The organism is Agathobacter sp. (genome assembly GCF_977054825.1).
On record NZ_CDRTEH010000020.1, the window covers coordinates 1 to 50,649 of the forward strand.

Consider the following 50,649-nt stretch of genomic DNA (forward strand, 5'->3'; position numbering starts at 1 on the left):
ATTACCTGATTGACACTGGGACAATTATATCATGGGTTTTACGAAGCCTATTGAACAATATTTATGTTAGTAACTCATTAACCAAGATACATGTATTTATGTATCTAAAAGATATTATACGAGGAGAGATGTGCATGAAGAGAGTTTTGGTACTGAGTGATTCACATGGCAATGTGGGAAATATGATTCGGGCGGTCAAAAGAGAGGAGCCCGATATGATACTTCATCTGGGAGACTGCGTTGTGGATGCGGATGCCCTAAGGAGAGAGTTTCCTCATACAACCATGGTCAATGTGCCGGGAAACTGTGATTTTTCACGGGGAGATACAGAGAGACTTATTGATATCGACGGCTATAAGGTACTCATGTGCCACGGACATACATACGGAGTAAAGATGTCATATATGCATCTGGAGCTTCATGCGAAGGAGATCGGGGCAGATCTGGCTCTCTTTGGACATACACACAAGCTGTTTTATGATAAGCACAATGGTCTTGCGATGATGAATCCGGGAAGCATCGGTGCACCGCTGTGGGGCTGCATGCCGTCATACGGTATCATCACATTTGACAAAGAACACGATGTTATGAAGCTGGATGTTGACTATATTGAGTATTGACGAATGATTTATCAAAGCGGTATAATATTGGCTAATACAGTTATTTATATAGGAAGCAGAGGAAAAGTAGACAAATGGTAAAGGTAGTAAAGTTTGGCGGCAGCTCGCTCGCCAGTGCGGAGCAGTTCACAAAGGTTGGCGACATCATAAGAAGCGATGAGTCAAGAAAATATGTTGTGCCAAGTGCACCTGGAAAGAGAAATTCCAAAGACACAAAGGTAACAGATATGCTTTATGCATGCTATGATCTGGCTGAGAAGGATCAGGATTTCAAGGTTATGCTCAGAAAAATCAAGGACAGATATGATTCGATCATAAACGGCCTTCATTTAAAGCTGGCGCTTGATGAGGAGTTCAAGCTTATCGCTGAGAATTTCAAGGCAAAGGCAGGTGCAGATTATGCAGCCTCACGTGGTGAGTACTTAAACGGAATCATCATGGCAAACTATCTCGGATATGAGTTTATAGATTCGGCAACAGTCATTTTCTTCGATGAGAATGGCAATTTTGATGCAGAAAAGACTGACAAGGTGCTTTCAAAGAAGCTTGAGAAGACAGAAAAGGCAGTTATTCCGGGCTTTTACGGAGCAGGACCTGACGGAAAGGTTGTCACCTTCTCAAGAGGTGGTTCGGATATCACAGGCTCAATCGTGTCAAAGGCATGCCGTGCCAGCATGTATGAGAACTGGACAGATGTTTCAGGCTGTCTCGTAGCTGACCCTAGAATCATCGACAATCCACAGCCAATCAAGGTTGTTACATACAGAGAGCTCAGAGAGCTTTCATACATGGGAGCATCAGTGCTCCACGAGGATGCGGTTTTCCCTGTAAGAAAGGCAGGCATCCCAATCAATATCAGAAATACAAACGACCCTGAGGCACCTGGTACTCTCATCGTTGAGAGCACATGCCAGAAGCCTGACTATACCATTACAGGTATCGCGGGAAAGAAGGGCTTCGTTGCAGTAAATATCGACAAGGACAAGATGAACTCAGAGGTGGGCTTCTGTAGAAAGGCTCTCCAGGCGTTCGAGGAGAACGGCATCTCTATAGAGCATATGCCATCAGGTATCGATACTATGACAGTATTCGTACATCAGGCAGAGTTTGAGGGCAAGGAGCAGCAGGTTATCAGCTCAATCAGAAGACTTGCTCATCCTGATATCATTGACCTTGAGTCAGACCTTGCGCTTATCGCTGTTGTTGGCCGTGGCATGAAGTCAAACCGTGGTACAGCCGGCAGGATTTTCTCTGCACTTGCACATGCCAATATCAATGTGCGCATGATTGATCAGGGTTCATCAGAACTCAATATCATCATCGGTGTAAGCAATGATGACTTTGATAAGGCAATAAAAGCAATCTACGATATTTTTGTTGTTACACAGCTGTAATAAGCTACGGAGAGATTATCCGTTAGAATCGGAGTGAAAAACAGGACAATTTATAAATTAAATGTAGAATTAAATAAAAGTAAAAATCGGATAGAATAAATTGAAAAACAGTTAGAATTTAATTGGTGTTAAATTCGTATTATAAATACAGGGCTTGGCGTAATAGATGCCGAACTCTGTATTTTTTTGAATAGGTAAAGCTTTGAAAAGCCTTATGAGGATGCTTTAAATGATAAAACAAAATACCCTCACATAAGGTGAAAAAGTGCATATATTATAGCGAAAGGAAGAAGTATTATGCAAAGAGACACTATAATATATGTTACTGACCAGAGGCAAAAATATCTCGCGGATATGCTTGGAGGGGAACAGACAGATTGCAGAAATAGCGGTGGGATTGATTATGAGCGTGTTGGGAATATTGTGTTTCCTACACCGTTTTCAAAGCTTAAGTTTATAAATAGTGATATAGAAAAATTAAAACATAATATAATAATTAACGATATTGCAGTGTGGGGCGGCATGATGCCGGACTGCTTCCCAGGTGTTGACAAGGGCTGTGACTTTATGAAAGATGAGACTGTCATAGAGCAGAATGCCATTGTCACGGCCGAGGCCACTGCGTCCATAGCAATACAAAAAAGCATACATGGCATATACGGCTCAAAGGTACTGGTGAGCGGGTTCGGAAAATGCGGAAAGGCAATGGCCCGTATCTTTTCTGCTATGGGAGCGCGTGTCATGGTGATGGCAAGGAGAAAACAGGCAAGGCTTGAAGCTGCTGAACAGGGCTATGAAACGGTGGATTTTAATAATCCGGCTAAGGCTTGTTCTGAAACATTGTTTCTCATAAACACAGTGCCGGATAAGGTTATAGGTGAAAGTTTAATCATGCTTTTACAAAAAGATGCGATAATTATAGATATTGCATCTAAGCCCGGTGGCTGTGATTTTGAGGCCTGTAAGAGATATCAGATAAACTGTACGCATGCGCTCGGCCTTCCGGGCATATACTGTCCGAAAACCGGTGCGAAAATACTTTATGACTGTATGAAAAGAAAAGGTATGACGGAGGGCTTATGGTTATTTCGGATTGCACCGTAGGAATGGGAATTACAGGCTCCTTCTGTAGTTTTGAAAAGACGAAGGATGTTGCAAGGAGGCTTGTGGAGAGCTTTGCCCATGTGACACCTGTATATTCCTACAATGCACAGATGATGAACACACGCTTTGGAAAGGCCGGTGATTTTATGCATACTATCTCTGAAATTACAGGGGATGAGGGCATCAGGACACTGCAGGAGGCAGAGCGTGTCGGTCCGGGAAAGCTATTCGACGTGATGGTGATTTACCCATGTACCGGAAATACGGCAGCCAAGCTTGCAAACGGCATAGTGGATACACCGGTGCTTCTCGCGGCAAAGGCTCATCTGAGAAACGGCAGACCGCTTGTTATCGGCATTTCCACAAATGATGCGCTTGGCATCAACTTTAAGAATATCGGAAAGCTGATGAACATGAAAAATATTTATTTTGTTCCGTTTGGGCAGGATGACTGTGTGAAGAAGCCGAATTCACTCGTGTGTGACGGCAAACAGGTTGTCGGCACAATAAATGAAGTGATGGCAGGACGACAGATTCAGCCGGTAATCCTCTAGAGTTGGGGGATATTACTTCATATAGACTGTAGTGCTGCAGTATTAGTAGTACGGGACGCTGCTTGCGGGCACCGCGGTGGGTTGCATACACTCCGGTGTCCGCTACGCTGCGCAGCCAAGATACTGTGCAAATTATGCTTTGTAGGTTTTCATAGGAGAACGAAACCGTCGAAACTCGCCATCCATGGCTCGATTTCTCCTTGCCTCGGCGTCCATGCCTCGGCATTTCTGTGTATCATGCGCATAATTCGACAGTATCTAAGCAGCTTCGCTATTCGCGGACACCGGAGTGTATGCAGCCCGCCGCGGTGCCCGCGCGAATCGTCCTTTACGTTATGGTGTAATAAGTTATGGCGTAAATAGTAAATAAATAGTAAGAAAAGATTTATGAATCTGAATTATTGCCGGTCACACTGTTATGTGTGAACAGTAGCTTCTGAATTGAAAAACTGAGTTGGAAAATATAAAAAACAGAGGAAAGATGTAAAAATATATGTTATAATCATGTATACACAAAAATGAAAACACAGGAGGATAAAATATGTCATATATTTACAAAACAAAAGGAACCTGTTCAACACAGATTGAGCTTGACCTCGATGGCGATGTAGTACATAACGTAAAATTTACAGGAGGTTGTAACGGAAATCTCCAGGCCATTCCAAAGCTCGTTGAAGGACTCACAGTAGCCCAGGTAGAGGAAAAAATCGGCGGAATTAAATGTGGATTTAAGAATACATCCTGCGGCGACCAGCTCGCGAAAGCATGCCGCGAAGCATATGAAGCCCAGAAGAGTAACTAAAACCGGAAAATCATATATGGTGACTATATGTATAACGAAATATATTTAAACACTATAAACACTATATAAAAAATAAAATAACAAACGTGCAATTTCCAAAAAGCTCTCCCATAAGGAGAGCTTTTGAATTAAAAAAATAATCCAGCCATGCTTCGCGCACAACAAAGTGGATCCGGGAAGTACACGGTGTGTTCAGAATAAAAAATATGAATTGCCACGGTGTTCCATAAACTTAAATAGCATGAAGCACTATCACCAAAACACAGCCTGTCCGGACAAAAAGCCGTGGCTGACTTCATATTTTTTATGAGGAATATACTGTGTGCTCCCCCAGACCTCACAGCCTCCCACGCGCGAAGCCCTCCATTAAAGCTCGACACTCCCGCAAATTTTTTATAAAATGTTTACAAAACATTCATCCCTTTAGGTTGTGCAATCATCTTCAAAGTGTTACAATAACACTATTGTGAGCCTGTACAAGGGCAATTTGAAGTTATAGGAGAAAAATATGAGCGCATTTTCAAAAATCTTTGGTTCTCACAGTGAGAGAGAGCTTAAGAGAATTTACCCGATTGCTGACAAGGTTGAGTCATATAAGGAAGCAATGGGAAAGCTTTCCGATGAAGAATTAAAGGATAAGACAAGGGAGTTTAAAAAGCGTCTGGAGGACGGAGCAACACTTGATGATATTCTTCCGGAGGCATTTGCTACAGTAAGAGAGGCTGCTAAGCGTGTGCTTGGCATGGAGCATTATAGAGTACAGATAATCGGTGGTATTATTTTGCATCAGGGACGTATTGCAGAGATGCGTACCGGTGAAGGTAAGACACTTGTTTCTACACTTCCTGCATATCTCAATGCACTTGAGGGCAAGGGAGTGTGCATTGTCACAGTCAATGATTACCTTGCAAAGCGTGATGCTGAGTGGATGGGACAGGTTCATGAGTTCTTAGGTCTTAAGGTCGGCGTGGTACTTGGCGGCATGGACAATGACGAGCGCAGGGAGGCTTACGGCTGCGATATTACATATATCACAAACAATGAGCTGGGATTTGATTACCTGCGTGACAACATGGTTATTTACAAGGAACAGCTTGTTCAGAGAGGTCTCCACTATGCAATCATCGATGAGGTCGATTCAGTGCTTATCGATGAGGCGCGTACACCTCTTATCATTTCAGGACAGAGCGGCAAGTCAACAAGACTTTACGAGGCATGCGACATTCTGGCTACACAGATGAAGCGTGGTGAGGACGTTCCTGAGTATTCAAAGATGGATGCCATCATGGGTATTGTCCAGGACGAGACCGGTGATTTCATCGTAAATGAGAAGGATAAGGTCGTAAACCTCACACAGGATGGTGTGAAAAAGGTAGAGCAGTTCTTCCATATTGAGAACCTTGCAGATCCTGAGAATCTTGAAATCCAGCACAATATCATACTTGCGCTTCGTGCGCACAACCTCATGTTCAAGGATCAGGACTATGTGGTAAAGGATGATGAGGTGCTTATCGTAGACGAGTTTACAGGACGTATCATGCCGGGACGCCGTTACTCTGACGGACTGCATCAGGCTATCGAGGCAAAGGAGCATGTAAAGGTCAAGAGAGAGAGCAAGACACTTGCAACAATCACATTCCAGAACTTCTTCAACAAGTTTGACAAGAAGGCAGGTATGACAGGTACAGCTCTCACAGAGGAGAAAGAGTTCCGTGATATTTACGGCATGGATGTTGTCGAGATACCTACCAATAAGCCGGTAGCGCGTATTGATTTACAGGATGCTGTATACGCTACAAAGAAGGAAAAGTTCAAGGCAGTTGTGGATGCGGTTAAAGAGGCGCATGAAAAGGGACAGCCTGTTCTCGTAGGCACAATCACCATCGAGACATCAGAGCTTTTGAGCGGCATGCTTAAGAGAGAGGGAATCCAGCACACAGTATTAAATGCCAAGTTCCATGAGAAGGAGGCAGAGATTGTTGCACTTGCAGGACAGCACGGTGCAGTTACAATAGCTACAAACATGGCAGGTCGTGGTACCGATATCAAGCTTGACGATGAGGCGAAGGCTGTCGGAGGTCTTAAGATTATCGGTACAGAGCGTCATGAGTCAAGACGTATAGACAATCAGCTCCGTGGACGTGCCGGTCGTCAGGGAGATCCGGGTGAGTCACAGTTCTTCATCTCACTTGAGGATGACCTCATGAGACTTTTCGGTTCAGAGCGTCTTATGGGCATTTTCAATGCACTCGGAGTACCGGAGGGCGAGCAGATCCAGCACAAGATGCTTACCTCTGCTATCGAGAAAGCACAGGAGAAAATCGAGGCCAACAACTTTGGTATCCGTAAAAACCTCCTTGAGTACGATCAGGTGGACAATGATCAGAGAGAGATTATCTACAGTGAGCGTATGAAGGTGCTTAACGGTGACAACATGCGTGATGCTATCCTTAAGATGGTTCAGGAGCAGGTTGAGAAGTCTGTTGACAGATGTATTTCCGAGGAAATTGACAGAGCTGACTGGGATCTTGTAGAGCTCAACGAGCTTGTGCTTCCGGTTATTCCGCTGGAGCCAATCACTAAAGAGGACATCGAGTCTATCAAGAATGCAAAGCAGCTCAAGCAGTACTTAAAGGAAAAGGCCGTTATGCTATATGAGCAGAAGGAGACAGAATTCCCTGAGCCTGAGCAGTTCAGAGAGATTGAGCGTGTCGTGCTTCTTCGTGTAATTGACAGAAAGTGGATGGATCACATCGATGATATGGCACAGCTTCGTCAGGGAATCGGTTTACAGGCTTACGGTCAGAGAGATCCAATCGTAGAGTACAAGATGGCAGGCTTTGATATGTTTGACGACATGATTTCAGCTATCCAGGAGGACACAGTCAGACTGCTCTATCATGTACAGGTTGAGCAGAAGGTTGAGCGAGAGCAGGTTGCCAAGATTTCCGGTACCAACAAGGATGAGTCAGCGCAGAATGCTCCAAAGCGCCGTGCAGCAGCGAAGGTATATCCGAATGATCCATGTCCATGCGGCAGTGGCAAGAAATATAAGCAGTGCTGTGGTCGTGTGAAGTAGATTTCAAATAGGTTGTAATCGTTGCCGGTCACACTGTTAGGTGTGAACAGTAACATAAAATAAATAGACAAGAACGAATGTTCTAAAAATTATGGACAAAGTCAATTTTTTGTAGTAAAATAAAGCGCATAAGTGCATACTATAAATGATTGACTTTGTCTTTTTATGATTTTTTTGGAGGAAGCGTGCGTTATGGAATTTAAACTGCATTCAAAATACAAGCCGACCGGCGACCAGCCACAGGCAATAGAGCAGCTTGTGAAGGGCTTTAAGGAGGGCAACCAGTTTGAGACCTTACTTGGAGTTACCGGCTCCGGCAAGACCTTTACCATGGCCAATGTCATACAGCAGCTCAATAAGCCCACACTTATCATATCGCACAATAAGACACTGGCGGGGCAGCTCTATGGCGAGATGAAGGAATTTTTCCCGGAGAATGCAGTAGAGTACTTTGTATCCTACTACGACTATTACCAGCCGGAGGCCTATGTGCCGCAGTCTGACACATACATAGCCAAGGATTCCTCCATAAACGATGAGATAGATAAGCTCAGGCTTTCGGCCACGGCAGCGCTCACAGAGCGAAAGGATGTCATTGTCGTGGCATCGGTTTCCTGCATATACGGACTCGGAAGCCCGGATGAGTGGACAGGCATGAGTATTTCACTGCGCCCGGGTCAGGAGAGAGACAGGGATGATCTTGCGAGGGCTCTCATAGATTTGCAGTACACCAGGAATGATATGGATTTTCATCGAGGCACCTTCAGAGTGCATGGCGATGTGCTTGATATATTTCCGGCAAATGCCGATGATACGGCAATCAGGGTTGAGTTTTTTGGTGATGAGATAGACCGGATAGTGGAGGTCGATGTGCTGACCGGCGAGGTAAAGTGCTCACTTGAGCATACGATGATATTCCCTGCATCCCACTATGTAGTTTCGCAGGAGAAGATAAATGAGGCCTGCCTTAATATAGAAAAAGAGCTTGAGGAGCGTGTTAAGTATTTTAAGGGCGAGGACAAGCTCATAGAGGCTCAGCGAATAGCAGAGCGGACCAATTTTGACATAGAGATGATGAGGGAGACAGGCTTTTGCTCCGGAATTGAGAACTATACGAGGCATCTGAACTTTGCAAAGCCCGGGGAGCCGCCCATGACACTTATCGACTTCTTCCCGGATGATTTCCTTATAATCGTGGATGAGTCACATATCACGATTCCGCAGATTGGAGGCATGTATGCGGGCGACCGCTCGAGAAAGACCACTCTTGTGGACTATGGCTTCAGACTGCCATCTGCTCTTGACAACAGACCTCTCAATTTCGAGGAGTTCGAGGGTAAAATAGACCAGATGCTCTTTGTCTCAGCTACTCCGAATAAGTATGAGAATGAGCATGAGCTGCTTCGCGTGGAGCAGATTATCAGACCGACGGGACTTCTGGATCCCGAGATATCAGTGCGCCCTGTCGAGGGACAGATTGATGACCTTGTATCAGAGGTCAATAAGGAGACCGCAAACCATCACAAGGTGCTTATCACCACGCTCACAAAGCGTATGGCTGAGGATCTCACAAACTATATGGCAGAGCTTGGCATCAGGGTAAAGTACCTGCATTCAGATATAGATACACTCGAGAGGGCAGAGATAATACGAGACTTGCGTCTTGATGTGTTTGATGTGCTTGTCGGCATCAACCTGCTCAGGGAGGGACTTGATATCCCGGAGATTACACTTGTTGCCATACTCGATGCGGATAAGGAGGGGTTCCTTCGTTCGGAGACCTCGCTTATCCAGACAATAGGGCGTGCCGCGCGTAACAGCGAGGGTCATGTCATCATGTATGCGGACAAGATTACAGACTCCATGCGTGTCGCAATTGACGAGACAAAGCGCCGTAGAGAGGTGCAGAAGGAGTACAATGAGGCTCATGGCATCACACCGCAGACCATTCAGAAATCCGTGCGTGATCTCATAGCTATCTCTAAGAAGGTGGCAGCCGATGAGACTGCTCTGGACAAGGATCCGGAGTCAATGAGTAAAAAAGAGCTTGAGAAGCACATTACAGATATAGAGAAGAAGATGAAAAAAGCAGCGGCAGAGCTCAATTTCGAGGCAGCTGCGGAGTACAGGGATAAGCTTATCATGCTGAAAAACACACTGAGGGATATGCGATAAAAGCTTATGATATTTGGAAGCAATTTGGAGGAACGCAAATTATGGCAAAAAAAGAAAGAAAATACATCAAAATAAGAGGTGCCAGTGAGCACAATCTAAAGTGCGTCAGTCTCGATATACCAAGAGATGAGTTTGTTGTTTTTACAGGGCTTTCAGGCTCGGGCAAGTCATCGTTAGCATTTGATACCATATATGCGGAGGGACAGCGCAGGTACATGGAGTCACTTTCATCGTATGCGCGTCAGTTTTTAGGACAGATGGAGAAGCCGAATGTGGAGTCTATAGAGGGACTTCCGCCTGCCATCTCTATTGACCAGAAATCCACCAACAAGAACCCACGTTCCACCGTCGGAACGGTCACAGAGATATATGATTACTTCAGGCTGCTTTATGCCAGAATTGGAATACCACACTGTCCGAAGTGCGGGCGTGCCATTACAAGGCAGACTATAGACCAGATGGTTGATGCTGTTATGGCACTGCCTGAGCGCACACGTATCCAGCTTCTTGCACCGGTGGTCAGAGGACGTAAGGGCGAGCACCAAAAGCTGTTCGAGAGAGCCAAAAAAAGCGGATATGTGCGTGTGATTGTAGATGGCAGCATGTATGAGCTCTCCGAGGATATCCCGATGGAGAAAAATATAAAGCACAATATTGACATAGTAGTGGATCGTCTGGTTGTAAAGCCGGGCATAGAGAAGAGGCTTACGGATTCACTTGAAAATGTATTTGAACTGACAGAGGGCAATGCCATAGTTGATATCGTAGATGGCGAGCAGATGACTTTTTCACAGAACTTTGCATGTCCGGACTGTGGCATAAGCATAGATGAGGTTGAGCCGAGAAGCTTTTCCTTCAACAATCCGTTCGGAGCATGTCCGACCTGCTACGGACTCGGTTATAAGATGGAGTTTGACCCGCAGCTTATGGTGCCTGACTCATCGCTTTCCATATCAGAGGGTGCCATCCAGGTGATGGGCTGGCAGTCATGTACAGACCCAAAGAGCTACACCTATGCGACACTGCGTGCATTACATGAGGGCTATGGACTTCCTTTGGATGTGCCGATTGATGATTTGTCTGCGGATATGAAAAAGCTGCTGTTTTACGGTGGAGACGGCAGAGTGCTCAAGGTCAGATACAAGGGCCAGAGAGGCGAGGGCGTCTATGACCTCATATGGAACGGTCTTGTGGACAATGTTGAGCGTCGTTACAAGGAGACATTTTCTGATACGGCAAAGGCGGAATATGAGCAGTTTATGCGCATCACTCCGTGTACGAGCTGCAAGGGGCAGAGGCTCAAGCCTTCGTCACTTGCCGTCACGGTTGCAGATAAGAATATATATGAGATGACCTCCATGTCAGTGAAGGAGCTCGTAAAGTTCCTTTCTGAAATAGAGCTTACAGAGCAGCAGCACTTTATAGGGGATCAGATACTAAAGGAAATCCGCGCGAGGGTTGGATTTTTGCAGCAGGTTGGTCTCGACTACCTCACTCTTACCCGAGGTACAGCGAGTCTCTCAGGTGGAGAAGCACAGCGAATCAGGCTTGCCACGCAGATTGGCTCGGGGCTTGTCGGTGTGGCATATATACTTGATGAGCCAAGCATTGGTTTACATCAGAGGGATAATGACAAGCTGCTTAGCGCACTTATGAATCTTAAGAATCTGGGCAATACACTCATAGTGGTGGAGCATGATGAGGATACCATGCGTGCCGCAGATTATATCGTGGATGTAGGCCCAGGAGCCGGCTCACACGGCGGAGAGATAGTGGCAGCAGGATCGTTAAAGGACATCATAAAGTGTAAAAAATCACTCACAGGAGCCTATCTGAGCGGCAAAATAAAGATACCGGTGCCGCAGGAGAGACGTAAGCCGAGCGGATATATCACGATAAGAGGCGCCAGGGAGAATAACCTGAAAAATATTGATGTGCAGATACCTCTTGGCATCATGACTTGTGTCACAGGTGTGTCAGGCTCGGGAAAGAGCTCGCTGACCAATGAGATACTTTACAAGCATTTGGCGAAATCCTTAAACAGAGCCAGATGTATCGCGGGAGACCACGATGGAATAGACGGCCTTGATCAGCTTGACAAGGTAATAGATATCGACCAATCACCTATAGGCCGGACACCCCGCTCAAATCCTGCCACATATACAGGTGTGTTTGACATGATAAGAGACCTCTTTGCATCCACACCCGATGCTAAGGCAAAGGGTTATAAAAAGGGCCGCTTCAGCTTCAATGTAAAGGGTGGTCGCTGTGAGGCATGTGGCGGAGACGGAATTCTTAAGATAGAGATGCATTTTCTGCCTGACGTATATGTGCCGTGTGAGGTATGCGGAGGCAAGCGATATAACAGGGAGACGCTCGACGTAAAGTACAAGGGCAAGAGCATATACGATGTACTTGATATGACAGTGGAGGAGGCACTTGAGTTTTTCAAAAATGTGCCAAAAATCCAAAACAAAATCCAGTCACTCTATGATGTCGGACTATCCTATGTGAAGCTCGGACAACCGTCCACAGAGCTTTCGGGTGGTGAGGCCCAGCGTATCAAGCTTGCCACAGAGCTTAGCAGAAAGAGCACCGGAAAGACCATCTATATACTCGATGAGCCGACCACGGGACTACACTTTGCAGATGTACACAAGCTTGTTGAGATACTGCGCAGGCTGTCGGACGGAGGCAATACAGTAGTTGTTATTGAGCACAATCTCGATGTGATAAAGACAGCCGACTATATCATAGACATGGGACCTGAGGGAGGAGACGGCGGCGGAACCGTCATAGCTCAGGGTACGCCTGAGGAGATATGCGAGGTAAAACAGTCATATACAGGCCGTTTTTTGAAGCCATATCTGGAAAAAGACCAGGATAAACTTTAAAATTTTATTAAATATGACCTTTTTCAAAAAAAAAGTTTGAAAAATGGGATTTATTGTATATAATAAGAGAGTGTATGTGTAAATTTAAAGATATGGCAGGAAAGGGGCTATTAAAATGGTCGGATCAGATATCGGAATCGATTTAGGAACAGCAAGTATACTTGTTTATATAAAAGGAAAGGGTGTTGTGTTAAAGGAGCCTTCAGTAGTAGCCTTTGACAGGGACACCAACAAGATTAAGGCAATCGGAGAGGAAGCACGTCTCATGCTCGGAAGGACACCGGGCAATATCGTAGCAGTCAGACCGCTGCGCCAGGGTGTTATCTCAGATTATACAGTTACAGAGAAGATGATCAAGCACTTCATCCAGAAGGCACTCGGCAAGAAGAGCTTCAGAAAGCCTCTCGTGAGCGTATGTGTGCCAAGTGGCGTTACAGAGGTTGAGAAGAAGGCTGTTGAGGATGCTACATTTGCAGCAGGAGCCAGAGATGTAAAGATTATCGAGGAGCCAATCGCAGCTGCAATCGGAGCAGGTATTGATATTTCAAAGCCATGCGGAAATATGATAGTAGATATCGGAGGCGGTACATCAGATATAGCGGTTATCTCACTCGGTGGCTCAGTAGTCAGCACATCTATAAAGATAGCCGGAGATGATTTTGATGAGGCGATTGTCCGCTACATGAGAAAGAAGCACAATCTGCTCATCGGAGAGAGAACAGCCGAGGATATCAAAATCAAGATCGGTACATGCTACCCTCTTGCACAGCCGGAGACAATTGAGGTAAGAGGAAGAAACCTTGTAACAGGACTTCCAAGGACTATTACAGTCAGCTCAGAGGAGACAGAGGAAGCACTTCGTGAGGCAACTCTTCAGATAGTTGAGGCAGTACACTCAGTGCTTGAAAAAACTCCACCAGAGCTTGCAGCCGATGTCGCAGACAGAGGAATCGTGCTTACAGGAGGCGGTTCACTGCTCAGAGGTCTTGAGGAGCTCATCGAGGAAAAGACAGGCATCAATACAATGACTGCAGAGCAGCCTATGACATGTGTTGCTATCGGTACAGGAAAGTATGTAGAGTTCCTTGCAGGCAAGAGAGACGAAGAATTCTAGAATATACGTTTTATAACAGGCGGCCGTGAGGGCGATGATATGTCCCTGCATTGCAGGAATGTATTGTCGCTTTTTTGTTAATATAGTTACAAATGGGGATATTACAGTCAGGGGGATTAGTGAACAAAATAAAGGATATTGGGAGAGGCGTAATCAATCTGGTATTTCCACCGCGCTGTCCGGTATGTGATGGGATAATTGGTCCGGTTGAGAAATATATACACGGCAGCTGCTGTGAAAAGCTGTTTCCGGTGGAGCAGCCGCAGTGTATGCGCTGTGGAAAGCCGGTTTTGTCTGAACAAAGAGAGTATTGTGATGACTGCGCCCGTGCACTCGAGCATCACAGGCTGATGCGGGAAAATGACAGCTACAGGCAGGGTAAAGCCCTTTTTGCATACAAGGGAAGCATAAAGCAGACCATGTACAGGTTTAAGTATTCAAACAGACGTGAGTATGCGGCTTATTTTGCACAGACAGCAGTGGAAAGGTATTCGGAATGGATACAGGGCTGCGGGATAGATATTATTATTCCGGTGCCGATGCACCGTAAAAAAATGCGCCGGAGAGGCTACAACCAGGCAGAGTGTTTTGCAAGGGCATTGTCCGAAAAAACAGGCATAAGGATGGCAAAAGGACTTGTGCGCAGAGTGAAAAATACAAGTCCACTCAAGACAATGGGGTATGTTGAACGCAGAAATTGTCTCGAGGGGGCTTTTCAAGTGGCGGATAGTATTGTACAATATGACCAAATACTAATAGTAGATGATATATATACTACAGGCAGTACGGCGGAGTCAATCGGACATGAGATAGCAAAGAAATGTACGGGCCGCGTATATGTGCTGTGTATTTGCATAGGACAGGGAAGTTAGGAGGGTTTTATCAGATGAGAATATCTAATTGCAAGGGCTGTGGCAGAATATTTAACGTGCTGTCGGATGAGCAGTACTGCCCGAACTGCCAGAAGAAAATGGATGAGAAATTTGATATAGTAAAGAAATTTGTTGAGGATAATCCAAATGTGCCGGTTGAGACAGTGGCCAAGGAGACGGATACATCCATGAAGCAGATAAACAGGTGGATACGCGAGGAGAGACTTTCATTTTCACCGGATTCATCATATGGTATACCATGCGAGAACTGTGGCAGGATGATACGCACAGGCAGGTTTTGTGAGGAGTGTAAGACTAAGCTCACAAACACACTCCGCAGTGCGCTTGACACGCCAAAGAGTCAGGATAAGCAGCTGTGGCAGCAGGATGATAAAAACCGCATGAGATACATCAGGTAAGAGGTTGATTTATGATTAACGAAGAAAAGGTAAGGGAACTGTTTAATATTGCTCTTTGTGACAGCAAAAGCGACGACAGCCGTGTGCAGAAGCAGTCCGCAAGCTACTACGGATGGGACTATATATGGAAAGAGGGCTTAAAAAGCTTTTTTACAGGTACATTCGCATTTGCAGGGCTTGTTGTGATGTGGGTTGCTGTCAATGCAGGAGAGCTTTTGGACAGAATCAATAAGCTTGATTTTAAGACAATAGGTGTCACAATAGGCATACTGTATATTGCGTTTATGGCGATTTACATTTTTGTCACAATTGTGGTGTATACTGCAAGATATAAGGCCGGCAGAAGGGAAGTGCGCAGGTACGCAAATCATCTGAAGGCAGTAGGCAGGATATATTCCCGTGAGGAAAAAATTAAGCGTTAGGGAGGCTTTATGAACAAGTTACTGGAAATTAAGGATAAGGCAGTCAAATTTTGCGGTGAGTATGAGCACTTTATACTTCCGGTTGTGAGGTTTGTCGTTGCATTTATCGCATTTATAACAATAGATTTGAATATCGGCTATATGGCGAAAATCAGCTCGGTGCTTGTGGCACTGCTTTTAGCACTTGTGTGTGCACTGCTTCCGGTGAATGCAATACTCTGGATAGCTTCGATTATGATACTTTTAGATATGTACGCGCTGTCTGTAGAGGTTTTTGCTATCACATTTGTACTTTTTTTGGTATTGTATTTTGTTTATTTCCGTTTTGCACCGAAGGACGGCATGCTTGTGATACTCACACCTATATGCTTTCAGCTTCACATACCATCTGTTCTGCCGGTTGCAGCAGGCCTTTTAAGAAGAGCTTATTCGGTTATTGCAATAATATGCGGCACGCTGCTGTACTATTTTCTGGATGGAATCAGACAGAATGCATCAGCGCTTGCAGAGGTGGTAGACAAAAAGGGGCAGAGCACTACAAAGCTCAATGTGACAATGGGACAGCTTCTTGACAACAAAGAGATGTTTATAGTTATGGCAATCTTTGTTATCACCACACTGGTGGTGTATCAGGTCAGACGATTGAAAATCAACAATTCATGGACTGTTGCCACCATAGCCGGAGGGCTCATACAGTTTGTTGCACTTGTTGTAGCATATCTGGTGCTCGGACTGCCGGAGAGGATAATCTGGCTTGTACTCAGTACTGCAGCTGCTATTTTTGCAGGAGTTGTCATACAGTTTATATTTATGAATCTCGACTATGCACGTACGGAAAACGTACAGTTTGAGGATGACGAATATTACTATTATGTCAAGGCAGTTCCAAAGAAGATGATTGCCAAGGAGGAAAAGGTTGTAAAGCACTTTGGCAATACAGGAAGCCTTGGAAAGAAAATTCCAAGACACAATCAGGAAAATATAAGCAAAGAGGCTATTGCAAAAGATCTCGAAATAGACGAAAATATATTTGAGGATGACAAATAGTTACATAGTATAAGAGAAAGGAGAGCGCTATGGATAATGTGAGCGGTGTATTGATACGCTTCAAGGATCAGTTCCTTACATTCACAAATGTGCCGGGCATCAAAATCGGTGTGATAGACATTATAGAGATACTTATTATTTCAGTGCTCTTCTATCATTTACTTCTGTGGATAAAGACTACGAGGGCATGGAATCTGTTCAAGGGTCTTATTATCATACTGTTGTTTGTACTTGTTGCGGCATTGTTCCAGATGGATACGATACTGTGGCTTGCTGAGAAGCTCTTCAATGTAGGTCTCGTGGCACTTGTTGTTATTTTTCAGCCTGAGCTCCGAAATGCCCTGGAGAATATCGGCGGCAAGACCTTTTTGGGTGATTTTTTCAATACAGGCAAGGGTGAGACAGAGAAATTCTCTGACAAGACAATCGACGAGCTGGTGCGTGCATGTTTTGCGATGGGCAGGGTAAAGACAGGAGCGCTGATAGTTATGGAGGATGAGATTAATCTGGGAGAGTACATCAGAACAGGAATAGATGTGGATGCCATACTTACAAGCCAGCTCCTTATCAATATATTTGAGAAAAACACACCGCTTCATGATGGAGCGGTTATCGTGCGTGGTAACCGTGTAGTGTCAGCTACATGCTATCTTCCGTTATCTGACAGCATGGCACTCTCAAAGGATCTGGGAACCAGGCACCGTGCGGCGGTCGGAGTCAGCGAGGTGAGTGATTCACTGACCATCATAGTGTCAGAGGAGACCGGAGCAGTTTCTACGGCATACAAGGGACAGATTGAGCACGATATAGATGCCGATCATCTGCGTACACAGCTTAAGCTCCTACAGAACAGACACAGGGAGCCGGGAAAGTTTGAATTAATTAAAAGGAGGTTTAAGAATGGGAAAGAAGCTTCTAAAAACCTTCACAAATAATATAGGCTTTAAAATACTTGCGATAGCATTTGCATTTATACTCTGGCTTGTGGTCTACAATCTCAATGATCCTGTCAAGACAAAGACGTTTACTACAACAGTCACAGTCACCGGACGTGATGCAGTTGTTGACAAGGGATTATGGCCTACCATCAAGGATTCTGAAAAGACCATCAGCTTTTCGGTATCAGGCAAGAGAAGCTATCTGAATGAGCTTGATGATTCCGATTTTTACGCAAATGTCGACCTTGCAAATATCATAGTGGATAAGGATGATACAAATAAGGCGAGTGTAAAGGTGGACATCGGATGCACCAAGTACAGACATTCGATTACCTTCAACGGCGGAGATCATATGCTCTCATTGTCGGTTGAAAAATATATGCAGAAGCAGTTTGAGGTAAAGGTGTCAGTGGATGGAAGCCTCTCAGGTGCGAAAGCACTGGGAAACAACCCTCAGGCAAATCCAAAGGTTGTAAAGGTCGGAGGCCCTGAGTCTATTGTTTCGACTATAGCGTCTGCCAATGTTAATATAAAGGTTGATGACAATACCATCATATCAGATAATCAGATTACTGACCGTGGTGACCTTACGCTTATTGATGATAACGGTGATGAGGTCGATATATCAAAGCTTGATGTGGATAGCCAGTATCAGTCTATAGCAGTGACAGTTGATGTCCTAAGCACCAAGGAGGTGCCTATCAAGTGTACGACGACAGGCTCACCGGCAGGAGGAAAGAGCGTACTCGGAGTGGAGCTCTCAGAAGATTCTGTTATGCTCAAGGGTAACGCAGAGGCATTGAACAATATCACATCTATAGATGTGGGACCAATCGATATATCGGGCGCAACAGACGATATAAATACATCTGTTGATCTGACAGGATATCTGCCGGATGGAGTTTTTATAGTGAGCTCATCCAAGTCAAAGCTCAGTATCGACATAAAGATAGAAACAAATGCGACTTCAACCATGACGCTGAACAGCTCAAATATCACCTATGACGGACTGCAGGAGGGATATAAGCTTACATTTGTTACAGATAAGAGCAGTGTCATAGTAAGCGGCACCCAGTCTGATATAGATACACTTTCAGGAACTACACTGAAGGGTAAAATTGACGTGACAGGCCTTGATGCAGGTACGCATACAGTGACGGTAAAGCCGAATCTGGATGAGACAAAGTACACATGGGGCGAGATAAAGGTCCAGATAGTTATCGGCAGGGAAGGTGACGGAGACGGCACAACGGGCACAGATGGTACAGGAACAACATCAGGCTCGACAACAGGAAGTTCATCATCCCAGGGCACCGGCGGCAGTGGCTCGACAACAGGAGGCACGTCATCGGGCAGCAGCTCGTCAGGAAACACCGGAAATAACGGCTCTGACAGTTCATCGCATTGATAGATATATAACCGAAAAGAGGTAATAAAAGTGGTAGCACAAAAAATAACAATCAAAAATCCTACCGGATTACATTTACGACCGGCCGGAAATCTCTGTAAAGAGGCAATGAAATTTAAATCAAAGGTGACTTTTATATATGATGAGAAAAATGTAGCTAATGCAAAGAGCGTACTTTCAGTGCTTGGAGCGTGCATCAAGTCAGGAGATGAGATAGAGCTCATCTGCAATGGCGAGGATGAGAACGAGGCACTTGAATACCTTATACAGTACATCAAGGACGGACTCGGAGAGTAGCACACAAGGAAACAGGTATACATGGAGAAACATATATGGAGAAGCTTTTAACCATAGTCGTTCCGGCTTACAATGTTGAAAAGTATATAAAGAACTGTCTGGACTCGTTTATAGATTTGTCTGTTCTCAGAAGTCTGGAAATACTCATAGTGGATGATGGTTCCACTGATTCCACAGCAAGTCTGGCGCATACCTACGAGCAGAAATACCCATACAGCTTCAAGGTGCTCTCGAAGGAGAACGGAGGTCACGGCTCCACCATCAACTATGCCATACCGCGCGCAACAGGCAAATATTTCAAGGTGGTGGATGGAGATGACTGGCTGGACAAGAGTCTTCTGCCACAGTTTGTGCAGCTTTTGAAGCACACACACTCGGATGTCATATCCAATGACTTTAATCTGGTGGATGACAGGAGCAAAAAGGTCACAAAGCGCAGAAAGGCAGTATCCAACTCTTATCATTACAACAGGGAGTGGGGCTTTGCTGAGGCAGTCATGGATCCGCTGATTACGATACACTCCATGACCATCCGTACAGATGTATTGCAGAAGAATGATATTCGTGTGGATGAGCACTGCTTCTATGAGGATCAGGAGTATATACTTTACCCTATCCCATATTGCACCAGCATCACGTTCTCACCACTGCCGCTGTACCAGTACAGGCTAGGCAGAAGCGGTCAGAGTGTGGACATAAAAATGATGATCAAGCGTCATGACCAGCACCTTAAGGTACTCAATGCGCTGTTTGAATACAACAACGTGCACGGCAATCTGCAGACCTACAAGAAGCAGTACCTCGAGCGCGGCATAGCAGAGGCGGCCGATGATGAGTATCAGATATTTCTGGCAAAGGGCAATGATTCAAGGAACGTTGAGCAGATGAAGAAGTTTGACGAGATGCTGCGCGAGGAGCACCCGGGAGTGTACCAGGCGTGCAGCAGGAAGAGCGTCTGGATGCTTAGAAAAACAGGCTTCAAGATATTTCCAATGGCAGCATGGGTATATAGCAGGCTGCGTGGCAATGGATTTCATGAATAGGCGTGAATGAGCATGCAATACTTTTTATAAAAAATAGTAATCAGGACGGATAGAACAGTTAATGAGTAAAATATTATCAATCATAATACCAACATATAATGCAGAAAAGTTTCTGAATAAGGGACTGTCATCATTTCTTGTATGCAGGGATACGGATGCACAGACGGCACAGTACAACTGTAAAATGGCAACTGAGGGTCGCTTTGAGGAGATAGACATTGACAAGGCTATACTCGATAAGCTTGAGGTGATAGTTGTAAATGACGGCACACCTGACAGCAGTGTTGAAGTGGCACAGAAATTTGTGGACTGGTATCCGGAAACCTTTGTCATAGTAAATAAGACAAATGGTGGACATGGTTCTGCAATCAACACAGGCGTGGAGCATGTGAGCGGAAAGTATTTCAAGGTGGTCGATGCAGATGACTGGGTAGATACGCTTGCGCTAAAGAACCTGGTTGAATACCTCGAGCATACAGATACGGATGCCGTGATACAAAGCTTCAGGTATTATGACATATCAAAGGATGAGTACAGACCGGCGGATGTGAAGGTGCCTGATTTTGCACGGGAGTACAATTTAAAGGATATAGTTGATATGTGGGATGATGTATATGATGGCTTATCATTTCACGGAGTGATATATAACACCGGATTCTACAAGGCACTTGGTTATAAGCTTACAGAGCATGTGTTTTACGAGGATCAGGAGTACGCAACAGTTCCGTTTTCGTATGCAAAAACTATCCGGTTTATTCAGGAAGAGCTGTATGTATACAGAGTGGGCGATGTAAATCAAAGTGTTTCAGCTGCGAGTCAGGTGAAGCGCCTTCCGGATCTGGAGCAGGTTATATTTAATGTACTTGAGGCCCAGAAGAGCTTTGCAAAAATGCCACAGGGTGGAAAAGAGCATTTTATCAGAAAGACATCGGGCATCATCACAAGCTATTATCAGATAGCCTTGATAAAAAATACCGACAGACAATCCGGCAGAGAGATAGTAGAGCAGTTTAACATAAAACTCGCTCAAAAAAGTGCGCTCATGTATGATGCGGTACAGCGCAAATATAAAGTATTTCGGCTGTTTAATAAGCTGCATGTGAGCAACAGCTTTTACGAGAATCAATTTTCTAAGCTGCTTGAGCTTGCCAAAAGATTTGGCAAAGCAGACAGACTGTACAGAAAATAAGACAAACATATAGAAACAGGAATCAGATAGGATATGGAAACAGAAAATAAAAAGATACTATCAATAATAATACCGACATATAATGCGGCGCAGTTTTTGGATAAAGGGTTATCATCATTTATTATTGATGATAACTCTCTTTTAAATATGCTGGACATTGTTGTTGTAAATGATGGCTCTACCGATAATAGTGTAGAAATCGCGCAAAAATATGTAAATAAATATCCTGACGTGTATCGGATATTGAATAAAGAAAACGGTGGTCATGGCTCGGCAATTAATGAAGGCGTAAAAATAATAAAAGGAAACTATTTTAAGGTAGTAGACGCTGATGACTGGGTAAACACTGATGTATTGAAAGAAACTATCTGTTATCTTAGAGATAATGAAAAAAATAAACACGAGAATTTCGCAGATGCAGTGCTGATGAGCTACAGATCATATGTACTGCAGAGAGAAAATACTGATGAATATCCATACGACGATAAATATATAACAAAAAATGGTGGACCATATGATGCCGGATATGTGGATGAGCATCTGTATGATTTCTGGTGGGGGCTGAGCCTGCATGGGGTGATATACAATACGCATTTTTATATAAATACAGGTCTGACACTCTCTGAGGGGGTGTTCTACGAGGATCAGGAGTTTTCGATAATCCCAATGGCATATGCCGAAAGTATCTATGCATATGATCAGGCGCTTTATGAGTACAGAGTTGGCGATGTAAATCAGAGCGTTTCGATAGAAAGCTCACTGAAGAGGCTTGACCATTATGAGAAGGTTATCATGAAGCTGATTGAGGCAGGCCGGGATGAGGAGCACTTTAGTATAGGCGGAAAGCAGCTGTGGTTTGATAAAACAAGCAAATTTATCAACGACTATCTGCAGCTTTGCCTGATTAGGAACACTGATAAAAAACAGCTTAGAAAAAGGATGAAGCTGTTTGTCAGTCAAATCGAAAAAAAGAATACAGCTATGTATAGATGTGTAAAAAAGAATTATAAAGTATTTTGTGTGTTGAATAAAATGCATATGAGCGATAAGGTTTATCAGGACTATTTTATACGCCTGTTACATATCGTACGTCATTAGAAAGCTTTTTTTGTTATCATTATGATGAATAATGTGTCTAAATAATCGGAAAATATGTGACAAATCTCACTTGAGGCATATATAAGAAAGTGATAAAATATGTTGCTGTGAGAATAATATAAAATTAAGATAAAGAGGACAAAGATGAAGAAGAAAAGTGTAAAACTGCTGGTAGCTTTAGTCTGTGCGCTTATGGTGTTGGGAATAGCAGGCTGTGGGAAAAAAGCATACAAGACATTCCCTGAAAAGTACAAGCTTGCATCTGTGGATGTGGGTGGAATGACTGCTGACGAGGCAAAGAAAGCCATAAAGACTGTGATAAGCAAGTATAAGATATCAGTGAAGCTTGATGATGCATCATTTGATATGACAGCAGAGGATTTAGGACTTAAGTATAATGATAAAGCAGATCTTCAGGAACTGATAAATGCGGCCAATAAGGATAAGGAGCCGGAAAAGCAGGTGAAGCTTTTTAAAATGGATAAGTCTGATGAGTTGGAGACTGCTCTTGTAGACTCTTATATCACTGCAAAAACACAGTCACAGTCTGATGCAACGGCACAGAGTGATACGGATGCAGAGGCAAAGGATGACGAACAAAAGACGGCTGAAACAGATACACAGACCTTCGATATGAGGTCAATTGTGCCATATCGTGCTACAATAGCATACAACGCAGAGGCAGGACAGTTTGAAGGTGTTGATGGTGTATCAGGAGATGCGCCTGTGTATGACAATGCAGCTACAAATCTTACAAGTGCTGTAAAGAAACTGAAGGATAAGGTGGAGCTTACATCCACAACAGGATATGTTGATGGAGAAAAGGCTGCAGACAGTGATTTGGTAAAGAACGCATTAAAAGAAGCCAATGCATACCTTGATGTGACAGTGACATGTAATTTCACACCGGCAACAGGTGAAGCAGCTACAGAGACTGTAGGAAAGGACCAGATAGCTCAGTGGCTTATAGTGGGCAACGACGGATTGTCAGTTTCTCTCGATGGTGAGAATATGGCTACATACTGTACAGATCTTGCCAAAAAGCATGATGTGTCTAAGAAAAAAACGGGTCAGTTTAAGACAACAGGTGGAAGTGTCATAAATGTGCCTGTTACATCATCAGGACAGACTGTAGATGGAAACAAGCTGTATGAGTCGATTGCGGAGGCAATAAACAATAAAAAGTCTGCAACAGTAGAGGCAGTTTACAGCGAGGCAAAGGAAGAAGAAACAGGCGAGTATGTCACATATGGTGGCAACTACTGCGAAGTGGATCTCACCAACCAGATGGTATATGTATACAAGAATGGAGAATTGGTAGTATCAAGTCAATGTGTTACAGGCTGTATTTCAAAGGGACACGGAACCCCGACAGGCGTATATTCTATCTTCTCAAGAGATAAGGACAGATATTTAAGGGGTGACGGATACAAGTCATGGGTTAATTTCTTTATTCCGTTTAATGGCGGAATCGGATTCCATGATGCTTCATGGAGAAGTACCTTCGGTGGAAATATCTACCTGTATAGTGGCAGCCATGGCTGCATAAATATGCCTTATTCAGCTGCAAAGAAGCTATATGAGAATGTTACATTGGACGAAAAAGTAATTGTATATGGTGGTGTTGACAAGGTGGCCGGCAAGGCTCAGAGTCTCGGCGGAGCTGACTCTTATAATGTGACAGAGGGAGATGCTGCATTCAACCTCGGTGTGACAGCAGAGGATAATGCAAAGCTCACATACTCAAGTGATAATGAGGGTGTAGTGAGAGTGGATGAGAACGGTAATGTGACAATAGCAGGTGTCGGAGCTGCTACAATCACTGTCAAGTCCGAGGCTACAACAAGCTATAAGGCGGGCAGCAAGACGATTACAATCACTGTAAATGCAAAGCCACAGCCAAACCAGACTCCATCTGTGACAATAGGATGCGGAAATAAAACCGTAACAGAGGGAGATGCACCATTTTCTCTCGGAGCAAGTGCTTCAAATGGAGCAGGGCTTTCTTACCAGTCAAGTGATCCTTCGATTGCATCTGTAGATGCTTCCGGAAATGTAACCATCCACCGTGCAGGTACTGTACAGATTACAGCAACAGCAGGAGAAATGGCTGGCTGGAATAGCGCAAGCAGCTCAATAACCGTAACAGTAAATGTAAAACCACAGCCACAGCCTGTGGCACCGGCTGAACCATCAGAGCAGCCAACGCAAAACTAGAGAAGTCACAATAGAACCGGAACAAATAAAATATAGCAAATGAAATACAACAAAGAAAAGTGCCGGAAACGGCACTTTTCTATTATATTGCATAATTATTTACAAAATATGACATGTTCTTAATACTTTTTTTGTGACTTCTAAAAATAGACAAAAGAAATGAAGTGTAGTAATATAACATAGGATTAAACCGAAAAATAATGTTACGATATGTAAAGGGTAGGAAAATGGAAAACAACGAACCAATAAGAGATCAGGAAATTGAAATCGATTTAGTAGCGCTGTTTCACGAATTAGTGAAGCACTGGAAGGCACTTGTGGCATCAATGGTGCTTCTTGCAGCAGTATTTGGATTATACTCCAAGATTACTTTTGTACCGGAGTATGAGGCATCAGCAGAGATGTATGTACTGACCAAGTCTACTTCCATCACCAGTCTGGCTGATATTCAGGTAGGCTCGAGTCTGACAAATGACTATGAGTACGTTATCACAGGCAGGACAGTTTTATCACAGGTAATTGACAATCTGGATATGGATGAGACATATGAGCAGCTCAGTAAGAGGGTTTCAATAGAGAATCCGACAGATACACGTGTGCTCAAGATTGTAGTTACAGACACTGATTTAGAAGCTTCAAAGACGGTGGCAGATGAGATTGCAAAGGTATCATCACAGTATATCGCTGACAATATGGATCAGTCACAGCCAAAGATTATCCAGACAGCATATGCTTCAAAGACACCGGTAAATAATAATATCCTTAAGAATACAGTTATCGGTGCTGTACTCGGACTGTTTCTTGCAGCCGGTATAGTTGTACTTGGATACATGCTTGATGACACTATCTCTAACGCAGATGATATGGAGACCAGAACAGGTCTCAAGGTGCTTGCATCACTTCCTGTTGATGAGACAGAGTATGATGGAGCAAAGACAAAGAGAAGAAAAAAGAAAAAAAACCAGTCATCTAAATCAGACGATAGCAAGAGTAAGAAGAGGGCAGTTTAATGGAAACAGTAGTTATTAATCAGATAAAAGACCAGAGCTATACAATGAAGGAGTCTCTTCGAGCTCTTAAAACAAGCATCAGCTTCAGTGGAAAGGGTGTGAAGTCTATCCTTTTTACCAGCAGCTTGCCAAATGAGGGAAAGACTACAGTAGTTATGGATCTGGCTCGTTCGATGGCAGATTCTAAGAAGTCAGTCCTTATAGTAGATACAGATATGCGTAAGTCAGTCCTTGTAGGACGACTCAGAGCAAAGGTGGAGAGTGGTGGCAAGATATACGGACTCTCACATTATCTCTCAGGTCAGGTATCTCTGGACAAAGTAGTATATGCGACAAACATCAAGGGAGTGTTCATTCTTTTTGCAGGACATGAGGTGCCAAATCCTACAGAGCTTCTTGAGACAGAGGAGTTTAAAGAGCTTATCGAGTTTGGAGAGAAGAACTTCGACTATGTGCTTGTCGATACACCTCCTACAGGAGCAGCGATTGATGCGGCCGTAGTTGGAAAGAATGTAGACGGAGCTGTAATAGTCGCAGCTCAGAATGCTACAAGCAGCCGTGCAATCATCAATACAAAGCGTACACTTGAGGACTCAGGAGTCAAGATTCTGGGAGCTGTGCTCAATAAGTGCAGATTTGAGGAGTCTAAGTACGGCCATTACTATGGCAACTACTATGGAAACTACTATGGTAATTACTATGGCAGAGATGAGGACGAAAAGTAGCAGGCACAGACACATATGAATGACGGAGAATAGTGCAGATGAAAAAAAAGAAAAATATAATTATTACGGCGGTGATGGTTGTACTTATTGCCATTATAGCAATAATACTTGTAAACATTAACAGTAGTAATGTCAGTAATAAAGAAGACAAAGGCATAAAGAAGGGTACAGAGGCAGTCAAGACAAAAGCCGATACTCAGACTGAGGATGACAGCACTACAGACAAATCAGGTATTGAGGAGTTTGCGCTGTTTGGTGTTGACAGCCGCTCAGATCAGCTTGATAAAGGTACTCGTTCAGATTCCATTATGGTAGTCAGGGTTGATCATGATGCTAAGAAAATCCGCATGGTATCTATTTTCAGAGATTGTATGATGAATATTGATGGTCATGGATACCAGAAGGTGACACATGCACATGCGTTTGGTGGACCGGAGCTTGCAGTAGATACACTTAACAAGAATCTGGACTTAGACATAAAGAATTATGTCACAGTCAATTTCAATACAGTCGGTGAGATTATAGATGAGGTTGGTGGCATTGTACAGGATATTGATGCTTCTGAGGCAAAGGTGATAAACGGATATATTGATGAGGTCAATAAAGTCCGTGGAACAAGCTCATCCCATATTGATTCAGCCGGTACATATACACTTGATGGAACACAGGCAGTTGCATATTCAAGAATACGTTATACTGCCGGAGGGGACTATAAGCGTGCTGAAAGACAGAGAACAGTCCTGTTCAAGGTGTTTGAATCAGCTAAGCAGATGAATACAGCAGCAAAGATCAAGATGGTATCAGACCTGATTGGACATGTTAATACCAACTATAATACTGATGAGATTCTTTCAGTATTTAAAAATCTTGCAGACTATACAGTAGAGGATTCGACAGCATATCCACAGGTGTTCTATGGTGGAAAGGTTGATGGCGCATGGGTTGAGGTGCCTACTACACTTGCAGACATGGCTACAGGAGTGCATCAGTTCCTTGAAGGTGATACAGGCTACACTCCGAGTGCAACTGTAAACGAATACAGCAATGTATTATCAGGAAAAGTAAGCGGACCTAATAACGATTTAACAAATACAGATTTTGGGGATTAAATATGAACTTCAGACAAAATGGAGATAAGTACCTCATCACAATAGAAGTAATTGCACTGATAGTTGTGCTGGTATTTGGAGCAGTGCATTTTGTGATGCCGGGGAACAAGGCGGATAAGAAAATAACGGAGAGCCAGCAGGAGACACGGAATCCTGCTCAGGAGACTGATGGAACTCAGCAGGTACAAGCTGATGGACAGCAGGCAGCACCGGCATTTACTCCGTCAGATTCGGTCAAGACAAAGCTGTCTTCCATGACAACAGAGGAAAAGGTAGCTCAGCTCTTCATTACGAGACCGGAGGAGATTACAGGTGTATCACAGTTCACTCAGGCCGGTAACAAGACAAAAGCTGCAATAGAAACATACCCACTTGGTGGATTTATTTTCAAACAGGACAATTTTTTTGGTGAGGAAGCTGTTACAAAGATGATGAGCAGTCTGCAGTCATTTTCGCAGGAAAGACTGGGCGTGAATCTGTTTCTTGCAATCGATGAAGAAGGTGGAGAAAGACTTCCTCTTGCTTCAGCTAATGGATATGAGGCACAGCAGGCACCATCAGAGCTGGGAGATGCTGATGCAGCGGGCAGCAGTGCCGGAAAGATAGGCTCATATATGGCTACGAATGGCCTTAATATGAATTTTGGACCGACAGCGGATATCGCATATGGCGATAATGCAGATAACGATACATATGCATTTGGCAGCGAGTCAGCGACTGTAGGTGACTGTGTTGCGGCACAGGTAAGCAGCTATAATGGCGCAGGAATCAATTCTGTTGCAAAGTGCTTTCCGGGAAAAGGTAAAGCTACTACAGATTCAGCTACAGGAATGCTATGGATGACAGACAAGCTGGAGGATTTAGAGGCATCTGATTTTGTGCCATACCAGAAGGCAATTGAAGCAGGTGTTCCGGCAGTCATGATGGGAAATGTGCTTTGCCAGAGTGTGACAGGAGAGGAAACCACACCATGCTCTACATCAGCAGGTGCCGTAAACTATATGAGAACTACCATGGGCTTTAATGGTCTTTTGATTACAGATGATTTATCAGATGCATCTCTTAATAAGGTATGTACACAGGATGAGGCAGCTGTAGCAGCTGTTAAAGCAGGAATGAGCATGATCTATGTTTCAACAGGCTTTGAGAGCAGCTACAATGCAGTATTATCTGCAGTTAACAGTGGTGAGATACCGGCAGAAAAATTAGATGACGCAGTTGGAAGAATTCTTACAACAAAAGGAATTTAATATATGCAAATAAACGTAAATCCGTTATACTATAGAGTATAGCGGATTTTTGTTATTTATTTTTGCATATTTATTAGAAAAGTATTAAAGGAGAATTGTTGATATGTCAAATTGTTTCAATCCGGCAAATATTCTTTTGCCAAACGATGGTATAGATATGGAAAAATGGTCAGTTATCGCCTGTGACCAGTTTACAAGTCAGGCTGATTATTGGGATGCTGTGGAAAAGTATGTGGCTGATGCACCGTCAACGCTTAACGTGGTGTTTCCTGAGATATATCTGGGAACAACTACGAAACAGGAGAGAATCAAATATATCAATAATACAATGGATATATATCTTGCAGATGGAACCTTAAAGCAGGCAGTGGCAGATGGCTACGTGCTTGTTGAGCGTACTACAGAGTCAGGGGTGCGTCTGGGCATAGTTGGACTTATTGATCTGGAGGATTATGATTTTGATCCGAAAAATAAGACTCTCATCAGAGCAACAGAGGGAACAGTCATTTCGCGTATACCGCCGAGAGTAAAAATCAGGGAGCATGCAGCAATCGAGCTGCCACATGTTATGCTGCTTGTAGACGATCCACTGGACGGACAAAATGGTGAGTTCTGCCGGAATGAGTCACAGGAAAATGCTGTAAATATAGCAGCTATAAAGCATGGCATAATAGAGTATGTGTATGCCATCAGGGATACTCTTCGTAAGCTTTACGATACAGAACTCATGCAGGGCGGCGGTCATATCCGTGGCTATGCTATCGAGGGTGAGGCAGCAAAGCAGGTGACAGAGGCATTTGAGTCAAAACAGAATAGCTGTGGAGGCTTTTTGTTTGCAGTAGGTGATGGAAACCATTCCCTTGCGACAGCAAAGACCTGCTGGGAAAACATTAAAAAATCAGGAAAATTCACAGAGGAGCAGTTGAAAACTCATCCTGCAAGGTATGCCCTTGTGGAAATCTGCAATTTGCATAGTGAGGCACTTGAGTTTAAGCCTATTCACAGACTGCTTACAAATGTTGATGTAAAGGATATGCTGTCATTTTTTGAAGCTGAAATCACAAAACAGGGACTTGAGAGTGCTGAAGGCGATGAGATAGTATTTGAGTATGTTGAATCAGGAAACGATGACAGTGCCAAACAGGCAAATGGCAATGAAGCGGTTTCAGAAAATAATTATGGAATAAATATTACAAACCGCGGCGACCGTCTCCCGGTTGAGATACTTCAGGGCATTTTAGATAAGTATCTTGAGACACATGACAATGTGTCGATTGACTATATCCATGGTGATGAGGCGCTTCACAGACTGGTAAAGGAGATTAAGGGCTGCGGCATTTTCCTTCAGTCTATTGATAAGAGCACACTGTTCCCTGCAATCAATGCAGGTGGAGTGCTTCCTAGAAAGACATTCTCAATCGGTGAAGCGAATGAGAAGAGATACTATATGGAGTGCCATAAGATATCTAGGTAGTTTTGATATATATATGTTAATTTTATTATATTTAGGGAAAATCTTCTTTATAGTATTATAATTATTTAACAAATAATGTTATTTTACTACACAAAGATATTTATTAAGTGTATAATAAAACAAAAATAAATTTCACAAGGGGACGACAATGGGAAAATACTTTGGAACAGACGGCTTCCGTGGAGAGGCCAATGTCAATTTAACAGCAGAGCATGCATATCAGATAGGTAGATTTTTAGGTTGGTATTATGGAGAGCTCAAGAAGCAGAAGCAGCTCGACGAGCCGGCAAAAATAGTAATAGGAAAGGATACAAGACGTTCAAGCTACATGTTTGAGTATTCACTTGTATCAGGACTTACAGCATCGGGAGCAGATGCATATCTATTACACGTTACCACAACTCCATCAGTAGCATATGTAGCCAGAACCGATGATTTTGACTGTGGTATCATGATTTCAGCAAGCCACAATCCATACTATGACAATGGAATCAAGCTTATTAACAGCAATGGAGAGAAGATGGATGAGGAGACCATTCTCCTTGTTGAGGACTACATAGACGGAAAGCTTCGCCTGTTTGGTCAGGAGTGGAAGGAGCTGCCTTATGCACACAAGGATGCTATCGGATGTACAGTGGACTATGTAGCAGGCCGTAACCGTTACATGGGATACCTCATCTCACTAGGAGTATATTCATTTAAGGGCATGAAGGTTGGTCTTGACTGCGCCAACGGAAGCTCATGGAACATGGCAAAGTCTATTTTTGAGGCACTCGGAGCAAAGTGTTATGTCATCAACAATGAGCCAAACGGTCTCAACATCAACAACAATGCAGGTTCAACACATATCGAGGGCTTACAGAAATATGTAGTGGACAATGGGCTTGATGTGGGCTTTGCATACGATGGAGACGCAGACAGATGTCTCTGTGTAGACGAGCTTGGAAATGTAATCACAGGAGACCACATCCTCTATATCTATGGAAAGTACATGAAAGAGAGAGGAAAGCTTGATAACAATACTGTTGTCACAACTGTTATGTCAAACTTCGGACTCTACAAGGCATTTGATGAGCTTGAAATCGGCTATGCAAAGACTGCAGTAGGTGACAAATATGTATACGAGTACATGCAGCAGAACGGCTGCCGCATCGGCGGAGAGCAGTCAGGACATATCATCTTCTCTAAGTATGCATCAACAGGTGACGGTATCTTGACCAGCCTTAAGATGATGGAGGTCATGATGGCTAAAAAACAGAAGATGAGCCAGCTCTGTGAGGGGCTTAGCATCTACCCACAGGTGCTTCAGAATGTGCGCGTAGCTGACAAGGCCGAGGCACTTGCCAATCCAGAGGTTCAGGCGGCTGTCAATCAGGTTACTGCAGAGCTCGGTGATACAGGACGTATACTTGTGCGTGAGTCTGGTACAGAGCCTGTCATCCGTGTCATGGTTGAGGCAGAGAGCGAAGAAATCTGTCAGAAATATGTGGATATGGTTGTTGCGAAGCTAAAATAAAGGTCTAATGCCAAAGATAATATAAGTAATATACAAAAGCTGTGTGAGAATATCATGCAGCTTTTGCAGTTATCAGGGTTCATAAATGAGTGAATTAAGATACATAAAGTGGATATAATTTAATCTGTAGAGAGAATAGTAATTTAATTCTGTCGGAGGAAATAGTTTATGCCTGAAATCTTAATTATTTTTTTATTATGTGCCGGTATTATTGTAATTGGCATAATATTGTGTATAATTATTAAAGTGAGTCATATGTCTGATGACGAACAGAAAAAGGACGATGAACGACAGCTTGAGTTCATTCGTGCCTACAAGGAGCATAAAAAAGGACATTGAGTTTAAAGGATTATATAATAAGAGACATACAGGAAAAGTTCAAATATCTTCCGTCAGCGGTGTATTTGGCTTTAATCTGCATTGCGATATATATTTTTGTGTGTCTGCTGCGATATCTTTTCACAATGAGAGAGGTATCACAGGCAGATGAGAGAAGAAAAAAGATAGTGGGCAAAATCAGGCACATGTTGTTCTGCGGTACATTTACAGCTTATATGTATACGCTTTTAATGATAGTGTATTATTCAAGGGAGCCTGGAAGCAGAACAGGTGTTGCTGATATGGTGTTGTGGAGCAATTGGGGTATGACACTGCAGATGCACGCTTATTTTATAGAAAATATAGTATTGTTTATACCATTTGGGCTTTTATTTCCACTGGTTTTTAAAAATTGGATGAAATGGTTTACAATACCTGTTGGTGCTCTTATAAGCGCAGCAATTGAGTACACGCAGCTAATCACCGGCAGAGGATATTGTCAGCTGGATGATTTTGTGACCAATACGGCTGGAGCTGCGATTGGATTTTTTATTTATTTGATATTATATGCAGGGTGGCTGATATGGAAAAAAATAAGATAAGCATTGTGGTACCGTGCTTTAACGAGAAAGAGGCTCTGCCTCTTTTTTATAATAAAATAACTCAGGTGTTTAAGCAGATGAGTCAAGCGAGTGAGACAGCGGAATTGTCCTATGAACTGATTATAGTGGATGACGGCTCCATGGATGGAACGCTAGATGTCGCAAAGGAGCTTGCCGCAAATGATTCCGGTGTGAAATACATATCCTTTTCACGTAATTTTGGCAAGGAGGCAGCCATGTATGCAGGTCTGCAGCATGCGGTGGGGGAATATGTGGCAATAATGGATGCAGACCTTCAGGATCCCCCGGAAATGCTTCCAAAGATGTATCAGGTTCTTACGAAAGAGGGGTATGATGCAGTAGGCACGAGGAGGGTGACAAGGAAGGGGGAGCCACCTATCAGGTCTTTTTTTGCGAGAAAGTTTTACAGACTTATGAGCAGAATATCAAAGGCCAATATGGTTGACGGTGCACGCGACTACAGGCTGATGAACAGGAAATACGTGGATGCACTGCTGTCTCTCAAGGAATACAACAGGTTTTCTAAGGGACTGTTTGGATGGGTTGGCTTTAAGGTGAAGTGGCTTGAGTTTGAGAATGTAAACAGAGTGGCAGGTGAGACAAAATGGTCTTTCTGGCGGCTATTTTTGTATAGCCTTGACGGAATAGTGGCATTTTCCAACGCTCCGCTATACATGGCTTCAATAGCCGGAGTGTTCAGCTTTATTGTGGCGATAGCAGCTATGCTTTTTATCATAATAAGAAGACTTGTGTTTGGTGATTCGGTCGCAGGCTGGGCTTCGACCGTTGTTATCATACTTTTCATAGGCGGTATACAGTTGCTTAGTATAGGTATTTTAGGACTGTATCTGTCAAAGCTTTATCTTGAGGCAAAGGACAGACCGATATATTTAATAGGAGAATCAAATATAGAAAAAACTACAGAGAAATATTAAGGCTTTCTTAAAAATTCTTAATTCGATAGCACATGACATTTTTTTCGGATGTTATGTGCTATAATTTTTCCCGGCAACGTTTATTATTGCATGAAAGAGGAATAAGATGAAAAACGTACTTGAGTGGCTTGAAGCCACGATAACAAAATCACCTGAAAAGATTGTTTTTTCTGACACTGAAAACAGTATTACATTCAGGCAGGTGTATGATATAGCAAGAAATACAGGAGCATATCTGATAGAACAGCTTGGAGTAGACAGAACTCCGGTTGCAGTATTTGCTGGAAGGAAGATGGTGACACCGGCATACTTCCTGGGAGTGGTATATGCAGGAAGACCATATGCACCGATTGATGCATCGCTTCCTGACAAGCGAATTGAAAAAATACTTGAAAATCTGTGTCCAAGGGCTCTTGTGGCTGACAGGGAAAGCCTTGAGCATGTGGAGAGCATAGTGGATGAGCTGGCAAAGACAGAAGGCTTCGATAGACCACAGATATTTGTTGCGGAAGGCTGTGTAGAAGAAACAGATGACAAGTCACCGGAGAAGCTTGCAGCAGTCCGCCGACAGATGTCCATGACAGACCCACTGTATATTATTTATACATCAGGCTCCACCGGCAACCCCAAGGGAGTCATGACATCGCATCTTTCACTAATGACATACATCAACGCATATTGTGATGTGATGCATATAGAGGAAAGTGATGTGCTCGGCAATCAGTCACCGCTTGATTATATCGCGGCAATCAGGGACATTTATCTGCCTCTTAAGACCGGCTGCAGCACAGCAATTATCCCAAAAGAATACTTTATGGAGCCGAATGCTCTGTTTGATTACATGAATGAGAAGAAGGTCAGCAGTGTCGGCTGGAGTGTTTCGGCATTTACCATCCTCACATCGCTTGGGGCATTTGAGGAGGTCAGGCTTAAGAGTCTTAGAAAAATCTGCTTCTCAGGCTCAGTGATGCCGTGCAGGGTGCTCAGGAAATGGCAGGAAAATCTACCGGAAGCGCATTTTGTGAATCAGTATGGGCCGACAGAGGCTACAGCCTCATGCACCTACTATAGCGTAGATCATACAGTGGAAGAGGATGAAGTGCTTCCAATCGGACAGGCTTACGACAATTACAGGGTTTTCCTGATAGATGAGCATGGAAATGAGCCGGCTGTCGGAGAACAGGGCGAGATATGTGTATGTGGACCGATTCTGGCGCTGGGCTATTATAATGACCAGAAGAGAACAGATGCGGCATTTACACTCAATCCTATAAACAAGGCCTATCCTGAGAGGATGTACCGCACGGGGGATTACGGAAGGCTCGATGAGGACGACATACTTCATTTCTGTGGACGAATGGACCGCCAGATAAAGCACATGGGACACCGTGTGGAGCTAGACGAGGTGGAGCATGCCGCCAATGTGGTCGAGGGAGTCGCAGAAAGCTGCGTTATATATAATAAATCAAAAGAGGTGCTGATACTTTTCTACGCAGGTGACTGTGACAGAAGAAGCCTCGCGCTGGCACTGCGGGACGAGCTCCCGGGCTTTATGGTGCCAAGGAAAATCAAGAAGCTTGAGCAGCTGCCTAAGCTTCCAAACGGAAAATATGATATGAAAAAACTGGAGGAAATGTAAAATGAGAGACACAATTTTAGAGATTTTAGAGGAATTAAGACCAGACGTGGATTTTGAGAATGAGACAAAGCTCATCGATGACAAAATTCTTGAGTCATTTGATATAGTTTCACTTGTATCAGAGCTTACTGATGAGTTTGACATCACAATCAGACCAAAGGATCTGGTTCCTGAGAATTTCAACTCAGTTGATGCAATCGAGAAGCTTGTGAAAGAGCTTGTGGAGGAATAAAGCGTATGAGACAGACACCGTACTATGTATTTGATACGCACGAGTTTGCAAAGAGAGCAGCCATGATAAGGGCTGCTCTTGATTGTAAAGGAGGACGCAGGATACCACTTTGTTTTTCAATAAAGGCAAACCCTTTTCTGCTTCACAGGCTGCCGGAGGGCTTAGACCATGTGGAGGTGTGCAGCCCGGGAGAGCTTGAGATATGTATAGCACTTGGCGTAAAGCCGGAGAGCATCATCTATTCAGGCGTGATGAAGGAAAAATGCGATATAGAGCGAGCAGTTTCATACGGCGCCGGCATACTGACCTGTGAGAGCATAAGACATGCGACACTGATATCAGAAGTGATGTTGGAATGTATACCTGAAGGTGCGCATGAAGCCGGATCTGTCGAAACGAAAGCACAGGTCATACTGCGCCTGACAAGCGGCAACCAGTTTGGCTTGTCGCTTGAGGATATTGAATACATCATTTCACATCCGGATGAGTTTAAGGGCATCACGGTAATAGGCATCCATTACTATTCCGGCACACAGAAGAGCCTGCGCAAAATAAATAAGGACTTGGAAAAAATAAAGTCTGCACTTACCATGTTAAAGGACAAATACGGCTTTGAGCCACAACTTGTAGAGTATGGCCCAGGGCTTTGCGTGGAGTATTTTGAGGAAGACTGGCAGGAAAAGGAAAAACAATCACTTGATGAGGCAGCAGAGGTGCTTAGAGAATTTGCCGAGGAATATCCGCTTGGCATCGAGATGGGGCGCTTCCTCGCAGCCTCATGCGGTAAATATTACACACAGGTAAAGGATTTAAAATCGACAGGCGATGCCAATTATGCAATTTTGGATGGAGGAATCCATCATCTCAATTACTTCGGGCAGAGAATGGCTATGCAGGTGCCACCGATTAAGGTATATGCCGGTGAAGTATCAGAAAATGACGAAAAAAACGGTGTGGAATTAACACAATTGCCAGACACAGACTATACACTATGCGGAAGCCTCTGTACAGTGGCAGATGTGCTGGTCAGAGAGGTGAAGCTTAAGAAGCTTGAGCTTGGCGATGTTCTTGAGTTTGGGCACTGTGGCGCATACTCAGTGACAGAAGCACCGGCGCTCTTTCTGTCAAGACAGCTTCCGGCTATATATGCATATTCGAAGGAGTATGGATATGAGTGTCTGAGGGAGCATATTCCTGCGGCTGAGATAAATCTGGCCGGAAAAAAATAATGTAAATAAAACCGCCCGTGGCAAAATATGCTATGGGCGGTTTTGATATGACATAACAAGGCATTTTGTGGGAAGCCTGACTATTAGCCAAGCTCCTTCTCGCACATATCAAGTACGGAAGCGATGGTAGTATCCATATCATAGTACTTGTACTCGCCGAGACGTCCGCCGAATATGACATTAGCCTCCTTGTCGGCAAGCTCCTTGTACTTAGCGTAGAGCTGTCCGTTTTTCTCATCGTTTACAGGGTAGTAAGGCTCATCGCCGGCCTTCCACTCAGAAGAGTACTCACGGCTGATGATAGTCTTTGGCAGATCATTGCCATCCTCGTCCTTGCCGAACTCGAACCACTTGTGCTCGATGATACGTGTCCATGGAGTCTCGCGGTCAGTATAGTTGACAGCGGCATTGCCCTGGAAGTTAGGAATATCGAGAGTCTCATTCTCAAAGCGCACTGAGCGGTACTCTAAGGTGCCGAGCTTAAAACCAAAGTATGCGTCAATCGGACCTGTGTATACCACCTTGTCAGCTAGAGCATCAAGCTCAGCCTTGTGCTCAAGATAGTCGGTATTCAATCTGACCTCAATGCCGTCGAGCAGATTTTCAACCATCTTTGTGTATCCGCCGATTGGAATACCCTGATAAAGAGCGTTGAAGTAATTGTTGTCAAAGGTAAGTCTAACAGGAAGTCGCTTTATGATGAAAGCCGGAAGCTCCTTGCAGTCACGTCCCCACTGCTTTTCAGTGTAGCCCTTCACGAGCTTTTCATAGATATCACGGCCAACAAGCGAGATAGCCTGCTCCTCGAGATTTTTTGGCTCACCGGTGATTTCTTTTTTCTGCTCCTCAATCCTTGCAGCAGCCTCCTCAGGTGTCACCACACCCCACATCTTGTTGAAGGTGTACATATTAAAAGGCATTGAGTACAGCTCGCCCTTGTAGTTGGCTACTGGGCTGTTTGTGAAGCGGTTGAACTCAGCAAACTGCGTGATGTAGTTCCAAACTCTCTTGTCATTGGTGTGGAAGATGTGGGCTCCGTACATGTGTACGTTGATGCCCTCCTGTTTCTCGGTGTAAACATTTCCTGCTATGTTAGGACGCTTGTCCACTACAAGCACTGATTTGCCTTTGGCCTTTGCCTCGTGGGCGAAGATAGCTCCGTAGAGACCGGAACCTACTATTAAATAATCGTATTTCATTGTATTCTCCAAATTAATTTAGATAGATTTTTAAAAGAGTGATTGATTTATCAACCACTCTATTGTATAATCTACTCAAAGGTAATCGGATGTTATTCCGATTTGCCCTCAGTGATTGATTAGTATAAAGATTAGCACCCTCACTTTAGGCGGTTGGGGTGCTATTTCTTTTTATGATTGTCTATATACGACAATGCTGCAAAAACTACTAGTAACAATGTAAGTACTTCAATTGTATTCATAGTGACATCATCCCCCTTCTGTAAAACTAGAGGGATTTATCAGAATTAACACCCGAGCTTTTTTCGACTACACAATGATTATATCATAGAGTATATGGGCTATCAAGGAGGCAATTAGAGAATATGAAACTACCCGGCTACTACTCATCAGGAGAATTTGCAAAAAAAGCGCATATTACAAAAAAGACCGTCAGGTACTATGACGAGCACAATATTTTAAAACCATCCTACGTAAACGAAAACGGAGCCAGATTCTATAATGATGACGACTTTGCGCGTCTGCAGCAGATACTGTTCCTCAAATATCTGGGGTTTTCCCTGGATGATATAAAGGAGATGACGCTAAGAAACACGGACAGCAATGTAATGTCTGAGTCGCTTCACATGCAGCTTGGCCTCGTGGAGGAGAGGATAGAGCAGATGAAGCTTATGAAATCGGCACTGCAGGAGGCCTCAGAGGTAATAGACGAGGGGCGAAGCGTGGACTGGAGCCATATGCTGGAGCTGGTCAATATAAACGAGATGGAGCAAAAGCTAAAGCAGCAGTACAGGGATGCTTCAAACATATCAGCCAGGATCAATCTGCACAGGGATTTCTCAATGAATCCGGTGAGCTGGTTTAGCTGGGTATTTGATGAGTGTAGCTTTTTTGAGGGGGAAAAGGTGCTCGAGGTGGGCTGTGGTGACGCCTCTCTTTGGACACAGAACATGGACCGGATACCGGCAGATATGCAGATAACCCTGACCGATATATCATATGGCATGGTAAGGGATGCGACGAGAAATGTAGGCGCAGATGACAAGCGCTTCACATATGAGGTGATGGATGCCCACAGGCTGTATAAGCCGGATGCATCGTATGACTGCGTGATAGCAGACCATGTACTGTTTTATTGTGATAATCTGGATGCCGTGTGCAGTGAAATCCTAAGGGTGCTAAAGCCCGGTGGCGTGTTTGTGTGCAGTACATACAGCTCACGGCACATGAAGGAAATAAACGATCTGGTGCAGCAGTTTGATGACCGTATAGAGCTATCAGCGGAAAGGCTGTATGAGCATTTTGGTAAAGAAAATGGTGAGGCAATACTTGGAAAATACTTTGGAGAAGTAAGCTGGCACGGATACGAGGATGAGCTTGTGGTAGAAAAAGCAGAGCCTGTGATAGAGTATGTGCTCTCATGCCACGGCAACCAGAACAGGTATATCGTGGACCGCTATAAGGAATTTACAGCATTTGTCAGAAAGAAGACAGAGGGTGGGTTCCATATCACAAAGGATGCAGGTGTATTTATTGCACGAAAATGATTTAAAAACAGGAGAATATAAGCATATATTTTGTGAAAAATGCTAAAAATATAAAAAAGTACTTGAAGGTGCCCTTGGGGCACCTTTTATAATGCAGATAAATGATGAATCAGGTCAGTGGATTCTACAGACCGAAAGCATCAAATGCAGCACGTAGTTTCAGTTTGAAGGAGAACAACATGAAAGGTATTATATTAGCGGGAGGTTCAGGCACACGTCTTTACCCACTCACAATGGTAACATCAAAGCAGTTACTTCCAATTTATGACAAGCCAATGATCTACTATCCTATGTCAGTGCTTATGAATGCCGGCATCAGAGATATCCTGATCATTTCAACACCACAGGATACACCAAGATTCAAGGAGCTCTTAGGAGACGGGCATCAGTTTGGTGTCAATCTCACCTACGAGGTACAGCCAAGCCCGGACGGACTTGCACAGGCATTTGTTATCGGTGAGAAATTCATCGGTGATGACACGGTAGCCATGGTTCTCGGCGACAACATCTTCGCAGGACACGGACTCAACAAGAGACTCAAGGCCGCAGTTGAAAACGCAGAGAGCGGTAAGGGAGCCACGGTATTCGGCTACTATGTAGATGACCCTGAGAGATTTGGTATCGTAGAGTTCGATAAAGAGGGAAAGGCTATTTCAATCGAGGAAAAGCCGGAGCATCCAAAGAGCAATTACTGTGTTACAGGTCTTTATTTCTACGACAACAATGTAGTAGAGTACGCAAAGAACCTTAAGCCATCAGCCAGAGGCGAGCTTGAGATAACAGATCTTAACAGAATCTATCTTGAGAAAAAAGCCCTCAATGTAGAGCTTTTAGGACAGGGCTTCACATGGCTGGACACAGGAACACATGAGAGCCTGGTAGATGCAACAAACTTTGTCAAGACAGTTGAGACACATCAGCACCGTAAGATAGCATGTCTTGAGGAAATCGCTTACCTAAACGGCTGGATTACAAAGGATGATGTATTAAAGACATATGAGCTCGTAAAGAAGAACCAGTACGGACAGTACTTAAAGGACGTACTTGATGGAAAATACCGCGAGCAGTTATATTAAGGAGGAAATCAAAATGACAATTATCGTAACAGGTGGAGCAGGATTTATCGGAAGTAACTTCGTATTTCACATGCTTAATAAATATCCGGATTATCGTATCGTATGCTTAGACTGTCTCACATATGCAGGAAATCTCTCAACACTTGAGCCTGTAATGGACAATCCAAACTTCCGTTTCGTAAAGGAGAGCATCACAGACCGTGACGCTGTATACAAATTATTTGAGGAAGAGCATCCTGATATGGTTGTAAACTTCGCAGCAGAGTCACACGTTGACCGTTCAATCGAGAACCCACAGGTATTCCTTGATACAAATATCATCGGAACATCAGTGCTTATGGACGCATGCCGCAAGTATGGTATTAAAAGATATCACCAGGTATCAACAGATGAGGTATACGGAGATCTGCCACTTGACCGCCCTGACCTTTTCTTCCATGAGGATACACCAATCCATACATCAAGCCCATATTCATCATCAAAGGCAGCAGCAGACTTACTCGTGCTTGCTTACCACCGCACATATGGACTTCCTGTAACAATCAGCCGTTGCTCAAACAACTATGGACCATACCATTTCCCGGAGAAGCTTATCCCTCTTATGATAGCAAATGCACTTAATGATAAGCCACTCCCGGTATACGGAACAGGCGAGAACGTGCGTGACTGGCTCTATGTAGAGGATCACTGCAAGGCAATCGACCTTATCATCCATAACGGACGTGTAGGAGAGGTCTACAACGTAGGTGGCCACAATGAGAAGACAAACCTTGAAATCGTAAAGATTATCTGCAAGGAGCTCAACAAGCCGGAGAGCCTTATCACATTCGTAGGAGACCGTAAGGGACATGATATGCGTTACGCAATCGACCCAACAAAGATCCACAACGAGCTCGGATGGCTTCCTGAGACCAAGTTTGAGGACGGAATCAAGAAGACAATCAAATGGTACCTTGACAACCGTGAGTGGTGGGAGACAATCATCAGCGGAGAGTACCAGAATTATTACGAGAAGATGTACGCGAATAGATAACTGCTATTCGTAAACCTTGAAGAATCGAAATGCGTGTTGTAAGCTCGCTTACATAAGCGCATTTTGATTCTTTGAGGCTCTAGAATAGAGCAGGAACAACGTATATAAGCAATCTTAGCTGCGTAAGCAGCGGGAAAGCATGCCAAAGCATGCGGGATTGCGCATATATGTTGGGCCTGTTTACGAATATTTGTATAAAGGAGACCCAAAATGAAAGTATTTGTTACAGGAGTTGCAGGTCAGCTCGGACACGACGTAATGAACGACCTTGCAGCACGCGGTTACGAAGGAATCGGAACAGATATAGCTCCACAGTACAGCGGAGCAGATGATGGCACAGCAGTTACAAAGATGCCATATGTCTCACTCGACATCACAGACCGTGATGCAGTGGAAAAAACAATCACGGAGCTTAAGCCTGACGTGGTAGTACACTGTGCAGCATGGACAGCAGTAGATCTGGCTGAGGATGATGATAAAAAAGCAAAGGTGCATGCAATCAACGCAGACGGCACTCAGAATATTGCTGATGCCTGCAAGAAGATAGATGCCAAGATGGTATATATCAGCACAGACTATGTATTTGACGGACAGGGCACCACACCATGGCAGCCTGACTGCAAGGACTATGCACCACTCAATGTATATGGACAGACAAAGCTCGACGGAGAGCTTGCAGTGGCAAATACCCTTGAGAAGTACTTTATCGTGCGTATAGCATGGGTATTTGGAGTGAACGGCAAGAACTTCATCAAGACAATGCTGAATGTCGGCAAGACACATGACAGGCTCACAGTAGTAAGTGATCAGATTGGTACACCGACATACACACTCGACCTTTCAAGACTGCTCGTAGATATGATAGAGACCGATAAATACGGTTACTATCACGCTACGAACGAGGGCGGATATATCAGCTGGTATGATTTCACAAAAGAAATCTTTAAGCAGGCAGTGGAGCTTGGTCATACAGAGTATTCTGAGGACAGGCTCACAGTCGCACCTGTTACCACAGCAGAGTATGGTGTGTCAAAGGCAGCACGTCCGTTTAACAGTAGACTGGACAAGAGCAAGCTCGTGGAGAATGGATTTAAGCCGCTCCCTACATGGCAGGATGCGCTGCACAGATATCTGCAGGAGATTAACTTTTAGAAAGGACATAGAAATCATGGGACAGATTAAAGTACAGAAAAACGTAGGTGGAATCGAAGGACTTTGCATCATCGAGCCTACAGTACACGGAGACAACCGTGGATACTTTATGGAGACATACAATTCAAAGGACATGCAGGAGGCAGGCATTGACAGAGTATTCGTACAGGATAATCAGTCTTGCTCCACAAAGGGAGTGCTCCGCGGACTTCATTTCCAGAAGGAATACCCACAGGCAAAGCTTGTGCGTGCAGTAAAAGGCTCAGTATTTGATGTGGCTGTAGACTTAAGAAGCGATTCAAAGACATACGGCAAGTGGTTTGGAGTAGAGCTCACAGAAGAGAACAAGAAGCAGTTCCTTATCCCGGAGGGCTTTGCACACGGATTTTTAGTACTCTCAGATGTAGCAGAGTTTTGTTACAAGGTTACAGATTTCTGGCATCTTGGAGATGAGAGCGGCCTTGCATGGAATGATCCTGCAATCGGCATCGAGTGGCCACAGCTTGTCGGAGAGTATCCGGGAAGCGCTGACGGAAGCGGATACACACTTGAGGATGGTACACCAATCAACTTAAGTGACAAGGATCAGAAGTGGGAGACACTGGAGAATACATTTAAATTTTAATTGATATGATATATCATAACAGTATAGCTTTCGGCATTAATTGTCGGAAGCTATTTACGTTATAAAAGTCTTGACCATAATCACTAATAGTTGTAAACTAAACAAAAAAATAATTGAGGAAAATATATGAAGTTAAAGCAAAGTAAAGTATTTAAGGCTGGCATAGGATATACTATAGGAAATGTCATGGTTAAAGGTATAAATTTTTTGGCTATTCCTATATTTAGTAGATTGTTAACTACGGAAGAGATGGGGTTGTATACGGTTTTTGCCGCATATGAAGCAGTCTTGTTTGTTTTTATTGGAATGGCTCTGCATAGCTCAATAAGAAGTGCAAAATATGAGTTTGAGGGTAAAATTGATGATTTTACATCGTCAATTACTGGAATATATTGGATAAATTTAATAGTTGCTTTGTTTATTTCTATTGTTTTCAATAGAATATTGACAAAATTACTGGATCTTGATTTAGTTACATTGGTTATGCTTGTAATATACAGTTTTGGAATTGCGGTAGTTACTTTATATAATGCAAGAATTAGCTTGGATTATGAGTATAAAAAATACATTAAGGTTTCTTTAGCAAGCACAATTGGAAATGTAGGTCTTTCTTTAATATTAATTAAGACTATTTTTAATTCATCAAGAGGATTCGGAAGGGTATTTGGAATTACAATTTCCACTGTACTTGTTACAGTATATATTATATATGATTTATATAAACGTGCTCGACCGACCTATAAAAAAATATATTGGAAATTTGGAATAAAATACAGTTTGCCTATTATTCCACATGGTATATCTCAGGTGTTGCTTGCTCAATTTGACAGAATAATGATTAATAAAATGATAGGAAAATCGGAGGCAGGCATATATGGACTTGTTGGTAATATTAAATTGATTTTAGCAATTATATCTGATTCAATTTCTGAAGTGTGGATGACATGGTTTTATGAAAAGATGAAAAATAAAGAAATAGAAGCTGTCAGAAGCAGAGCAAGACAATTGTGTTATTTTTTCCTCATTATTGCTATTGGAGTAATGTCAATTTCACCAGAATTAGTTCTTATAATAGGCGGACAAAAATATGCAGTTGGAAAATATGTTGCAATCCCTATGATTTTAGACGCTTTTGTATTATTTATATATAATGTAATAGTTCCATCTGAATATTTTAAGCAAAAAACAAGTTTTATCATGTGGGGCACAATGAGTGCGGCGGTAATTAATATCATTATGAATTATATATTTATACAGAAATATGGCTTTATTGCGGCTGCATATACTACTTTGTTTGCATATATTTGTTATATGATATTGCATTTTGTTATTTCTTATAGATTAATGAGATTTTCTATTATTCCAGTTAGCTGTATTGCATTATGTTTACTTAGTATTGTGATAATTGCAATAGTAGATCTTATATTTATTGATAATATATTGGTAAGATATTTGGTATGTTTTGCTGTGGTCATGTTTATTGGAGTTAAGGTGTTGCCGGAGTTTGTTAAAGAGAACAGAAGAAAAGCAGAGTAAAAGTACAAAGTTCTTGACTATGTAATATGTTGGATGTAAACTGAAAAAGTTATTGTAAATATCGAGAATGTAGAAAGGCAGATTTTAGATGAATAGGGAACTGAGTTTGGAAGAGGTGCATAAAGAAACCTTAAATGTTTTAAAAAAAATAGATGAGATATGTGAGCACAATGATATTAAGTATTCAATTATGTATGGAACATTAATAGGATATATGAGACATAATGGGTTTATACCTTGGGATGATGATATGGATGTTTGCATGTTAAGACCTGAATATGATAAGTTTGTAGCATATTGTAATGAACATGAAGAAGAACTATATCCATTTAAGTTGATGTCAAAATATACAGCCGATGATTATCCTTTTAATTTACAAAGATTTTGTGATACTAGATTTAAGATGGTTAAAACGGATGGACTATCTGATGCGGGGATGGGATTATTTATAGACATTTATCCTTTAGATGCATTAGGAAATGTTAAGAATGGTGCTAAAAAACAAATTGAAAAAAAGAAAACATTTTGGATGCAGTGTGTTGGTTGTGCACAGAGTAAGAATATAATGGGAACAAATAAGAGTTTTGTTAAACGATTATTAAGATTTCCGGTTTACTTGTATTCGCATGTGAAGGGAACTAAGTATTTTTTGGATAAGTTTGATATGCTTACAAATAGCTATTCATATGAGAATAGTAAATATGTCGGGGATTTGATATGGGATAACTGTGTTACATATTATGAGAAGGAATGGTTCGAAGATGTTGAGGACATTATATTTGAAGGTGTAAAAACCAAAATTCCCGTTCAGGCTAAAAAGGTATTGGAAGAAGAATATGGAGACTATATGACTCCACCACCTGAAGAGGAGAGAGTTCCATATCATGAATATATAATATATAGAAAATAATGGTGATAATTGATGCTATTGATTGGTAATTATAAAACTTTTATTGAAAAATATAATAAAGAAGTCTTCTCTATTGTATATATTTTTCTACTTATACATTTCTTTTGGGGAACAACAATGATACAAATTCATTTGCCACGTTGTTATACATGGATTTGTTTGGTAGTGCTTCTGGGATATATTATAGGTAAAATATTAGTTGAACCAAATAGAAAATATCTGATTATTATGGCAACAATTGTTGCACCATTTATTATAAGTGGGCTTTTAAGTGGCTATCATGAATTAATGTATGTGGGTTTATTGATAGCAGCAGCAAAAGATATTCCAATTGATAGAATTTTAAAAGACTACCTAATGGTATGTATACCGTTTTTATTAATTACGATACTAGGAAGTCAAATAGGGATTGTTGAGAACCTAATATATCCAAGTCTATACAGGGGAAATAGGATTGCATATGGATTTTTATCACCTACGGATTTTTGTGCTCATGTTTTATTCATTATTTTAGTATTGTTTTCTGTGATAAAAAAGAAGAATTATTGGAAAATGGCTTTAATATCTGTTCTGATTGCAGCTTTTCTTTATTTTAGATGTGATGGTAGAACAACTGTTGCCAGTCTACTTATTTTCTTGACAGGAATAGCTATATGCTATATTATAAAAAAATGGGTTGGATTAAATAAGCGTATTGAATGGCTACTTGTAGATATCTGCGAGAGTTTTATTGTGATAGCTTCGTTTGTATTGGGATGGTTATATCAGCTTAATAATAAATATATTATTGGATTAAATGATGTGCTGTCGGATAGATTAAAGTATATTGCCCAGACTATGTCGACATATAATATCAAATTATGGGGGCAGTATATTGAGGAACACGGAAATGGTGGGTCTATTATTGCTAAAGATAATTATTTTTTTATAGACAATTCATTTGTAAGATGCATGTATGAGTATGGAGCTATTGTTTTTGTGCTGGTTATAGTGCTTATATTTATGGCTCAAAAAAAGATGCTGGATAATGAGAAATATATTATGTGTTTAGCATTTTTTATCGTGACTATAGCGTCATTTGCTGAACACCATCTCCTTGAAATTGCATATAATCCGTTTATTTTTTCTGTTTTTGCTTGTATGAGCAATAATGATAAAGTTATTATGGGAGAAAAGAGGATTTGTTAAATATGATTTCGGTTTGTGTTGCTGCTTTTAACGGCGAAAAATACATTGAGGAACAGATTTTATCTGTATTAAGAAATCTTGATTCTCAAGATGAAATAATTATTTCAGATGATGGTTCTTCTGATAGAACCAGAAGAATTGTTGATGATTTGGCTGAAAAGGATAGAAGAATTAGAATTATAGATGGTCCTCGGAAAGGACTGATTAAGAATTTTGAAAATGCAATAGTACATTCAAAAGGCGATATTATTTTTTTATGCGATCAGGATGATGTATGGAAAGATAATAAAGTTAAAACGGTACTAGATATTTTTGAAAATACGGATTGTACTTTGGTAATGCATGATGCATGCATTGTTGATTCTAATTTAAGAATTTCCGGTTGCTCTTTTTTTGAATTTAAAAAATGCAAAAAAGGGTATTGGAGAAACTTGATAAAAAATTCATATATAGGTTGCTGTATGGCTTTTAAACGAAGCATACTGGATTATGCAATTCCTTTTCCGGATAATATTCCAATGCATGATCAGTGGATTGGATTGTTGTCGGAAAGAGTTGGTAAAGTTGAGTTCTGTAACGAACAGCTTCTTTTATATAGAAGACATTCAAATAATGCATCAGAAATGACTCATTTACCTTTGGGTGACATGGTTAAGAATAGAACGATTATGCTGAAATGTATAAATAAAAGAATCAGGGAGAAAAAATGATATTAGCAGGTATAACATTATTCAATCCAGATGTTGCTAGACTAGAAGAGAATATATCATCAATTTATGGACAAGTTGATAGGGTAATATGTGTGGATAACGGTTCGGATAATATTAAGAGCATTGAGGATTGTGTATTAAAGAACTGGAAAAATATAACAATTATTAAGAATGGGAAAAATGAAGGCATTGCTAAAGCTTTGAATCAGATGTTTGAATTTGCCATTGTACAACAATACGATTATGTTTTGACTTTAGATCAAGACTCAGTATGCCCGGATAATATAATTGAAGAATATAAAAAGTATTTAGAACAACATAAATTGGGTTCATTATGTCCACAGTGTGTTGATAGAAATTTCAAAAGTGAATTGAATAATGAAGATGTTATAGAGGTGGATAAGTGCATAACATCAGCTTCATTGGTGCCGGTTTCAGCTTGGAATGATGTGGGAGGATTTAATGAAGAACTTTTTATAGACTTTGTTGATCATGATTTTTGTGCTAAGCTTAAGGAACATGGGTATAGAATACTTCAGATTGGTAGTGTTAAGCTTAGCCATGAATTGGGAAAAGGAAAAAATTATAGTATTTTAGGCGTTAAATTTACTGCACTTAATCATTCAGCAATGAGAAAATATTATATGGTTAGAAATTGGATTTATTATATGAATGAACATAAAGATATAATAAATTTAAAGGCAGAAAAGAAATCATATAGATTATTTTTTTTTAAAACACTGATATTCGAAGATGATAAGTTGAAAAAAATGAAACAAATGCTTAAGGGTAGAAGAGACGGCATTGAATTAATAAGGAGAATGCATGGAATCGAGTAAAACAATCAAAAGAGTAATGGAGATAATAACATATATTAGTTTAGTTTTATATATGTTTGATGTTGTATTATTAGGAACAGGGGAACTGACAAAGAGCTTTGGAATTCAAAGTAGAATGATTTTTTTCGGAATATCGGTTTTAGCGGCAGTTGTCCTTATATTATTGGATTTAAAAAAATATTTGAATAATAAGTATTTAATAAGTGTACTTGTTTTCATGGTTGTTATATTTATAGCTGCTATTAGAGGCTTTGTTGGAAAACAAAATACAACAATACTTTTGTCTGATTTCAAAGGTTTTTTAAATTTTTTGATAGTTTTTCCGATGATGGCAGTTTTGTATAAAAAAAATAGAGTGATTTCATTTTTGAAAATGCTATCTCTGTCACTTGGAGTTGTATCTGTGTTAGGTATTATTCTGGCATTTTATCTGCAGATGCCTTTAGAGATAAGACGTGGGGCATATGATTTTTTTGATGGATACAATATATGCATGATTACAGAATTGACAGGAAAGGTGACTCGTATTTTTTTCAATTCTGGAAGCAGACTTTTTTTTGCGGGTTTTGCTTTAAGCATTGTATTTTCGTTAATAGAAAATAAACGTAAAATTATTTGGATATTTATTGCAGCGTTAGATATTTTTGGCGTGTTTATTTCATATACACGATCAGGCTACTTGGCATTTGTTATTGGAATATTTGCATTTGTAGTATTAATATTATTATTTTATAGAGACTTTTTTAAAACATTGGCTATAAGGGCATGCTTTGTTGGTGGAATAGTTGTTGTATTAATTGGTATGGTTAGTGTCGCTGAAAAAGTAAATTTGGTTGATGTGGCCATAAATAGATGTTTATTTGCCGGAGCAGAAATAGAAGATACTAATACAAATGTTGAAAAACCTTCTGATAATAAAAATGATAAAAATGATAAAAGTGAACTAACAAACAAAAAAGCTGAAATTCAGAATTTGGCCATTAGAGAGCAAAGAAAGACGTTAGCATTAGAAAATATAAAGAAACATCCATTATTTGGCGGAGGATTGGGAGTATCCAATGATATAAATGATGGTTTTATTGAGTATTTTTATTTAGATATTTTAAGTAAAATAGGTTTTATAGGCTTTATAATTTTTATTATTCCTTTTTTATTTTCTGTTTTTGACACTATTATTTTACGTGATGTATTTTGCAAAGAACAAAGATTATTAGCTTTAGCAGCACAGTTAGGCTGTTTGTTTGTTTTTGTGATATCATATTTTAATCCTTGCTTAAACTCAAGTGTTGGATTATTTATGTATTCATTGGCTCTTGTTTTAGCTATGCCGTGGGAAAATAAGAAACCAAAGACTGCTTATTTTATAAGTTCTACTAACCATTATAATGTGAGAACAGGAAAGTTTGTTAATGATTATGTTAAAAAAGGTTATGATGTAATTTATGTAACCTCTGATTTTGATCATATGACCAAAAAGAGGTATTGTTTCAATGAATATAAAAATAGTAAGCAACTGCATGTAATCTCTTACAAAAAAAATTTATCAATAAGCAGGATATTGAGTCATCTGATGTTCAGTTACAAAACGTTTTATATGTTATTGGCTTGTAAACCAGAATTGGTGTATGTAGAAGTGCCAAATAATTCATTAGTAAAAAGTTCGGCAAAATATAAAAAGATTAATAATGCTGAGATTATTGTGGACGTTTTTGATATGTGGCCGGAATCTATGCCGGTTAAGACAAAGAATATGATTGTAAACTGGGGATTCGATATTTGGAGAAATTTCAGAAATAAGAATTTAAAATTTGCAGATCAAATATGGATTGAGTGTGATTATTATAGGGAGTTATTGTCGGCACAAAAGATTAACCTTTCAATGGAAACCAAATATTTGAAATTGAAAAATGCAGAAACAAGTATAGAAATGAAAGTATCAGAAGAAGAAATTGATTTATGCTATTTAGGTAGTATAAATAATATCATTGATATATCATTAATTGAAAAAATTGTTTCAGAGTTTGCGAAAAATAAAAGAACAAGAATCCATATAATTGGTGATGGTGAAAGAAAAGATGAATTTCTTGA

Annotated in this window: 44 protein-coding genes; 43 read left to right on the forward strand and 1 reads right to left on the reverse strand. The window is 41.9% G+C overall.

Going from position 1 to position 50,649, the window contains the following annotated elements:
- Positions 1-134: 134 nt before the first annotated feature.
- From ACW6PM_RS11930 to ACW6PM_RS12085, 32 genes are all read left to right on the forward strand, one after another.
- The gene (locus tag ACW6PM_RS11930) at positions 135-620 is read left to right on the forward strand and encodes a metallophosphoesterase family protein (RefSeq protein WP_308650582.1); all 486 of its coding nucleotides are present in this window, start codon (positions 135-137) and stop codon (positions 618-620) included.
- Positions 621-694: 74 nt separating this feature from the next.
- Positions 695-2,014: an aspartate kinase gene (locus ACW6PM_RS11935; protein ID WP_456057302.1), complete on the forward strand. Its 1,320-nt coding sequence runs from the start codon at positions 695-697 to the stop codon at positions 2,012-2,014.
- A 297-nt stretch (positions 2,015-2,311) separates the two neighbouring features.
- Positions 2,312-3,118, forward strand: coding sequence for an NAD(P)-dependent oxidoreductase (locus tag ACW6PM_RS11940; RefSeq protein ID WP_456057303.1), 807 nt, complete (start codon positions 2,312-2,314; stop codon positions 3,116-3,118).
- Complete coding sequence (locus ACW6PM_RS11945; protein ID WP_308668264.1) at positions 3,094-3,672, forward strand: dipicolinate synthase subunit B; 579 nt, start codon at positions 3,094-3,096, stop codon at positions 3,670-3,672. Before ACW6PM_RS11940 ends, ACW6PM_RS11945 begins: the two co-directional genes overlap by 25 nt.
- Positions 3,673-4,213: 541 nt before the next feature.
- A complete protein-coding gene (locus ACW6PM_RS11950; RefSeq protein WP_448753738.1) occupies positions 4,214-4,474 on the forward strand; it encodes a TIGR03905 family TSCPD domain-containing protein in 261 nt (86 codons plus the stop codon).
- A 508-nt stretch (positions 4,475-4,982) separates the two neighbouring features.
- Positions 4,983-7,553, forward strand: coding sequence for a preprotein translocase subunit SecA (secA, locus tag ACW6PM_RS11955; protein ID WP_456057304.1), 2,571 nt, complete (start codon positions 4,983-4,985; stop codon positions 7,551-7,553).
- A 192-nt stretch (positions 7,554-7,745) separates the two neighbouring features.
- Entirely contained in the window at positions 7,746-9,728 is a 1,983-nt protein-coding gene (gene uvrB, locus ACW6PM_RS11960) for an excinuclease ABC subunit UvrB (protein ID WP_456057305.1), read from the forward strand.
- Positions 9,729-9,769: 41 nt separating this feature from the next.
- Positions 9,770-12,622 (forward strand): excinuclease ABC subunit UvrA, encoded by a 2,853-nt coding sequence (gene uvrA, locus ACW6PM_RS11965; protein WP_456057306.1) that lies wholly within the window; start codon positions 9,770-9,772, stop codon positions 12,620-12,622.
- Between the two features lie 115 nt (positions 12,623-12,737).
- On the forward strand, positions 12,738-13,736 hold the full coding sequence (mreB, locus tag ACW6PM_RS11970) for a rod shape-determining protein (RefSeq protein WP_055062136.1): 999 nt from the start codon (positions 12,738-12,740) through the stop codon (positions 13,734-13,736).
- A 119-nt stretch (positions 13,737-13,855) separates the two neighbouring features.
- Positions 13,856-14,608: a ComF family protein gene (locus ACW6PM_RS11975; RefSeq protein WP_456057307.1), complete on the forward strand. Its 753-nt coding sequence runs from the start codon at positions 13,856-13,858 to the stop codon at positions 14,606-14,608.
- A gap of 14 nt (positions 14,609-14,622) precedes the next feature.
- Positions 14,623-15,027: a hypothetical protein gene (locus ACW6PM_RS11980; RefSeq protein ID WP_308650573.1), complete on the forward strand. Its 405-nt coding sequence runs from the start codon at positions 14,623-14,625 to the stop codon at positions 15,025-15,027.
- Positions 15,028-15,038: 11 nt separating this feature from the next.
- Positions 15,039-15,449 carry a hypothetical protein gene (locus ACW6PM_RS11985; protein ID WP_308650572.1) on the forward strand — a complete coding sequence of 137 codons (411 nt, stop codon included), beginning with the start codon at positions 15,039-15,041 and terminating at the stop codon, positions 15,447-15,449.
- 9 nt (positions 15,450-15,458) lie between these two features.
- Complete coding sequence (locus tag ACW6PM_RS11990) at positions 15,459-16,496, forward strand: hypothetical protein (RefSeq protein ID WP_456057308.1); 1,038 nt, start codon at positions 15,459-15,461, stop codon at positions 16,494-16,496.
- Positions 16,497-16,525: 29 nt separating this feature from the next.
- The gene (gene cdaA / locus ACW6PM_RS11995) at positions 16,526-17,431 is read left to right on the forward strand and encodes a diadenylate cyclase CdaA (protein ID WP_308650570.1); all 906 of its coding nucleotides are present in this window, start codon (positions 16,526-16,528) and stop codon (positions 17,429-17,431) included.
- Positions 17,397-18,842 (forward strand): CdaR family protein, encoded by a 1,446-nt coding sequence (locus tag ACW6PM_RS12000; protein WP_456057309.1) that lies wholly within the window; start codon positions 17,397-17,399, stop codon positions 18,840-18,842. The genes cdaA and ACW6PM_RS12000 overlap by 35 nt, the downstream gene beginning before the upstream one ends.
- A 30-nt stretch (positions 18,843-18,872) precedes the next feature.
- Positions 18,873-19,139: an HPr family phosphocarrier protein gene (locus tag ACW6PM_RS12005; protein WP_308650568.1), complete on the forward strand. Its 267-nt coding sequence runs from the start codon at positions 18,873-18,875 to the stop codon at positions 19,137-19,139.
- 35 nt (positions 19,140-19,174) lie between these two features.
- Positions 19,175-20,182, forward strand: coding sequence for a glycosyltransferase family 2 protein (locus tag ACW6PM_RS12010; RefSeq protein WP_456057310.1), 1,008 nt, complete (start codon positions 19,175-19,177; stop codon positions 20,180-20,182).
- Between the two features lie 61 nt (positions 20,183-20,243).
- Positions 20,244-21,371 carry a glycosyltransferase family 2 protein gene (locus ACW6PM_RS12015; RefSeq protein ID WP_456057311.1) on the forward strand — a complete coding sequence of 376 codons (1,128 nt, stop codon included), beginning with the start codon at positions 20,244-20,246 and terminating at the stop codon, positions 21,369-21,371.
- A 33-nt stretch (positions 21,372-21,404) separates the two neighbouring features.
- Positions 21,405-22,469 carry a glycosyltransferase family A protein gene (locus ACW6PM_RS12020; RefSeq protein ID WP_456057312.1) on the forward strand — a complete coding sequence of 355 codons (1,065 nt, stop codon included), beginning with the start codon at positions 21,405-21,407 and terminating at the stop codon, positions 22,467-22,469.
- A gap of 144 nt (positions 22,470-22,613) precedes the next feature.
- Positions 22,614-24,686 carry a L,D-transpeptidase family protein gene (locus ACW6PM_RS12025; protein ID WP_456057313.1) on the forward strand — a complete coding sequence of 691 codons (2,073 nt, stop codon included), beginning with the start codon at positions 22,614-22,616 and terminating at the stop codon, positions 24,684-24,686.
- Positions 24,687-24,913: 227 nt separating this feature from the next.
- Positions 24,914-25,696 (forward strand): YveK family protein, encoded by a 783-nt coding sequence (locus tag ACW6PM_RS12030; RefSeq protein WP_308650563.1) that lies wholly within the window; start codon positions 24,914-24,916, stop codon positions 25,694-25,696.
- Positions 25,696-26,421, forward strand: coding sequence for a CpsD/CapB family tyrosine-protein kinase (locus ACW6PM_RS12035; RefSeq protein ID WP_308650562.1), 726 nt, complete (start codon positions 25,696-25,698; stop codon positions 26,419-26,421). Before ACW6PM_RS12030 ends, ACW6PM_RS12035 begins: the two co-directional genes overlap by 1 nt.
- 38 nt (positions 26,422-26,459) lie before the next feature.
- A complete protein-coding gene (locus tag ACW6PM_RS12040) occupies positions 26,460-27,530 on the forward strand; it encodes an LCP family protein (RefSeq protein ID WP_308650561.1) in 1,071 nt (356 codons plus the stop codon).
- Positions 27,531-27,532: 2 nt separating this feature from the next.
- A complete protein-coding gene (locus ACW6PM_RS12045) occupies positions 27,533-28,780 on the forward strand; it encodes a glycoside hydrolase family 3 N-terminal domain-containing protein (RefSeq protein WP_308650560.1) in 1,248 nt (415 codons plus the stop codon).
- A 103-nt stretch (positions 28,781-28,883) separates the two neighbouring features.
- The gene (locus tag ACW6PM_RS12050) at positions 28,884-30,254 is read left to right on the forward strand and encodes a DUF1015 domain-containing protein (RefSeq protein WP_456057314.1); all 1,371 of its coding nucleotides are present in this window, start codon (positions 28,884-28,886) and stop codon (positions 30,252-30,254) included.
- A gap of 148 nt (positions 30,255-30,402) precedes the next feature.
- Positions 30,403-31,770 carry a phosphoglucosamine mutase gene (gene glmM, locus ACW6PM_RS12055; protein WP_456057315.1) on the forward strand — a complete coding sequence of 456 codons (1,368 nt, stop codon included), beginning with the start codon at positions 30,403-30,405 and terminating at the stop codon, positions 31,768-31,770.
- A 168-nt stretch (positions 31,771-31,938) separates the two neighbouring features.
- Positions 31,939-32,109: a hypothetical protein gene (locus ACW6PM_RS12060; RefSeq protein WP_456057316.1), complete on the forward strand. Its 171-nt coding sequence runs from the start codon at positions 31,939-31,941 to the stop codon at positions 32,107-32,109.
- Positions 32,106-32,690, forward strand: coding sequence for a VanZ family protein (locus ACW6PM_RS12065; protein WP_308650557.1), 585 nt, complete (start codon positions 32,106-32,108; stop codon positions 32,688-32,690). The genes ACW6PM_RS12060 and ACW6PM_RS12065 overlap by 4 nt, the downstream gene beginning before the upstream one ends.
- Entirely contained in the window at positions 32,672-33,646 is a 975-nt protein-coding gene (locus ACW6PM_RS12070) for a glycosyltransferase family 2 protein (RefSeq protein WP_456057317.1), read from the forward strand. The genes ACW6PM_RS12065 and ACW6PM_RS12070 overlap by 19 nt, the downstream gene beginning before the upstream one ends.
- 106 nt (positions 33,647-33,752) lie before the next feature.
- Complete coding sequence (locus ACW6PM_RS12075; protein WP_456057318.1) at positions 33,753-35,285, forward strand: AMP-binding protein; 1,533 nt, start codon at positions 33,753-33,755, stop codon at positions 35,283-35,285.
- 1 nt (position 35,286) lies between these two features.
- On the forward strand, positions 35,287-35,517 hold the full coding sequence (locus ACW6PM_RS12080; protein ID WP_308668285.1) for an acyl carrier protein: 231 nt from the start codon (positions 35,287-35,289) through the stop codon (positions 35,515-35,517).
- A gap of 5 nt (positions 35,518-35,522) precedes the next feature.
- Complete coding sequence (locus ACW6PM_RS12085; protein WP_456057319.1) at positions 35,523-36,746, forward strand: diaminopimelate decarboxylase family protein; 1,224 nt, start codon at positions 35,523-35,525, stop codon at positions 36,744-36,746.
- An 83-nt stretch (positions 36,747-36,829) separates the two neighbouring features.
- Here the strand turns inward: ACW6PM_RS12085 and glf are convergent, their stop codons facing one another.
- Entirely contained in the window at positions 36,830-37,945 is a 1,116-nt protein-coding gene (gene glf, locus ACW6PM_RS12090; protein ID WP_456057320.1) for a UDP-galactopyranose mutase, read from the reverse strand.
- Positions 37,946-38,310: 365 nt separating this feature from the next.
- On the opposite strand from glf, the gene ACW6PM_RS12095 reads away from it, so the two are divergent.
- The 11 genes from ACW6PM_RS12095 to ACW6PM_RS12145 form a co-directional block, all read left to right on the forward strand.
- Positions 38,311-39,492 (forward strand): MerR family transcriptional regulator, encoded by a 1,182-nt coding sequence (locus ACW6PM_RS12095; RefSeq protein ID WP_456057321.1) that lies wholly within the window; start codon positions 38,311-38,313, stop codon positions 39,490-39,492.
- Between the two features lie 179 nt (positions 39,493-39,671).
- On the forward strand, positions 39,672-40,568 hold the full coding sequence (rfbA, locus tag ACW6PM_RS12100; RefSeq protein ID WP_456057322.1) for a glucose-1-phosphate thymidylyltransferase RfbA: 897 nt from the start codon (positions 39,672-39,674) through the stop codon (positions 40,566-40,568).
- 13 nt (positions 40,569-40,581) lie between these two features.
- On the forward strand, positions 40,582-41,601 hold the full coding sequence (rfbB, locus tag ACW6PM_RS12105) for a dTDP-glucose 4,6-dehydratase (RefSeq protein WP_015568288.1): 1,020 nt from the start codon (positions 40,582-40,584) through the stop codon (positions 41,599-41,601).
- A 210-nt stretch (positions 41,602-41,811) separates the two neighbouring features.
- Entirely contained in the window at positions 41,812-42,753 is a 942-nt protein-coding gene (rfbD, locus tag ACW6PM_RS12110) for a dTDP-4-dehydrorhamnose reductase (protein ID WP_343096470.1), read from the forward strand.
- 16 nt (positions 42,754-42,769) lie between these two features.
- The gene (rfbC, locus tag ACW6PM_RS12115; RefSeq protein WP_022293018.1) at positions 42,770-43,378 is read left to right on the forward strand and encodes a dTDP-4-dehydrorhamnose 3,5-epimerase; all 609 of its coding nucleotides are present in this window, start codon (positions 42,770-42,772) and stop codon (positions 43,376-43,378) included.
- 126 nt (positions 43,379-43,504) lie between these two features.
- A complete protein-coding gene (locus ACW6PM_RS12120) occupies positions 43,505-44,914 on the forward strand; it encodes an oligosaccharide flippase family protein (RefSeq protein WP_456057323.1) in 1,410 nt (469 codons plus the stop codon).
- An 88-nt stretch (positions 44,915-45,002) separates the two neighbouring features.
- A complete protein-coding gene (locus tag ACW6PM_RS12125; RefSeq protein WP_456057324.1) occupies positions 45,003-45,824 on the forward strand; it encodes a LicD family protein in 822 nt (273 codons plus the stop codon).
- Positions 45,825-45,836: 12 nt separating this feature from the next.
- Entirely contained in the window at positions 45,837-47,012 is a 1,176-nt protein-coding gene (locus ACW6PM_RS12130) for a hypothetical protein (protein WP_456057325.1), read from the forward strand.
- A 2-nt stretch (positions 47,013-47,014) separates the two neighbouring features.
- Positions 47,015-47,722: a glycosyltransferase family 2 protein gene (locus ACW6PM_RS12135; RefSeq protein ID WP_456057328.1), complete on the forward strand. Its 708-nt coding sequence runs from the start codon at positions 47,015-47,017 to the stop codon at positions 47,720-47,722.
- The gene (locus ACW6PM_RS12140) at positions 47,719-48,561 is read left to right on the forward strand and encodes a glycosyltransferase family 2 protein (protein ID WP_456057326.1); all 843 of its coding nucleotides are present in this window, start codon (positions 47,719-47,721) and stop codon (positions 48,559-48,561) included. Before ACW6PM_RS12135 ends, ACW6PM_RS12140 begins: the two co-directional genes overlap by 4 nt.
- Positions 48,548-50,649, forward strand: a 2,102-nt coding sequence (locus ACW6PM_RS12145) for an O-antigen ligase family protein (RefSeq protein ID WP_456057327.1), incomplete at its 3' end; no start/stop codon positions are given. The genes ACW6PM_RS12140 and ACW6PM_RS12145, both read left to right, overlap by 14 nt.

What these genes read in the sequence shown, in the direction of transcription:
- ACW6PM_RS12000 (WP_456057309.1), top strand. Translation starts at nt 17,397, where the DNA reads ATGGGAAAGAAGCTTCTAAAAACCTTCACAAATAATATAGGCTTTAAA.
- ACW6PM_RS12060 (WP_456057316.1), top strand. Translation starts at nt 31,939, where the DNA reads ATGCCTGAAATCTTAATTATTTTTTTATTATGTGCCGGTATTATTGTA.
- rfbD (WP_343096470.1), top strand. Translation starts at nt 41,812, where the DNA reads ATGAAAGTATTTGTTACAGGAGTTGCAGGTCAGCTCGGACACGACGTA.
- ACW6PM_RS11930 (WP_308650582.1), top strand. Translation starts at nt 135, where the DNA reads ATGAAGAGAGTTTTGGTACTGAGTGATTCACATGGCAATGTGGGAAAT.
- ACW6PM_RS12030 (WP_308650563.1), top strand. Translation starts at nt 24,914, where the DNA reads ATGGAAAACAACGAACCAATAAGAGATCAGGAAATTGAAATCGATTTA.
- ACW6PM_RS12020 (WP_456057312.1), top strand. Translation starts at nt 21,405, where the DNA reads ATGGAAACAGAAAATAAAAAGATACTATCAATAATAATACCGACATAT.
- uvrA (WP_456057306.1), top strand. Translation starts at nt 9,770, where the DNA reads ATGGCAAAAAAAGAAAGAAAATACATCAAAATAAGAGGTGCCAGTGAG.
- ACW6PM_RS11940 (WP_456057303.1), top strand. Translation starts at nt 2,312, where the DNA reads ATGCAAAGAGACACTATAATATATGTTACTGACCAGAGGCAAAAATAT.
- glmM (WP_456057315.1), top strand. Translation starts at nt 30,403, where the DNA reads ATGGGAAAATACTTTGGAACAGACGGCTTCCGTGGAGAGGCCAATGTC.
- ACW6PM_RS12075 (WP_456057318.1), top strand. Translation starts at nt 33,753, where the DNA reads ATGAAAAACGTACTTGAGTGGCTTGAAGCCACGATAACAAAATCACCT.
- secA (WP_456057304.1), top strand. Translation starts at nt 4,983, where the DNA reads ATGAGCGCATTTTCAAAAATCTTTGGTTCTCACAGTGAGAGAGAGCTT.
- ACW6PM_RS12035 (WP_308650562.1), top strand. Translation starts at nt 25,696, where the DNA reads ATGGAAACAGTAGTTATTAATCAGATAAAAGACCAGAGCTATACAATG.
- ACW6PM_RS11935 (WP_456057302.1), top strand. Translation starts at nt 695, where the DNA reads ATGGTAAAGGTAGTAAAGTTTGGCGGCAGCTCGCTCGCCAGTGCGGAG.
- ACW6PM_RS12025 (WP_456057313.1), top strand. Translation starts at nt 22,614, where the DNA reads ATGAAGAAGAAAAGTGTAAAACTGCTGGTAGCTTTAGTCTGTGCGCTT.
- ACW6PM_RS12045 (WP_308650560.1), top strand. Translation starts at nt 27,533, where the DNA reads ATGAACTTCAGACAAAATGGAGATAAGTACCTCATCACAATAGAAGTA.
- ACW6PM_RS12085 (WP_456057319.1), top strand. Translation starts at nt 35,523, where the DNA reads ATGAGACAGACACCGTACTATGTATTTGATACGCACGAGTTTGCAAAG.
- ACW6PM_RS12050 (WP_456057314.1), top strand. Translation starts at nt 28,884, where the DNA reads ATGTCAAATTGTTTCAATCCGGCAAATATTCTTTTGCCAAACGATGGT.
- ACW6PM_RS12010 (WP_456057310.1), top strand. Translation starts at nt 19,175, where the DNA reads ATGGAGAAGCTTTTAACCATAGTCGTTCCGGCTTACAATGTTGAAAAG.
- ACW6PM_RS11945 (WP_308668264.1), top strand. Translation starts at nt 3,094, where the DNA reads ATGGTTATTTCGGATTGCACCGTAGGAATGGGAATTACAGGCTCCTTC.
- ACW6PM_RS12080 (WP_308668285.1), top strand. Translation starts at nt 35,287, where the DNA reads ATGAGAGACACAATTTTAGAGATTTTAGAGGAATTAAGACCAGACGTG.
- ACW6PM_RS12135 (WP_456057328.1), top strand. Translation starts at nt 47,015, where the DNA reads ATGATTTCGGTTTGTGTTGCTGCTTTTAACGGCGAAAAATACATTGAG.
- ACW6PM_RS12040 (WP_308650561.1), top strand. Translation starts at nt 26,460, where the DNA reads ATGAAAAAAAAGAAAAATATAATTATTACGGCGGTGATGGTTGTACTT.
- rfbB (WP_015568288.1), top strand. Translation starts at nt 40,582, where the DNA reads ATGACAATTATCGTAACAGGTGGAGCAGGATTTATCGGAAGTAACTTC.
- rfbC (WP_022293018.1), top strand. Translation starts at nt 42,770, where the DNA reads ATGGGACAGATTAAAGTACAGAAAAACGTAGGTGGAATCGAAGGACTT.
- uvrB (WP_456057305.1), top strand. Translation starts at nt 7,746, where the DNA reads ATGGAATTTAAACTGCATTCAAAATACAAGCCGACCGGCGACCAGCCA.
- ACW6PM_RS12015 (WP_456057311.1), top strand. Translation starts at nt 20,244, where the DNA reads ATGAGTAAAATATTATCAATCATAATACCAACATATAATGCAGAAAAG.
- ACW6PM_RS11990 (WP_456057308.1), top strand. Translation starts at nt 15,459, where the DNA reads ATGAACAAGTTACTGGAAATTAAGGATAAGGCAGTCAAATTTTGCGGT.
- ACW6PM_RS11980 (WP_308650573.1), top strand. Translation starts at nt 14,623, where the DNA reads ATGAGAATATCTAATTGCAAGGGCTGTGGCAGAATATTTAACGTGCTG.
- ACW6PM_RS12120 (WP_456057323.1), top strand. Translation starts at nt 43,505, where the DNA reads ATGAAGTTAAAGCAAAGTAAAGTATTTAAGGCTGGCATAGGATATACT.
- ACW6PM_RS11950 (WP_448753738.1), top strand. Translation starts at nt 4,214, where the DNA reads ATGTCATATATTTACAAAACAAAAGGAACCTGTTCAACACAGATTGAG.
- ACW6PM_RS12095 (WP_456057321.1), top strand. Translation starts at nt 38,311, where the DNA reads ATGAAACTACCCGGCTACTACTCATCAGGAGAATTTGCAAAAAAAGCG.
- mreB (WP_055062136.1), top strand. Translation starts at nt 12,738, where the DNA reads ATGGTCGGATCAGATATCGGAATCGATTTAGGAACAGCAAGTATACTT.
- cdaA (WP_308650570.1), top strand. Translation starts at nt 16,526, where the DNA reads ATGGATAATGTGAGCGGTGTATTGATACGCTTCAAGGATCAGTTCCTT.
- ACW6PM_RS12140 (WP_456057326.1), top strand. Translation starts at nt 47,719, where the DNA reads ATGATATTAGCAGGTATAACATTATTCAATCCAGATGTTGCTAGACTA.
- ACW6PM_RS12130 (WP_456057325.1), top strand. Translation starts at nt 45,837, where the DNA reads ATGCTATTGATTGGTAATTATAAAACTTTTATTGAAAAATATAATAAA.
- rfbA (WP_456057322.1), top strand. Translation starts at nt 39,672, where the DNA reads ATGAAAGGTATTATATTAGCGGGAGGTTCAGGCACACGTCTTTACCCA.
- ACW6PM_RS11985 (WP_308650572.1), top strand. Translation starts at nt 15,039, where the DNA reads ATGATTAACGAAGAAAAGGTAAGGGAACTGTTTAATATTGCTCTTTGT.
- ACW6PM_RS12125 (WP_456057324.1), top strand. Translation starts at nt 45,003, where the DNA reads ATGAATAGGGAACTGAGTTTGGAAGAGGTGCATAAAGAAACCTTAAAT.
- ACW6PM_RS12070 (WP_456057317.1), top strand. Translation starts at nt 32,672, where the DNA reads ATGGAAAAAAATAAGATAAGCATTGTGGTACCGTGCTTTAACGAGAAA.
- glf (WP_456057320.1), bottom strand. Translation starts at nt 37,945, where the DNA reads ATGAAATACGATTATTTAATAGTAGGTTCCGGTCTCTACGGAGCTATC.